The organism is Clostridium neonatale (assembly GCF_900465025.1).
GTDB classification, from domain to species: domain Bacteria; phylum Bacillota; class Clostridia; order Clostridiales; family Clostridiaceae; genus Clostridium; species Clostridium neonatale.
Genome location: NZ_UICR01000001.1, coordinates 2,435,928 through 2,493,598, shown reverse-complemented (window position 1 = coordinate 2,493,598; position 57,671 = coordinate 2,435,928). Strand labels below are relative to the sequence as shown.

45 protein-coding genes and 1 pseudogene (2 of these 46 cut by a window edge) are annotated in these 57,671 nt (G+C 27.9%); 36 read left to right on the top strand and 10 right to left on the bottom strand.

Going from position 1 to position 57,671, the window contains the following annotated elements; translation table 11 throughout:
• The 13 genes from CNEONATNEC86_RS11365 to argF all read left to right on the top strand — a co-directional run.
• Window positions 1–341 carry the 3' end of a pyridoxamine kinase gene (locus tag CNEONATNEC86_RS11365; protein WP_159116313.1) on the top strand. It extends 517 nt beyond the left edge of the window, so only the last 341 of its 858 coding nucleotides appear in the window; its start codon lies beyond the left edge, outside the window; its stop codon occupies window positions 339–341.
• Between the two features lie 95 nt (window positions 342–436).
• Entirely contained in the window at window positions 437–1,180 is a 744-nt protein-coding gene (locus CNEONATNEC86_RS11360; protein WP_058295192.1) for a DeoR/GlpR family DNA-binding transcription regulator, read from the top strand.
• Between the two features lies 1 nt (window position 1,181).
• Window positions 1,182–2,087 carry a 1-phosphofructokinase gene (gene pfkB, locus CNEONATNEC86_RS11355; RefSeq protein WP_159136033.1) on the top strand — a complete coding sequence of 302 codons (906 nt, stop codon included), beginning with the start codon at window positions 1,182–1,184 and terminating at the stop codon, window positions 2,085–2,087.
• 122 nt (window positions 2,088–2,209) lie between these two features.
• Window positions 2,210–4,147 (top strand): PTS fructose transporter subunit IIABC, encoded by a 1,938-nt coding sequence (locus tag CNEONATNEC86_RS11350; RefSeq protein WP_159136032.1) that lies wholly within the window; start codon window positions 2,210–2,212, stop codon window positions 4,145–4,147.
• Window positions 4,148–4,575: 428 nt separating this feature from the next.
• Window positions 4,576–8,097: a pyruvate:ferredoxin (flavodoxin) oxidoreductase gene (nifJ, locus tag CNEONATNEC86_RS11345; RefSeq protein WP_159136031.1), complete on the top strand. Its 3,522-nt coding sequence runs from the start codon at window positions 4,576–4,578 to the stop codon at window positions 8,095–8,097.
• A gap of 163 nt (window positions 8,098–8,260) precedes the next feature.
• Window positions 8,261–8,791 (top strand): hypothetical protein, encoded by a 531-nt coding sequence (locus CNEONATNEC86_RS11340; RefSeq protein ID WP_058295196.1) that lies wholly within the window; start codon window positions 8,261–8,263, stop codon window positions 8,789–8,791.
• Between the two features lie 208 nt (window positions 8,792–8,999).
• Window positions 9,000–12,533, top strand: coding sequence for a pyruvate:ferredoxin (flavodoxin) oxidoreductase (gene nifJ, locus CNEONATNEC86_RS11335; protein WP_125150070.1), 3,534 nt, complete (start codon window positions 9,000–9,002; stop codon window positions 12,531–12,533).
• A gap of 154 nt (window positions 12,534–12,687) precedes the next feature.
• Complete coding sequence (locus CNEONATNEC86_RS11330; protein ID WP_125150069.1) at window positions 12,688–13,299, top strand: superoxide dismutase; 612 nt, start codon at window positions 12,688–12,690, stop codon at window positions 13,297–13,299.
• 202 nt (window positions 13,300–13,501) lie between these two features.
• Window positions 13,502–15,169, top strand: a complete 1,668-nt coding sequence (locus tag CNEONATNEC86_RS11325) for an N-acetylmuramoyl-L-alanine amidase family protein (RefSeq protein WP_159136030.1) — start codon at window positions 13,502–13,504, stop codon at window positions 15,167–15,169.
• Window positions 15,170–15,263: 94 nt separating this feature from the next.
• Entirely contained in the window at window positions 15,264–15,737 is a 474-nt protein-coding gene (locus tag CNEONATNEC86_RS11320) for a hypothetical protein (RefSeq protein ID WP_159136029.1), read from the top strand.
• 170 nt (window positions 15,738–15,907) lie between these two features.
• The gene (locus tag CNEONATNEC86_RS11315) at window positions 15,908–16,408 is read left to right on the top strand and encodes a GAF domain-containing protein (RefSeq protein WP_125150066.1); all 501 of its coding nucleotides are present in this window, start codon (window positions 15,908–15,910) and stop codon (window positions 16,406–16,408) included.
• Window positions 16,409–16,638: 230 nt separating this feature from the next.
• On the top strand, window positions 16,639–17,514 hold the full coding sequence (locus CNEONATNEC86_RS11310; protein ID WP_125150065.1) for a sensor domain-containing diguanylate cyclase: 876 nt from the start codon (window positions 16,639–16,641) through the stop codon (window positions 17,512–17,514).
• Window positions 17,515–17,639: 125 nt separating this feature from the next.
• A complete protein-coding gene (gene argF, locus CNEONATNEC86_RS11305) occupies window positions 17,640–18,635 on the top strand; it encodes an ornithine carbamoyltransferase (RefSeq protein ID WP_159136028.1) in 996 nt (331 codons plus the stop codon).
• Window positions 18,636–18,810: 175 nt separating this feature from the next.
• On the opposite strand, the gene CNEONATNEC86_RS11300 is transcribed toward argF, so the two are convergent.
• The 3 genes from CNEONATNEC86_RS11300 to CNEONATNEC86_RS11290 form a co-directional block, all read right to left on the bottom strand.
• On the bottom strand, window positions 18,811–19,059 hold the full coding sequence (locus tag CNEONATNEC86_RS11300; protein ID WP_125150063.1) for a spore coat protein: 249 nt from the start codon (window positions 19,057–19,059) through the stop codon (window positions 18,811–18,813).
• Between the two features lie 15 nt (window positions 19,060–19,074).
• Complete coding sequence (locus CNEONATNEC86_RS11295; protein WP_058295205.1) at window positions 19,075–19,260, bottom strand: hypothetical protein; 186 nt, start codon at window positions 19,258–19,260, stop codon at window positions 19,075–19,077.
• 90 nt (window positions 19,261–19,350) lie between these two features.
• Window positions 19,351–21,090, bottom strand: a complete 1,740-nt coding sequence (locus CNEONATNEC86_RS11290; RefSeq protein ID WP_159116301.1) for an ATP-dependent metallopeptidase FtsH/Yme1/Tma family protein — start codon at window positions 21,088–21,090, stop codon at window positions 19,351–19,353.
• 257 nt (window positions 21,091–21,347) lie between these two features.
• Between CNEONATNEC86_RS11290 and CNEONATNEC86_RS11285 the strand changes: the two genes are divergently transcribed.
• The 10 genes from CNEONATNEC86_RS11285 (at window position 21,348) to CNEONATNEC86_RS11240 (ending at window position 34,227) form a co-directional block, all read left to right on the top strand.
• A complete protein-coding gene (locus tag CNEONATNEC86_RS11285) occupies window positions 21,348–23,078 on the top strand; it encodes an oleate hydratase (RefSeq protein WP_185738798.1) in 1,731 nt (576 codons plus the stop codon).
• A gap of 26 nt (window positions 23,079–23,104) precedes the next feature.
• The gene (locus CNEONATNEC86_RS11280; protein WP_125150061.1) at window positions 23,105–23,581 is read left to right on the top strand and encodes a DUF308 domain-containing protein; all 477 of its coding nucleotides are present in this window, start codon (window positions 23,105–23,107) and stop codon (window positions 23,579–23,581) included.
• A gap of 201 nt (window positions 23,582–23,782) precedes the next feature.
• Entirely contained in the window at window positions 23,783–24,544 is a 762-nt protein-coding gene (locus tag CNEONATNEC86_RS11275) for an NAD-dependent epimerase/dehydratase family protein (protein WP_159136027.1), read from the top strand.
• 178 nt (window positions 24,545–24,722) lie between these two features.
• The gene (locus CNEONATNEC86_RS11270; protein WP_159136026.1) at window positions 24,723–26,165 is read left to right on the top strand and encodes a DEAD/DEAH box helicase; all 1,443 of its coding nucleotides are present in this window, start codon (window positions 24,723–24,725) and stop codon (window positions 26,163–26,165) included.
• A 378-nt stretch (window positions 26,166–26,543) separates the two neighbouring features.
• The gene (locus CNEONATNEC86_RS11265) at window positions 26,544–27,416 is read left to right on the top strand and encodes a cation diffusion facilitator family transporter (RefSeq protein ID WP_083498772.1); all 873 of its coding nucleotides are present in this window, start codon (window positions 26,544–26,546) and stop codon (window positions 27,414–27,416) included.
• Between the two features lie 781 nt (window positions 27,417–28,197).
• Entirely contained in the window at window positions 28,198–29,373 is a 1,176-nt protein-coding gene (locus tag CNEONATNEC86_RS11260; RefSeq protein ID WP_159116297.1) for a class I SAM-dependent rRNA methyltransferase, read from the top strand.
• Between the two features lie 108 nt (window positions 29,374–29,481).
• Window positions 29,482–30,915 carry a cardiolipin synthase gene (gene cls, locus CNEONATNEC86_RS11255; protein WP_159116296.1) on the top strand — a complete coding sequence of 478 codons (1,434 nt, stop codon included), beginning with the start codon at window positions 29,482–29,484 and terminating at the stop codon, window positions 30,913–30,915.
• 145 nt (window positions 30,916–31,060) lie between these two features.
• Window positions 31,061–31,843 (top strand): ABC transporter ATP-binding protein, encoded by a 783-nt coding sequence (locus CNEONATNEC86_RS11250; protein WP_058295215.1) that lies wholly within the window; start codon window positions 31,061–31,063, stop codon window positions 31,841–31,843.
• A gap of 4 nt (window positions 31,844–31,847) precedes the next feature.
• Window positions 31,848–33,443 carry a hypothetical protein gene (locus CNEONATNEC86_RS11245; RefSeq protein WP_159136025.1) on the top strand — a complete coding sequence of 532 codons (1,596 nt, stop codon included), beginning with the start codon at window positions 31,848–31,850 and terminating at the stop codon, window positions 33,441–33,443.
• A gap of 115 nt (window positions 33,444–33,558) precedes the next feature.
• Window positions 33,559–34,227 carry a hypothetical protein gene (locus tag CNEONATNEC86_RS11240; RefSeq protein ID WP_058295217.1) on the top strand — a complete coding sequence of 223 codons (669 nt, stop codon included), beginning with the start codon at window positions 33,559–33,561 and terminating at the stop codon, window positions 34,225–34,227.
• 122 nt (window positions 34,228–34,349) lie between these two features.
• Here the strand turns inward: CNEONATNEC86_RS11240 and CNEONATNEC86_RS11235 are convergent, their stop codons facing one another.
• Entirely contained in the window at window positions 34,350–35,462 is a 1,113-nt protein-coding gene (locus CNEONATNEC86_RS11235; protein ID WP_159136024.1) for a DEAD/DEAH box helicase, read from the bottom strand.
• Between the two features lie 359 nt (window positions 35,463–35,821).
• Between CNEONATNEC86_RS11235 and CNEONATNEC86_RS11230 the strand changes: the two genes are divergently transcribed.
• From CNEONATNEC86_RS11230 to CNEONATNEC86_RS11215, 4 genes are all read left to right on the top strand, one after another.
• Window positions 35,822–36,634, top strand: coding sequence for a dimethylarginine dimethylaminohydrolase family protein (locus tag CNEONATNEC86_RS11230; protein ID WP_159136023.1), 813 nt, complete (start codon window positions 35,822–35,824; stop codon window positions 36,632–36,634).
• Between the two features lie 128 nt (window positions 36,635–36,762).
• Window positions 36,763–37,578, top strand: coding sequence for an alpha/beta fold hydrolase (locus CNEONATNEC86_RS11225; RefSeq protein ID WP_159136022.1), 816 nt, complete (start codon window positions 36,763–36,765; stop codon window positions 37,576–37,578).
• A gap of 32 nt (window positions 37,579–37,610) precedes the next feature.
• Window positions 37,611–37,820: a YdeI/OmpD-associated family protein gene (locus tag CNEONATNEC86_RS22025; RefSeq protein ID WP_125150110.1), complete on the top strand. Its 210-nt coding sequence runs from the start codon at window positions 37,611–37,613 to the stop codon at window positions 37,818–37,820.
• 110 nt (window positions 37,821–37,930) lie between these two features.
• On the top strand, window positions 37,931–40,120 hold the full coding sequence (locus CNEONATNEC86_RS11215) for an alpha-galactosidase (protein ID WP_159136021.1): 2,190 nt from the start codon (window positions 37,931–37,933) through the stop codon (window positions 40,118–40,120).
• A gap of 124 nt (window positions 40,121–40,244) precedes the next feature.
• Here CNEONATNEC86_RS11215 and CNEONATNEC86_RS11210 read toward each other — a convergent pair whose 3' ends face one another.
• From CNEONATNEC86_RS11210 to sufC, 6 genes are all read right to left on the bottom strand, one after another.
• Window positions 40,245–41,099, bottom strand: a complete 855-nt coding sequence (locus CNEONATNEC86_RS11210; protein ID WP_159136020.1) for an AraC family transcriptional regulator — start codon at window positions 41,097–41,099, stop codon at window positions 40,245–40,247.
• A 218-nt stretch (window positions 41,100–41,317) separates the two neighbouring features.
• Complete coding sequence (sufU, locus tag CNEONATNEC86_RS11205; protein WP_125150048.1) at window positions 41,318–41,746, bottom strand: Fe-S cluster assembly sulfur transfer protein SufU; 429 nt, start codon at window positions 41,744–41,746, stop codon at window positions 41,318–41,320.
• Between the two features lie 6 nt (window positions 41,747–41,752).
• Entirely contained in the window at window positions 41,753–42,982 is a 1,230-nt protein-coding gene (locus CNEONATNEC86_RS11200; protein ID WP_159136019.1) for a cysteine desulfurase, read from the bottom strand.
• Window positions 42,975–44,075 (bottom strand): Fe-S cluster assembly protein SufD, encoded by a 1,101-nt coding sequence (gene sufD / locus CNEONATNEC86_RS11195; RefSeq protein WP_159136018.1) that lies wholly within the window; start codon window positions 44,073–44,075, stop codon window positions 42,975–42,977. The genes CNEONATNEC86_RS11200 and sufD overlap by 8 nt, the downstream gene beginning before the upstream one ends.
• A 9-nt stretch (window positions 44,076–44,084) precedes the next feature.
• The gene (sufB, locus tag CNEONATNEC86_RS11190) at window positions 44,085–45,494 is read right to left on the bottom strand and encodes a Fe-S cluster assembly protein SufB (protein ID WP_058295226.1); all 1,410 of its coding nucleotides are present in this window, start codon (window positions 45,492–45,494) and stop codon (window positions 44,085–44,087) included.
• A gap of 15 nt (window positions 45,495–45,509) precedes the next feature.
• Window positions 45,510–46,262 (bottom strand): Fe-S cluster assembly ATPase SufC, encoded by a 753-nt coding sequence (gene sufC, locus CNEONATNEC86_RS11185; RefSeq protein WP_159136017.1) that lies wholly within the window; start codon window positions 46,260–46,262, stop codon window positions 45,510–45,512.
• Between the two features lie 231 nt (window positions 46,263–46,493).
• Between sufC and CNEONATNEC86_RS11180 the strand changes: the two genes are divergently transcribed.
• From CNEONATNEC86_RS11180 to CNEONATNEC86_RS11140, 9 genes and pseudogenes are all read left to right on the top strand, one after another.
• Window positions 46,494–46,889 carry an RrF2 family transcriptional regulator gene (locus CNEONATNEC86_RS11180; protein WP_159136016.1) on the top strand — a complete coding sequence of 132 codons (396 nt, stop codon included), beginning with the start codon at window positions 46,494–46,496 and terminating at the stop codon, window positions 46,887–46,889.
• 289 nt (window positions 46,890–47,178) lie between these two features.
• A complete protein-coding gene (locus CNEONATNEC86_RS11175; RefSeq protein WP_058295229.1) occupies window positions 47,179–47,742 on the top strand; it encodes a zinc dependent phospholipase C family protein in 564 nt (187 codons plus the stop codon).
• A gap of 318 nt (window positions 47,743–48,060) precedes the next feature.
• The gene (locus CNEONATNEC86_RS11170) at window positions 48,061–49,506 is read left to right on the top strand and encodes an FAD-dependent oxidoreductase (protein ID WP_159136015.1); all 1,446 of its coding nucleotides are present in this window, start codon (window positions 48,061–48,063) and stop codon (window positions 49,504–49,506) included.
• Window positions 49,507–49,531: 25 nt separating this feature from the next.
• Window positions 49,532–50,897, top strand: a pseudogene (gene amrB / locus CNEONATNEC86_RS11165) (AmmeMemoRadiSam system protein B).
• 78 nt (window positions 50,898–50,975) lie between these two features.
• Entirely contained in the window at window positions 50,976–51,965 is a 990-nt protein-coding gene (amrS, locus tag CNEONATNEC86_RS11160) for an AmmeMemoRadiSam system radical SAM enzyme (protein WP_058295232.1), read from the top strand.
• A 429-nt stretch (window positions 51,966–52,394) separates the two neighbouring features.
• On the top strand, window positions 52,395–53,168 hold the full coding sequence (locus CNEONATNEC86_RS11155; protein WP_058295234.1) for a radical SAM protein: 774 nt from the start codon (window positions 52,395–52,397) through the stop codon (window positions 53,166–53,168).
• A gap of 406 nt (window positions 53,169–53,574) precedes the next feature.
• Window positions 53,575–55,302, top strand: a complete 1,728-nt coding sequence (locus CNEONATNEC86_RS11150) for an ABC transporter ATP-binding protein (protein ID WP_159136014.1) — start codon at window positions 53,575–53,577, stop codon at window positions 55,300–55,302.
• Entirely contained in the window at window positions 55,302–57,083 is a 1,782-nt protein-coding gene (locus CNEONATNEC86_RS11145) for an ABC transporter ATP-binding protein (RefSeq protein WP_159136013.1), read from the top strand. Before CNEONATNEC86_RS11150 ends, CNEONATNEC86_RS11145 begins: the two co-directional genes overlap by 1 nt.
• Before the next feature lie 217 nt (window positions 57,084–57,300).
• Window positions 57,301–57,671: the 5' portion of a thioredoxin domain-containing protein gene (locus CNEONATNEC86_RS11140; RefSeq protein ID WP_200848516.1), read on the top strand. It continues 1,675 nt past the right edge of the window; the window shows 371 of its 2,046 coding nt (coding positions 1–371); it begins with the start codon at window positions 57,301–57,303; its stop codon lies off the right edge, out of view.

Below are 57,671 nucleotides of genomic sequence, written 5' to 3'. Positions count from 1 at the left end.
TATATAGTTTAGGGTGTAAAGATGTAATAATAACAAGTCTTCCATTAAAAGATAGAAAAAAGATAGGTACATCAATTTATTATGGAAAAGAAGATAGAATTACTTTGATTGAAAATGAAAGAATAGAAAAATCATATCCAGGTACTGGAGATTTGTTTACAGCAGTTCTAAGTGGATATTTAGTAAATAATGTATCTTTGCTTGAAGGTGTAGAACGTGCTTGTGAATTTGTATCTTATTGTATAAATAAAAGTAGTGAATATGATTATCCTACTAAAGAAGGAGTATTGCTTGAATATTGCTTAGAGGAATTATTTAAACACACTCATAAACATTCATAAATAATCAAAATAAAATAAAAGAATGAATGAAATTGAATGAAAATGATTGATTTTTATTTGGATACGAGTTATTATATAGACAAGGAGAGATAAAAATGTTTACAGAAGAAAGACATAATATCATACTTCGAGAATTAAAAATAAAAGGTATGATTTCAGTAAATGATTTAGTAAAGTTACTAAATACATCTGAATCTACTATAAGAAGAGATCTAAATGCTTTAGATAGTGAAGGTCTATTAAAAAAGATTCATGGTGGCGCAACTTTAGTTGGAGAAAAAGCTTCAAGACATGATTATAAGGTAAATGTTAGAAAATCTTTGAACCTAGATGAAAAAAGAAAAATAGCTATTCATGCAGCTTCACTTATTCAAGATGAAGATGTAATTTACATAGACGCAGGAACAACAACAGAACTTATAATAGAATTTATATCAAATACTAATATTACAGCAGTTACTAATGGAATAGTTCATGCAAAAAAGTTACTAGAAAAAAATATAAAAACATTTATCTTAGGTGGAGAAATAAAAGACGTTACTGAAGCAATTATTGGAAGCAATGCAGTTTTGGATCTTAAAAAATATAATTTTTCTAAAGGTTTTTTTGGTGCTAATGGTATAAGCAATGAAAATGGATATACTACACCAGATGTTACTGAAGGAATGGTAAAAGCTGAGGCCTTAAGACGTTGCAAAAAGGCTTATGTATTAGCAGATGAGTCAAAACTAGATCAAGTTAGTTTTGTTACATTTGGAAATATAGAAGATGCAACGCTAATAACAAATAAGTTAAATGGAAATACTAAATATGATACAAATGTAATAGGAGTGATATGAATTGATTAACACAATAACTTTAAATCCATCTTTAGACTATATTGTAAAGGTCGATAACTTTAAAGTTGATGCAGTAAATAGAAGCAATGAAGAACAAATATATCCAGGTGGGAAGGGAATTAATGTTTCAATAGTCCTTAATAATCTAGGTGTAAAAAATACTGCATTAGGATTTATTGCAGGATTTACAGGTGATGAAATACTAAGAAGAATTAAGGACCATGGCGTTGACTGTGATTTTATAAAAGTAAAATCTGGATTATCAAGAATAAATGTTAAGCTTAAGAGCAATGAAGAAACAGAAATAAATGGTTCTGGCCCAAGGATTTCAGAAAGTGATTTAGAATTATTATTTGAAAAAATTAGTCATCTAAAAAAAGGAGATTATCTAGTTTTATCAGGAAGTATACCATCTAGTGTACCGAATGATATATATGAAAGTATAATGAAGAGACTTTTAGATAAAGAAGTAGAATTTGTTGTAGATGCTACTAAAGATTTATTATTAAAGGTATTAAAATATAAACCGTTCTTAATAAAACCAAATCATCATGAACTTGCGGAATTATTTAATGTAACATTAAATGATGATAACGACATAATAAAATATGGTAAAAGACTTCAAGAAATGGGAGCAAAGAATGTTATTATTTCTATGGCTGGTGACGGTGCAATATTAATACCTGAGAATGGTGATCCTATAAAAAGAGAGGTACCAAAAGGAATACTTAAAAACTCAGTAGGTGCCGGAGATTCAATGGTTGCTGGATTTATTTCTGGTTACTTAAAAAATAATGATATAAATGAAGCCTTTAAAATGGGAATAGCAACAGGTAGTGCAAGTGCTTTTTCAGAAGAATTAGCAACTAAAGATGAAGTTATAAATTTATTAGAGCAAATGAATTAAAAATATAATTTTTATTACTTATAAAATTATATTGAATAATCACAACAATTAATATATACATAGTATTTTTTTTATAATATAAATTATACAAAAGATAGTACCAATAGAGGAGGAAACTTAAGATGAGGATAGTAGACTTACTACATAAAGAAGGAATTAATCTAAATATTAATCCTTCAGATAAATCAGAATGCATAAATGAACTTATAGATTTAATGGATAAGACAGGAAATCTAAATAATAAAGAAGAATATAGAAAAGCAATTCTTGCAAGAGAAGATTTAAGTACTACAGGGATTGGTGACGGTATAGCAATACCACATGGAAAAACAAGCGCAGTAAAGAGAGCATCTTTAGCAGCTGCTGTATGTAAACAAGGAGTTGATTATGATTCATTAGATGGAATGCCAGCTCATCTTATATTTATGATTGCGGTTCCAGATAATAATGATAATTTACATTTAGAAGTACTTGCTAGATTGTCTACAATACTTATGGATGAAGGTTTTAGAAAATCTTTAATAGATTGTACTGACAAAGAGGAGTTCTTAAAGTTAATAGACGAAAAGGAATCAGAAAAATTTCCAGATGAAGTAGAAAATAAGGGTGAAGCTGCATTATCAAGTACTAATGATGGAAGGTATAAAGTGTTAGCAGTAACTGCTTGCCCAACTGGTATAGCTCATACTTATATGGCGGCAGAGAGCCTTGAAAATAAAGCTAAGGAAATGGGAATATCAATTAAAGTTGAAACAAATGGTTCTGGAGGAGCTAAAAACGTTTTAACTAAGGAAGATATTGAAAATGCAGAATGTATTATAGTTGCAGCAGATAAAAATGTAGAAATGGCTAGGTTTAATGGGAAAAAGGTTATAAAAACTAAAGTTGCAGATGGAATACATAAGGCAACAGAATTATTAGAAAGAGCGAGCAACGGAAATGCACCAGTATATCATCATGAAAGTGATAGTTCTGATTCAGATGAAGAGGTTTATGGCGAAGGAATAGGAAGAAAATTATATAAACATTTAATGAATGGTGTATCACATATGCTTCCATTTGTAATAGGCGGTGGAATTCTTATAGCATTAGCATTTCTTCTTGATGACTATTCTATAGACCCATCAAACTTTGGAATGAATACTCCAGTTGCAGCATTCTTAAAAACTGTAGGTGGATTGGCCTTTAACTTTATGCTTCCAATACTTGCAGGATACATAGCTATGAGTATTGCAGATAGACCAGGTCTTGCAGTAGGTTTCGTTGGTGGTGCATTAGCTAGTAGCGGAACAACTTTTAATAGTGCATTTGATAGCAGTATTGTCCCAATTAGTGGAGGATTTTTAGGTGCATTGTTTGCAGGGTTTGTAGCAGGTTATTTAGTACTTGGGCTTAAAAAATTATTCAGCTATTTACCTGATGCATTAGAAGGTTTAAAGCCAACATTACTATATCCATTCCTTGGAATAGGCTTAATTGGGCTTATAATGGTAATTGTTAATCCATTTTTCGGTGCAATTAATGAAGGGATTACATATTTCTTAAATTCTATGGGTGGCACAAGTAGAGTATTACTTGGTATAGTAGTTGCAGCAATGATGGCAATTGATATGGGTGGTCCATTTAACAAAGCAGCATATGTATTTGGTACTGCTTCTCTAGCAAGTGGAAACTATGAAGTAATGGCAGCTGTAATGGCAGGCGGTATGGTTCCACCACTTGCAATAGCACTAGCTACATCATTTTTTGGCAATAGATTTAATGAAAACGAAAGAAAATCAGGTATAACAAATTATATAATGGGATTATCATTTATAACAGAAGGTGCAATACCATATGCTGCAGCAGATCCATTAAGAGTAATACCAGCTTGTGTAATAGGTTCAGGTGTTGCAGGAGCAATATCAATGATATTTAACTGTACATTAATGGCACCTCATGGCGGAATATTTGTTGTTCCTGTTATAGGAAATCCATTATTCTACTTATTAGCGGTTGCAGCAGGTTCCGTAGTTGGTATGTTAATGCTTGCAGTATTAAAGAAGCCAATAAAGAAATAAAAAATAATAATTCAATTTTAATATATATCATTTAGTATAAAAAGAAGTCTAATTTTATAAAGTTAGGCTTCTTTTTATTACTAAATGAAGCATATTAAAATAATAAATAATATTTTTATAATAAAATGATATCAAATAATAGGATAACATGCCGAAAGACTTATAAATTGGAGGTGCGAATATAAAAATATAATAAAAAATAATGCAGATTAAAACAAATATATAAGAAAATTAGTATAAATAATAAATATTATGTAAAGTAAAGTAGAATAAAAACAAAAAAACAAAGTACAGATACAATTAAAAAATAGTAAGAATACAAAAAATAAATTTATAAGCAAATACATAACAAAAAATATTTCTGCCAATAATAAAATTATGTATGAAGAAAGTATTCTACAAAATTAAGTGAAAAAGAGGGAAAATATATGAGAAAGACAAAAACAATGGATGGAAATACAGCTGCATCATATGTATCTTATGCATTTTCAGAAGTTGCAGCCATATTTCCAATAACACCATCATCTCCAATGGCAGAACATGTTGATGAATGGAGTGCAAGCGGTAAAAAAAATATTTTTGGATATCCATTAAAAGTTGTTGAAATGCAATCAGAAGGAGGTGCTGCTGGAGCACTTCATGGTTCACTCCAATCTGGTGCTTTAACAACAACTTATACATCATCACAAGGGTTACTACTAATGCTACCTAATATGTATAAAATAGCAGGAGAATTACTTCCGTGTGTTATAAATGTTGCAGCAAGAGCAATAGCCACATCTTCGCTTAGCATATTTGGTGATCACCAAGATGTAATGTCTGCTAGAGAAACAGGTTTTGCTATGTTATGTAGCAGCTCAGTACAAGAAGTAATGGATCTTTCACCAGTATCATATTTAGCAACATTAAAATCTAGAATTCCATTTATAAATTTTTTTGATGGATTTAGAACATCACATGAAATACAAAAAATCGAAGTGATTGAAGAAGATGAACTTAAAGGACTAGTAGATTATAAGTATATAGATGATTTTAGAAAAAGATCATTAAATCCAGATCATCCTGTAACGCGGGGAACAGCACAAAATCCAGATATTTATTTTCAAACTAGAGAAGCTGTAAATAAATATTATGAAGATGTTCCTGAAATTGTTGAAGAATATATGAGTAAAATTACAAAGCTTACAGGAAGGGAATATCATTGCTTCAACTATTATGGGGCACATGATGCAGATAGAATTATAGTTTCTATGGGATCCGTAAATGATGTTATTGAAGAAACAATTGATTATTTAAATGAAAACAAACAAAAAGTAGGGCTTATAAAGGTCAGACTATACAGACCTTTTGATACAAAGAAATTATTAAGTTGTATTCCAGAAACTGCAACCAAAATAGCTGTACTAGATAGAACAAAAGAACCTGGTTCAAGTGGTGAACCTTTATACTTAGATGTTCTTCAAGCAGTATATAAACAAAATAGAAATATAAAAGTGGTTGGTGGGAGATTTGGTCTTGGTTCAAAAGATCCAACTCCAAAACATATTGCAGCAATATATGATAATTTGGCTTTAGATGAGCCTAAAAATAACTTTACAATAGGAATAATAGATGATGTTACAAGTTTATCATTAGCTCCTTTAAATATTGATGTAAAAATAGAAGGATTAACATCATGCAAATTCTGGGGACTTGGATCTGATGGAACTGTTGGAGCAAATAAAAGTGCAATTAAAATAATTGGAGATCATACAGAAATGTATGCCCAAGGATATTTTGACTATGATTCAAAAAAATCAGGTGGTATAACAGTTTCATATTTAAGATTTGGCAAAGATCCAATAAAATCACATTACTTAATAGATAGTGCAGATTTTATAGCATGTCATAATCAATCATATGTATATAAATATAATGTTTTAGATGGGTTAAAAGAGAATGGAAAATTTTTATTAAATACTTTTTGGAATAAAGAAGAATTAAATGAAAGACTTCCAGCTAAGATGAAGAGATACATAGCAGAAAACAACATTGAATTCTATACGATAGATGCAGTTAAAATTGCAAGAGAAATAGGACTCGGCGGAAGAATTAATATGGTTATGCAGACTGCGTTCTTTAAAATAACTAACATAATTCCAATTGAAGATGCTATAAAATATTTAAAAGATGCAGTAGTAACATCATATAGTAAAAAAGGTGAAAACATTGTTAGAATGAATCATGATGCTATAGATACTGCATTAAGCAGCATACAAAAAATATCTGTACCTAATGAATGGAATAATGCTATTGATGAAAAATTAAAAGTTAAAGATGATTATCCAGAGTTTATTAAAGAAATCGTAAAACCAATGACTAAACTTGAAGGCAATAATATACCAATTTCAACATTTATAAAAAATAATATGCAAGATGGTACATTTATGCATGGAACTACATCTTATGAAAAGCGTGGAATAGCAGTTAATGTTCCAGAATGGATACCAGAAAACTGTATTCAATGTAATCAATGTGCATTTGTATGTCCACATTCTACCATAAGAGCATTTTTATTAAATAATGATGAATTAGAAAAAGCTCCAGAAGGTTTTAAGCATATAGCACCTAAAGGTATAAAATCTGAAGAAAATCTTCATTATACAATAGGTGTAAGTCCTCTTGATTGCACTGGTTGTGGTAATTGTGCCCTTGTATGTCCTGCACCAGGAAAAGCACTTATAATGAAATCACAAGATAGTCAACATAATCAAATAGAGCCTTGGAATTATGCTGTAGAAAAAGTGACAAAGAAAAATCCAATGAATAAGTTCACGCTTAAAGGAAGCCAATTTGAAAGACCACTTCTTGAATACAATGGTGCATGTGCAGGATGTGGAGAAACACCATATGCTAAACTCGTAACCCAATTATTTGGTGATAGAATGATGATAGCAAATGCAACTGGATGTTCATCTATATGGGCGGCTAGTACACCTGCATCAGCATATACAGTAAATAAAAATGGTCATGGACCAGCATGGGCGAATTCTCTTTTTGAAGATAATGCTGAATTTGGATATGGAATGTACTTAGGAGTAAAAGCAATACGTGAAAGACTAGCTAATAATGTTAAAATGGCATTAGATAATGATATTGATGATGAGGTTAAAGAAGTATTAAAAGAATGGCTAGATAATAAAGATGTAGGAGACAGCTCAAGAGAAAGAGCGCAAAAAGTGATTAATATTCTTGAAAATTATGATAATGAATTTTCAAAAATAATACTTCAAGATAAAGAATTCTTAGTTAAAAGATCACAATGGATATTTGGAGGAGACGGTTGGGCATATGATATTGGATATGGTGGACTTGATCATGTATTAGCTTCTGGCGAAAACATAAACGTTCTTGTATTTGATACTGAAATATATTCGAATACAGGAGGTCAATCTTCAAAAGCAACACCTCTTTCTGCAATAGCGAAATTTGCTGCAAGTGGTAAACGCACTAAGAAAAAAGATTTAGGCCTTATGGCAATGACTTATGGATATGTTTATGTAGCACAAGTATCAATGGGAGCTGATAAGAATCAAACACTTAAGGCTATAACAGAAGCAGAAAAATATGATGGACCATCACTTATAATTGCATATTCTACATGTATAAGTCATGGTATAAAAATAGGAATGGCTAATACTCCGGATGAAGAAAAGAAAGCAGTTGAATGTGGGTATTGGCATCTATATAGATATAATCCTGAATTAAAAGAAAGTGATAAAAATCCATTTATCTTAGATTCAAAAGCACCAAAAGGTGATTTTAGAGAATTCTTAATGGGTGAAATAAGATATTCATCTCTTGCAAAAGCTTATCCAGAAAAAGCAGATGAATTATTTGCTTTAACAGAAAAATATGCTAACGACAGATACAGGACATATAAAAGATTATCTGATGAGTTTAACCTATAATCTATAATGCAAGAGTGTTTTTATTAAAATTTGATTAAATTCATTTTAAATTTGTTTTATTTATAATATCTGTAAGTTATAATAATATGGACATTTAATTTAAGTTTAAGTATATAATCAATAGTTATATACTAAATCTGTATAAACTTGGAGGCATATATTTATGAAAAAAATACTAGTTGCATTATTAATAAGTACACTTTCAATTACAACTCTTGTAGCGTGTGGAAATAAAGAAAGCTCAAATAATAATAGTACACAAAGTTCACAAAATCAAGAATCATCGGAAAATATAACAATAAAATCTGAATCAACACAATCACTTATTAGTACTTTAGCGGATTTAATGGGAAAAGAAGATAAAGAAGTTATTGAAAAGCTTGGTGAAGGTATACCAGTTTCTGATCCGGTTTTATCACGTCAATATGAGACTAATGTTTTGGATGAAAATAATAAAGTATATGTTAATTTAGATTCAGGAAAAGTTTACGATATATCAATTCTTTTAAATAATAATAATTTTGAAGAATATGAAAAGCAACTTACAGAAATATTTGGAGAAAAATCATCAGAAGAGGAAAATACTTTAGATTCTGAAGGTAACGGAAGAAGAGCAACAATATGGAATTTAGAAAATGGAAGTAAATTATCTTTAATTCAAGTTAATAAAACATTTTCTATAAATATTAAATAATATTTTAAAATACTCATCAGTCTTGTTGGACTTAGATGAGTATTTTTTTATTAATAATATTTATTTGCATAAAATAGACAATTAAAAAAATGCAATTTTTTATTATTAATTATAAATAGTACTTTAAAAAAATTTAAAATGGTATATAATTATTTTTGAACGGATAATGATAATTATTATTGTTTAATATAAATTAAGAGGTGATAAAATGAGAAAAATGAAAACGATGGATGGTAATACAGCAGCTGCTTATATATCATATGCTTTTACTGAAGTCGCTGCAATTTATCCAATTACACCATCATCACCAATGGCAGAGCATGTTGATGAATGGGTAGCACAAAAAAAGAAAAATGTCTTTGGACAGCCAGTAAAAGTTGTTGAGATGCAATCAGAGGCAGGCGCAGCTGGAGCTGTACATGGTTCTTTGCAAGCTGGTGTATTAACTACCACATATACTGCATCACAAGGATTATTACTTATGGTACCTAATATGTATAAAATGGCAGGAGAAAGACTTCCAGGAGTAATTCATGTTGCAGCAAGGTCAATTGCTACATCATCGCTTAGCATATTTGGAGATCATCAAGATGTTATGGCAGCAAGAGCAACCGGTTATGCTATTTTAGGGGAAAGTTCAGTTCAAGAAATTATGGATTTATCTGCAGTAGCTCATTTAGCAGCTCTAAAATGCAGAATACCATTTATTAATTTCTTTGATGGATTTAGAACTTCTCATGAAATTCAAAAAATAGAAGTTTTAGAGTATGATGAGCTTAAAGAAATGCTCGATAAAGAAGCTCTTGAAAACTTTAGAAATAATTCATTAAATCCTAATAATCCTGTAACAAAAGGTACAGCACAAAATTCAGATACTTATTTCCAAACTAGGGAGGCAGTAAATTCAGCATACGATAATATACCAGATGTAGTTGAAGATTATATGACTCAAATAACAAAATTGACAGGAAGAGAATATCATTGTTTTGATTATTATGGACATGAAGAAGCAGACAGGGTAATAATTGCAATGGGATCTGCATGTGATGTTGTTGAAGAAACTGTAGACTATTTAAATAATAATGGTCAAAAAGTAGGCCTAATAAAAGTAAGATTATTTAGACCATTTGCAATAGAAAAATTCTTAAAAGTAATTCCAGAAAGCGTAAAAAAAATAGCTGTTTTGGATAGAACTAAAGAACCAGGATCAATTGGAGAACCATTATACTTAGATGTTGTTCGTGCAATTATGGAAGAAGGAAGAGCTATAAAAGTTGTAGGAGGAAGATTTGGATTAGGTTCAAAAGATCCAACACCTTCACATATTGCAGGAGTATTTGAAAATTTAAATGCTGAAAAGCCTAAAAATAACTTTACAATAGGTATTTTAGATGATGTAACCAATACATCGCTTGCACCAATAGAAATAGATGCAAGTAAAGAGGGTACTACATCTTGTAAGTTCTGGGGACTTGGATCTGATGGAACTGTTGGAGCAAATAAGAGTGCAATAAAAATCATTGGAGATCATACAGATATGTATGCACAAGGATATTTTTCATATGATTCTAAAAAGTCTGGAGGTATAACTGTTTCACATTTAAGATTTGGAAAGAGTGAAATTAAATCACCATACTTAGTTGAGAAAGCAGATTTTATAGCATGTCACAATCAAGCATATGTTTATAAATATAATGTTTTGGAAGGGCTGAAAAAGAATGGTAAATTCTTATTAAATACTATTTGGTCAGAAGAAGAATTAGATAAAAAACTTCCAGCAGAAATGAAGAAGTTCATAGCAGAAAACAATATTGAATTCTATACTTTAAATGCTGTCAAAATAGCACAAGAAATAGGACTTGGTGGACGAATTAATATGATAATGCAATCTGCATTTTTTAAGATTGCAAATATTATTCCAATTGAAGATGCAGTTAAATATTTAAAAGAAGCTGTAGTCACTTCATATGGCAGAAAAGGTGAAAAAGTTGTAAATATGAACCATGCAGCAATAGATCGTGGATTAGACTCTATTGTTAAAATAACAGTTACAGATTCATGGAAAAATTCCAAAGATGAAAATGTAGAAGAAACAAAAGCTGTTCCTGAGTTTATTAAAGATATAGTTGTACCGATAAATAGACAAGAAGGAGATAAGATTCCTGTTTCTACATTTATAAAACATAATATGGATGATGGAACATTTATGCATGGTACTTCAGCTTATGAAAAACGTGGAATAGCAGTTAACGTTCCAGAATGGGATAAAGATAAGTGTATTCAATGTAATCAATGTTCATTTGTATGTCCACATGCTGCAATAAGACCATTCTTATTAAATGAAAAAGAAACTAAAAATGCACCAGCGAATTTCAAGATAGTTCCTGCAAAAGGCTTAAAAATTGAAGATCCTTTATCATATACAATTGGAGTTACTCCTCTTGATTGTACTGGCTGTGGAAACTGTGCTGAGGTTTGTCCAGCACCTGGTAAGGCTTTATTTATGAAACCACAGGAAACTCAAAAAGATCAAATCGAAGCTTGGAACTATGCTGTTGAAAATGTTGAAAATAAAAATCCTATGGATAAAAATACAGTAAAAGGCAGCCAATTTGAACAGCCTCTTCTTGAATACAGTGGAGCATGTGCGGGTTGTGGAGAAACACCATATGCAAAGCTTGTTACTCAATTATTTGGTGATAGAATGATGATAGCAAATGCAACTGGATGTTCATCAATATGGGCAGCATCTGCACCGTCTAGTGCATATACTAAAAATGCAGAAGGTCATGGACCAGCATGGGCAAATTCATTATTTGAAGATAATGCTGAATTTGGTCTTGGAATGCATATTGGAGCTCAGGCTGTAAGAGATAGAATTGCGGAAAATATTAAAGATTTATTAAAGTGCAAAATTTCAGAATATGCAAAACTTGTACTTACCGATTGGCTTGAACATAAGGACATATCTGATGCTACAAGAGATAGATCAGAAAGAGTTATTAGTATTTTAGAAAACGAGAATGCTGAAGATAAAGATACTAAAGAGTTAATAGGATTAATATTAGATGATAAAGAATTCTTAATTAAAAGATCACAATGGATATTTGGAGGCGATGGATGGGCATATGATATAGGTTATGGCGGACTTGATCATGTACTAGCATCAGGTGAGAATGTAAATATTCTTGTATTTGATACTGAAATATATTCAAATACTGGTGGTCAATCTTCAAAATCAACACCTGCAGCTGCAATTGCTAAGTTTGCTGCAACTGGTAAAAAAGTTAAAAAGAAAGACCTTGGAATGATGGCCATGAGCTATGGATATGTTTATGTTGCTCAAATATCTATGGGAGCAAATAAAAATCAAGCTCTTAAGGCAATAGCTGAAGCAGAAAACTATAATGGTCCATCACTGATAATAGCTTATGCTCCATGTATAAGTCATGGAATTAAGCTTGGTATGAAGAGTAGCCAGGATGTAGAAAAAATGGTTGTTGACTGTGGATATTGGCATCTTTATAGACATAATCCTTTATTAAAAGAACAAGGTAAAAATCCATTTATATTAGATTCTAAGGAACCAAATGGTAAGTTTAGAGAATATCTAATGAGTGAAGTGAGATATGCTTCTCTTGCTAAAACATTCCCTGAACAAGCTGAGGAACTGTTTGCTTTAACTGAAGAAAATGCAATGGAAAGATTAGAAAACTATAAAAGACTTGCTAAAAATGAATAAATATATTATTAATAAAAGGTGTCGATAATATCGGCACCTTTTATTATTTAAAACATATTAGCTGTATCTAATAAAATAATATCTATAAATAAGTAATTTTTTTTATACCTATCTTATATTTATATATTATAAAATAAAATTTAGGAGTTAAGAAATGAAAAAATTTGAAAAAGTGAATCTAACGTATTCATTCAATGCATTAGAACCATATATTGATGAAGAAACTGTTAGAATACATTATACTAAGCATCTTCAAGCGTATGTTGATAATTTAAATGCAGCGCTTAAGGGATACGAAAAATTTGTAGATAAGAAATCAATTGAATATATTTTATCAAATGTTAGTAGTATTCCAAAAGCAATACGTCAAACTGTAATTAACCAAGGTGGAGGTGTATCAAATCATAATTTATATTTTTCTATACTTTCACCTAATCCTAAACATAAACCAGAAGGTAAACTTCTAAAAGAAATATTAAATACCTTTGGAAGTTTTAATAACCTTAAGAAAGAACTAAACACTGCTTCACTTAATCAATTTGGTTCAGGATATGGATGGTTAGTAAAAACAAAGAGAAATAAATTAAAGATAATTAATACATCTAATCAAGATTCACCATATTCATTAGGTTATATACCTTTATTAACCATTGATGTTTGGGAACATGCATACTATTTGAAATATAAGAATTTAAGAAAAGATTATATTGAAAATATATGGAATATTATAGATTTTGAAATAATAGAATCATTGTATGAATGTTAGCTAAAATTATACATTGTATAATTTTATTAAAAATAGTTTGATTATCAAAGAAAAAAACAAGTGTTTTGATAATCGAACTATTTATTTATTGAAAAAATCATAAATAATCTACATTTATATTTATTATGTATATTTATTGTGATAAAATGTGTGAGAAAAAATAACTAAGGAAAAAATTAATAATGTGAGGGATATTTATACAATGAATAAAATTAAATTAACTTCTATGATAACTTTAGCTACATCATTAATTTCAATGACATCAGTAGCAAGTGCAAGCACAAGATTAGAAACTTTAGATGGAACTTTTGAAAGTGTTCAGGCCTTTTCAAATGGTACATATATATATGAAGGTAGTAAAAATGATGAGCAAGATTATGAAACCTATTATTTTACAGGAAAAAATGATGTACTAATTGAAGATGTTAGTGGAACAGGATCTAAATACGGAATGTTCTATATAGACTTTAATGATGATGAAAAATTATTTAATTTAACTACAGGAAAATTAGAAGATGATGATTCAGAAGAAAAACTATTTCAAATAGAAAATAATTTTAGAAGAAAAGTTTTAAAAAAAGCTGATAGATATAAAGATGTTGAAGAAATGGAATTAATAGCGAAAATAGGTCATGATATTTTTGGAGAAGTTATATATGAATATAAATTAATAAATTCTGATGAAACTTTCTATATAGTATACATAAGTGAAAGCGGTAAATACATTGATGTGTCTGAAAATCTAAATATAATTCATTATACTAAAGATACAGATGGAAATACTAAAAAAGTAAAACTTGATGATTATGATGATTTAACTAAAGAAGGATATATAATACAAAATGAAAAGACATTACTTGCTGATAATGAATATATATATAGAATATTTACATTAATAAATGAAGAGGATTCAAATGATTCTACTATGTATGCTCAAAAAATAAGTAAAGATCAAGGAAAAACAAAAAATGGAGCATATATTCCTAAAAGCATAACCACATATGAAATGAGAGATCTAGCTACTGATTTATTTAAGATAATGGCATCAGAAGGAACAAGTTTAAATGATCTTATAAACGAAGGAAGACTTACAGCAAGAATGTTAAAAAATTCTTTATATTTAATTATTCCAAAAGAAAATTCATTAACTATAAAGAAATATGATTTAAAAACTGTAAGAGAAAATGGACAATCTAAAAAAATACTTAAATTAGATGAAGATTTTGATAATGTTGAAGATATAGAAATTAAAGCATACTCAATTGATGTTCTTGGTAACGTATGGATATTAAATAAAGGAAAAATATCAAAGCTTGTTGGTGATGAATTTGTTACAATGTATAATACTGATGGTTCTATGAATCAACTTTCAGTATTTAATGATACAAGTTTAGTTGCTTGGAATACTGAAAATGAAATATATTCAACAATTGCTCCTAAACTACCAGAGCAATCTTCAGATGAGAAAATTGAAAATGAAGAAACTGATAAAGGAGAATCTACTTTACAAGGCTGGATAAAAAATTTTGATAATACTTGGAGTTTTTATAAAGAAGACAGTACAAAAGCCATTGGATGGTTAAAAGACAAAAATGCCTGGTATTACTTAAATAATGAAGGTATTATGCAAACAGGTTGGGTTAAGGATAATTATAAATGGTATTATTTAAATAATTCAGGAGTTATGCAAACTGGTTGGTTAAATTTAGAAGGTGACTGGTACTATTTAAATAATTCTGGTGACATGAAAACTGGATGGTTAAAAGATACTGATGGTAGATGGTATTACCTATATGAAAATGGAAGTATGGCTAAAAACACTGTAATTGATGGCTATGTTCTTGGTAGCAATGGAGCTTGGATTAGATAAATTAAAATACATAAATAAATTTATATTCTGGTTATGTAACACAATCCCCTTTCTTACATATATTATTAATATAAAAAGAAAGGGGATTGTTATTATGTCAAATTTTAATTTGGATAGGAATAGTTTCGGAGATGATACTTCAAACGGTAGAAATAGAAGAAATAGACGTAATAGAAGGAATAGACGTAATTCTACTTGCACTGAAGACGATACTACAAGCTGTACTAGCACTACTACTTGCACTGAAGATGATACTACAAGCTGCACTAGCACTACTACTACTTGTACAGATGATACTTCAAAGGGTAGAAATAGAAGAAATAGACGTAATAGAAGAAATAGGCGCAATGCTACTTGCACTGAAGATAATAATTGTGAAAGAAGAATACGTTCAGCTTTTTGTAGAGGTTTAAGAGAAGGTAGAAATGAAGGCAGAAGAGACGGATTTTGCGAAGGAAGAGAAGCAGGATTCAGAGACGGAAGAAGAGAAGGTAGAAGAGAAGGATTTTGCGAGGGACTAAGACAGGGGAGAAGAGAACGTAGAAGAAATTCAGATTGCAGACGTTAATAATAATTAATCTAAGTAAATTTGTTTAGTCGTAAGATATTATAATATAAGGGCTTAATAGATATGAGGTATCTTTTAAGCTCTTTACTCAATTATTATTTATTAAACCAAAAGAATGTGATATAATCAAGTTTTAAACAACATTTATTTAGAAAATAATGGAGGTATTTATGTTTGATATACATATTTTTGATAATATGACTTTAGAAGAAAAGCTAAAAAATATGATTATTATGCTGGAAGGATTAATTCAAGATAATAATGAATCAGATTTATCAAAGCTTTGTAATGCTTGTGCGCTAATAAATGCAATTGTTTCTAGAAATAACTGGTGTGGATTTTATCTTCTAAAAAATGATAAATTAACACTTGGACCATTTCAAGGTATGCCAGCTTGTACAGAAATAAAAATAGGTAGTGGAGTGTGTGGAAAAGCTGCATTTAAAAAAGAAACAATAATAGTAGAAGATGTACATAAATTTGAAGGGCACATAGCATGCGATGCTAAATCAAACTCTGAAATAGTTATTCCAATAGTTAAGAATGATAAATTATATGGTGTATTAGATTTAGATAGTGAGGAATTTGGGAGATTTACCCAAATTGAGAAATTGTACTTAGAAAAAACTGTAGAGATAATAATTAAATATGTTAATTTTAATAATGTTTAAATATAATTATTAGTAATAAAAAATCGTATTAGAAAAAATCTTTAAAATTTCTAATACGATTTTTTATAATCATTATTAATAGTTAATGAATACAATATAATATAAAATTGTTACTTTATGCTTGACATTATCAAGGAAAATTCGTAAATATTAATTATTTCATAACTCATAGAAATCATAATAAAAGACAAAATAATCATAAGTAAAAGTAGTAATGTGAGGTATTGCATATGAATAATAACTACAATAACTTAAAAAATGTTTTAGAAAGCATGCCTATGGCATTATATGTGAAAAATTTAGAAAACAAAATTATATATGTTAATAAGGTGTTTTTTAAAACATTTAATCTAACTTATAATGAAGTTTTCTATAAAAATGAAAAGGCTATACTAAGTCTCTTAAATATTAATTTAAATATAGATAATGATATAGAAATTATACGAGAAAAGAAAACCGTATGTTGTGAAAGAACTATTAATAAAAATGAAAATCAAAAAACTTACCAAGTATATAAATCACCAATATTTAATAACAAAAACGAAGTAATATCAATAATGACACTATACAATGATATAACATGTATTAAAAATAGAGAAGATAAACTTGAGAAATTAGCTTATAGAGATTATTTAACAAATTTATTAAATCTAAGAGGATTAATCAAATATATTTCCTCTAAATCAAATAATCCAAATAAAGAAATTACGTTGTTATTTATTGATTTAGATAATTTTAAGAAATTGAATGATACTTTTGGCCATAAATATGGAGATAAGGCTCTTAAAATAATAGCTAAAAGATTAAGTGAATTTTCTGGGAATAATGTTGCAAGAATTGGAGGAGATGAATTTATAATTATCTATGAAAATATAGGTTATAATGAACTAATGAATAATGTTTCGAAAATATTATCATTATTACGGTTAAAATTAGAAAAGAATAATGAAGAAGTCTTTATTTCAGGAAGTATAGGAGTCGTAACAGAATGTTGTAATAATCTAGATTATGATAAATTAATTGCTAAAGGAGACATTTGTCTGTATAAAGCAAAAGTAAATGGAAAAAATCAAGTTGTATTTGATGATGAAGATTTTAAAATATGAATGTAAATTATACCTGCATAATTATTATTATAAATTTATAATTATGCAGATATTATAGACAAATAGTGTTCTATATAGTATAATTATACCTAAATTATACTATATATTATAAGGGGGACTATAAAATGGCAATAAACTTAAAAGGCAGAAGCTTTCTAAAGCTTTTAGATTATACACCAAGTGAAATACGATATTTAATAGATTTAGCTAAGGATTTGAAGAGTCTTAAAAGAGCTGGAATACCACATGACAGATTAAGAGGAAAAAACATAGCACTATTATTTGAAAAGACTTCAACTAGAACAAGATGCGCATTTGAAGTGGCTGGAATGGATCTAGGACTTGGTGTTACATATTTAGATGCTGCTGGATCGCAAATGGGAAAAAAAGAAAGTATAGCTGATACTGCAAGAGTTCTTGGAAGAATGTATGATGGAATAGAATATAGAGGATTTGGACAAGAAATAGTAGAGGAGCTATCTAAATATGCAGGAGTACCAGTGTGGAATGGTTTAACTGATGAATTTCATCCAACTCAAATGATAGCAGACTTGCTTACAATAGAAGAAAAGCTTGGAAAACTAAAAGGTGTAAACTTTGTATATATGGGAGATGCACGTTTTAATATGGGTAATTCTTTAATGGTTGCATGTAGTAAGATGGGCATGAACTTTATAGCTTGTGCTCCAAAAGAATTTTTCCCAGCAGAAAGTTTAGTAAATGAATGTTTAGGAATAGCAAAGGAAACAGGTGCTACTATTACATTAAGTGAGGATGTTAAACAAAGTACTAAAAATGCAGATGTTATATATACAGATATATGGGTATCTATGGGCGAGCCTGAAGAAGTATGGGATGAAAGAATTAATAAACTTTTACCATATCAAGTTAATTGTGAAGTTATGAATAATGCAAAAGATGAAACAATATTCATGCATTGCCTGCCATCATATCATGATTTAAAAACAACTATTGGAAAAAAGGTTTGTGAAAAATATGGATTAACTGCACTTGAAGTTACAGATGAAGTTTTCCAAGGAAAACAATCTGTAGTATTTGATGAAGCTGAAAATCGTATGCATTCTATAAAAGCTATAATTCTTGCAACATTAGGTAATTAAGATTAAATTTAAAATATAACTATATGTACATTTAATAAATAACGGACGTACTGAGTTTAGTGAAAAGCAAAGAAATCTAACATATCATATATTGGATTTTGGTTGTTATCCACTAAGCTCAGTACGTCCTTTATCTATGTTGGATGATATTCAATATTATTAATATTATATATTATTAACCCTGAGACATTTGATTTTTAACTGTTTCAATTTCTTGTGGTGTAGCTGGAGCTGCTGGTATATAATAGCCTTTTTCTTTTGCTTTTTTAAACCAGTTATATTGACGAACTTCGTCTCCATTTCTCATACCTTGAATAGTTTGACGTAAGCTTTCATTTTCACATTGAGCGATTATTCCGCCATAACTTGCTAAGCTAGAATTTAGACCTGCAAGATAATCACTTACCATTTCTTTTTCGTTCATATGAAAACCCTCCCTTTATTGTAAGAATCCCATAAGGGTTTCTTTAGAGTTTTTTGCTGCTAAAGCATCTTTTTTTAGCATATCAACGATTTGTGGGTCAGTACATTGACTTGCATAAAAATTAAGCTTTTTTTCAATTGTACAATGTGCACCAATTAAATGACGTAAATTTTGTAATTCTAATGCATTTAAATTTGCCATTTTATAGCCTCCTATAACTTCAAATTCAATAATAGTATGTTCTATTTACAATAAACTATTCTATGAAATTTGAAGTTAATAGAAGTAAATTTATTCATTTTTTAAAAGTCTTTCAATTTCATCTTCATGAAGTGTCTCTTTTTCTAATAAGTTTAAAGCTATTTTATTTAAAAGTGTTTTATTATCATTAAGCAAAGATAAAGTTTCATCATAAAGAATATCAATAAATTCTTTACATTCTTCAATTACAAGGTTTCCGTAGCTGCTATACAGCGAACCTACACTTGATAATTTTACAAGTCCTAGGATTTCGCCCATTCCATATTCAGTAATCATTTTTAATGCAATATCCGTTGAGTGAGATATGTCATTTTCAGCTCCAGTGGAAATTTTAGATTTTCCAAAAGTAATTTCTTCTGCAGCTCTCCCTGCAAGTAAAACTTTAATTTTATTTCTCAAATAATCAGCTCTATGATAATTATTATCCTCTGGAATTGTAAGAGTATATCCACCAGCACCTTTAGTTGTTGGAATTATTGTGATTTTAGATATTTTATCTTTTGGAAGAAGGAGCATTGAAACGAGTCCATGACCAGCTTCATGATATGAAGTAAGGACTTTATCTTCATATTTTAAATGTTCTCTTTCTTTTTTTTCATAACCAGCTAATATAATTGAATAAGCTAAATCAAAGTGTCTACGTGTAATATATTTACTATCATCTTTTGCAGCTAATATAGCAGCTTCATTTACTAAATTTTCAAGCTTTGCTCCAGAAAAATATGAAGTTTTTCTAGCAATATCTTTTATGTCAATGTTTTCGTGTGGTTTATTATCTAAATATAGTGATAGTATTTTTTCTCGTGCTTTTACATCTGGAAGTGATACTTCAATATGTCTATCAAATCTTCCAGGCCTAAGAAGTGCTTTATCTAACATATCAAGCCTATTAGTAGCAGCAATAACTATAATGCCTTCGCCTTCACCAAAGCCTGACATTTCAGTTAAAAGTGCGTTTAAAGTTTGATCACGTTCACTATTTGTTGAGCTGCTTTCATTATTAGATCGTGCTTTACCTATAGCATCAATTTCATCTATAAATATTACAGCTTTTCCTTTTGATTTTGCTTTTTTAAACAAGCTTCTAACCCGTGCTGCACCAACACCAACATAAACTTGAACGAAATCTGAACCACTAAGAGCATAAAAAGGAACATTTGCTTCTCCAGCTACAGCTTTAGCAAGTAATGTTTTTCCTGTTCCAGGTTCACCATATAAAATTATTCCTTTTGGCATCCTTGCTCCATATTTTTCGTACTTTTCAGGATTTTTAAGAAAGTCAATTATATCCATTAAACTTTCTTTAGCTTCCTCATTTCCAGCTACACTACTAAAGTTTATTCCGATGTTTTTACTAAAATCTACTATATCCATAGATGTAACAGAAGAACTTCCATGTCTAGCTTTTACAAGTAGCATAGCTATTATTGTTAAAATTGATAAAACCAAAATTCCTGATGGTATTGTTTTTATAAGTGGAGGATTTGTCTCATCAGATATTTTAATATTTTTTAGTAATAAGGTTTCTTTTAAATCTTCTTTATTTGGATTATCAGTTATATAAGTTTTTCCATCTTTTAATTTTACCGTCATTTTAGAAGATGAATCTATTATAACGTTTTGTATTTTATTAGTTTCTAGATCTTGTAAAAAAATTGTGTATTCTTGTTTTGGATGATTATTTAATGATGAGGTATAAATAATCATGCCCAAAGAGAATAAGGCGGTTAAAACAGGTATCAATATATAGAATTTTTTTATTTTATTCATAAAATACCTCCTAATTAACGTATTTTATATTTTCTTACCTTAATTATATATTGGTTATATTTAAAGTCTAACGTTTAGAGACACTTTTACCAATGTACTTTATACCTTAATAATAAAATTATTATTTATTTGGAATTTTATTCATAAATAACTACATTTATATAAAAATTTTATAATTCAATTAATCAAATTATGTATAAGTATTTATAAATTACGTTAAACTATAAAAATAAAATAAAAAAAAGGATGTAATAAATATGAAAAGAAGAAGCTGTAATAACAATTTAAATATTTTAATAACATTAGGAATGGCACTAGGCGCAGCCACCATAATTGGATTAAGCAAAAAAAATGATAAAAAGAATACTACATGTTCATGTACAAGAATAAATTTATATGAAAATAAAGAAAATAAGCAGGTTTACTTTGTTGGAGGAGGTCTTGCTTCACTTGCAGGTGCAGCTTATCTTATCCGTGATTGCAATTTTAAAGGAGAAAATATTCATATAATTGAAGGATTACGTATTTTAGGCGGAAGCAATGATGGTGCGGGAAATAATGAAGAAGGTTTTGTATGTAGAGGTGGAAGGATGTTAAATGAAGAAACATATGAAAATTTCTGGGAACTTTTTTCTACTATACCATCTTTAGAGATGCCAGGGAAAAGTGTAACAGAGGAAATATTAAACTTCGATCATTTACATCCAACACACGCTCAGGCAAGGCTTGTAGATAGGTATGGAGTCATATTGGATGTTAAATCAATGGGATTTAATAATGCTGATAGATTGGCTCTTGGTAAATTGATGGCGACTAAAGAAGAAGATTTAGATGATATTACGATCGAGGAATGGTTTATAAATACACCACATTTCTTTAAAACAAATTTTTGGTATATGTGGCAAACAACATTTGCATTTCAAAAGTGGTCTAGTGTTTTTGAACTTAAACGTTATATGAATCGTATGATTTTTGAATTTTCTCGTATAGAAACATTAGAAGGTGTAACAAGAACACCATATAATCAATATGAATCAGTAATATTACCTTTAAAAAAATATTTAGAAAACTGTAATGTTGATTTTAGTATAAATGCAACAGTAACTGATATAGATTTTAAACCTGGGCGTGAAATAACAGCTACAGCAATACACATAAAAGATAAAGAAGGCGAAAAGATAATAACATTAAATTCTGGTGATGTATGTATAATGACAAATGGATGTATGACTGATAATGCTCGTCTTGGTGATTTTGATAATCCAGCAGAGTATGATATTGAAAAACCAATAAGTGCAGAACTTTGGGAAAAAGTATCTAAAAAGAAACCTGGGCTTGGAAATCCCAAACCATTCTTTGGATATCCAGAACAAACAAACTGGGAAAGCTTTACTGTAACTTGCAAAGGTAATAAACTTTTAAAGCTAATTGAGAAATTTTCAATGAATATACCTGGAAGTGGTGCACTTATGACATTTAAAGATTCCAACTGGTTAATGAGTATAGTAGTTGCTGCGCAGCCACATTTTAAGAATCAGTCAATGGATACAACTATTTTCTGGGGATATGGTTTATACACAGATAAAGAAGGAAATTATATTAAAAAGCCTATGAGAGATTGCACTGGAGAAGAAATATTGATAGAGCTTTTACACCATCTTCATTTAGATTCGAAAAAAGATGAGATTATTGAGGATGTAATAAACGTAATTCCATGTATGATGCCATATATAGTTTCACAATTCCAGCCACATAAAATAAGCGATAGGCCCAAAGTTGTTCCATGTGGTTCTACAAACTTTGCAATGATAAGCCAATTTGTAGAAATACCAGAAGATATGGTATTTACTGAAGAATATTCAGTTCGTGCAGCAAGAATAGCAGTATATAAATTATTCAATGTTAAGCATAAAAAGATTTGCCCAGTAACTCCATATAATAAAGATCCAAAAGTACTTTTAAATGCGCTAAAAACTTCTTTTAGGTAAAATATATTTAAGAAGGAGGAAAATATATGGTGAAATTTTTAGAAAAAATGTTTATAGTTGAAGGTATATTGTTTGGAATAATTGGATTACTATTTATATTTAATCCAACAAGCTCTTTAATAACCTTAACTAATATTACTGGAATACTAGTTATTGCTTTAGGAAGTGTATCACTATTTAAACAGCCAAGAAGCATAGTAGTAGGAATTGTTAATATAATTTTTGGTATAGGTTTAATAAGCATGCCTGTTCAAAGCATAAATCTTATAATAGCTTTTTATGGAGCATGGTCTACTGTAAAGGGAATATATCTTCTTATAGTAGCATTAAAACAGCCAGGTTATAGAGATACATTTAATATTATATATTCTTGTTTGATTATACTCTTAGGGGTATTAATATTGTTTAATCCTATAGTAAGTTTTGTTTCAGTACCTTATATAATAGGAACATATTTTCTAATAAGTGCAGTATGTGAACTTTATATTGGTTTTAAGATATAGGAATACAAATAAAGCAGCTGTCACAGTTACAAACTATAATTTATAATGCAAAACATAAGGAGATGTCTCAAATTATTTAATGAGACATCTTTTTATTAATGTATACTATTTTGAAATAAGTATATACTATTTTATAATGTGAAGAAATAGTATATAATATAATAAAATATAGTAGCTATAATATGTATTGGGGGAAAATAAATGAATATTCTTGTTATGGGTGGAACAAAATTCGTAAGTAAAAGCATAGCCAAATATTTTTCTGATGAAGGGTATAAAGTTTATACACTAAATAGAGGAAATTCTTTAGATCATAAAAATACCTTAAAAGCTGACAGGCATATTGAAAAGAATATGAAGAAAGTATTAGATAATAAAAAATTTGATTATGTAATTGATGTTAATGCATATACACAAAATGATGTAGAGATACTTTACAACTGTTTAGACAAAAGTAAGTTAAAAAAATATATATTTATTAGTTCTAGTGCTGTTTATACTGAAAATAATAGACTCCCTATAAAAGAAAGTGCTACAAAAGGATCCAACAGTCAATGGAAAGATTATGGAATAAATAAATTAGAAGCAGAAGAATTTTTATTTAGTAAATACAAAACAGATAAATATCCTGTGGTTATTTTAAGACCACCATATTTATATGGGCCTATGAATAATCTGTATAGGGAAAGCTATATATTTGATTGTTTATTAAATTGTGACCCTATACTAGTACCAAGTGATGGGCAAACTAAAATCCAGTTTCTACACATAGATGATTTATGCGCACAGATAAAAGAGATTATTATAAATGATGAAATTATAGGAATAGCTTTTAATGTAGGAAACAAAGAATATATAACATTTGAAAAATGGATAGAAAAATGTTTTGAAGCAACTAATTTAAAAACTAAAATATTGTATGCAAATCAATATAATATTAATGAAAATTCAAGAGTACATTAGAAAACTGCTATGATTAAATTCATTGTATAAATTAACTGTTTTGATTATAATGATTATAGTATAAATTAAGGTTTATATGCTTTATGAATATATAATTTGTAAAAAGAATGACTTTAAGAATGAGTCGTTCTTTTTTTAGTAAATAGTATATATAACAAAAGATTTAAGGAGAAAGACAATGAATAATAATTTTAATGAATATAATTTGAGTGATGAATTAATAAAAGCAATTAATGATTTAGGTTATAAATCACCTTCAGAAGTTCAGGATAGAGTAATACCTGAAATTATGCTTAACAAAGATCTTATAGTTAAGTCTCAAACAGGTTCTGGAAAAACAGCAGCATTTGCAATTCCCTTATGTGAAAAATGTGATTGGGATGAAAATTTACCTCAAGTGTTAGTATTAAGCCCAACAAGAGAGTTAGCAGTTCAAGTAAATGAAGATTTTTTAAATATAGGAAGGTACAAAAGACTAAAAAGTGTAGCAATATACGGTAAATCGCCAATGAATGAGCAAATAAGAACTTTAAAGCAAAAAACCCATATAGTAGTTGGAACACCTGGGAGAATATTAGATCATATAGATAGAGAAAGTCTTAAGATAGAAAAAATCAAATATTTAGTAATTGATGAAGGTGACCTTATGCTTAATATGGGGTTTATTAATCAAGTAGAAGGTATACTAAGAAGACTGCCTAAAAAAATAGTCAAATTACTATTCTCAGCAACTATTCCAAATGAAATAAAAGAATTATGTGAAAAACATATGCAAAGACCAGTAAGCATAACTATTAAAAATCAAAATCTTATTAGTAATAATATAGAGCATAATTTATATTATATAAATTGCGATGAAAAGTTAGAATCATTAAACAGTATTTTAATAAATGAAAAGCCTGAAACTGTTGTTATTTTTGGAAGAACAAAAGAAAGTGTAGATAAGATTTTTGATTATTTAAAATGTAAAAAGTATAGTGTAGGGAAGATTCATGGCGGCATGATGCAAAAAGAAAGATTGGATGCCATGAGTGATTTTAAACAGGGAAATTTCAGAATTTTAGTAGCTACAGATATTGCAGCAAGGGGAATAGATGTTGATAACTTAACACATGTTATAAATTTTGAGCTTCCAGTAGAAAAAGAAAGTTATGTACATAGAATCGGTAGAAGCGGACGTGCTGGTGCAAAAGGTAAAGCCATATCTTTTTGCACTAAAGAAAATGATAGATATTTAAATCTGATTGAAGAATATATAGGATTTAATATTCCTGTTAAATTACTTCCAAGCAATGAAGAAATAAATAAAGAAAAAGATGAAGGTTTAAATATATTAAAATCAAAACCTAATAAGAAAAAGGAAAAGGGAAAGGTAGTAAACTCTAAAATAACAAAGATATATTTAAATGGTGGAAAAAAGAAAAAATTAAGAGCTGGTGATATAGTAGGAGCAATTTGCAATATAGAAGGAGTTACATCTGATGATATTGGAATAATTGATGTTCAGGATAATGTATCATATGTAGATATCTTAAATAACAAGGGAAAGATTGTTATTGATAACTTAAAAAATACAACTATAAAAGGTAAAAAGCTTAAAGTTGAGAAGGCTCGAAATTAGATATTTAAGAAAATATTAAGTAATCATAATTGTGAAATTAATTTTTTAAAGATTGCTGAGTCTGGAATACAATATGTTTATATGAAATCTAACGGTATGTATGATAAGTCTAAAAGTAAAATTGAAACTAATAAAAAACAGTAATTAATTTTACCAGATAAATAATTATATTATTTATCTGATTTTATAATAATATATTGAAATTCATTATTAATCGACAATTAATATTATAATTATTTTGATTATAAAAAATAAAAAAATAAAAAAATGTCTGTAATTTAATATATTTTTGCATATTTATTAAAAAAATTACTTATATGAACAATATATAAAAAAAATTATTATATTATTATATATCAATAAAAGGTTAGAATAAATGTGAAAACAGATAATTATTCAAAAATTAAAAGAGTTTTAGGCATATTACTTATTGCAAATGTTTTTGTAACTATAGTAAAGATTATAATTGGATATATGACAAATAGTGTAGCTTTGTGTGCTGATGGATTTCATTCATTTAGTGATAGCGCTTCAAATATTGTGGGTATTGTCAGTATTACATTTGCATCTAAACCATGTGACAACGAGCATCCATATGGACATAAAAAAATTGAAACTATGGCAAGTTTACTTATATGTGTTGTATTAATTTTACTTGGATATAATGTAATTGCAAAATCTATAAAATCAATATGGAATCCTCAAACAATAGTAGTAGATGTACAAAATATTATAATTATATTATTAACAGTGCTTATAAATGTATTTGTGGCTTATTATGAGAACAAAAAAGGCAAGGAATACAATAGTTCATTTTTAATAGCAGATTCTATTCATACTAAAAGTGATATTTTTATATCAATAGGTATAATAATAACTTTAATTGCTATTAAACTAGGAGTTTCTCCTAAAATTGATATAATTGTTTCAATAATGGTTGCATTGTTCATTTTTCATGCTGCTTACGAAATATTTATGGAGGTAGCATCAGTTTTAATAGATAAAAATATAATAAAATGTGAAGATGTAAAGCAGGTAATATACGCGTTTGATGAAGTCAAAGATGTTCATAAAATAAGATCTAGGGGATTTAAAGACCATGTTTTTTTAGATATGCATATTGTTGTAGATAAGAATATGGATGTAAATGAATTGCATAAACTTGAACACTCAATAGAAGAAGAATTTACAAAAAAATTTGGAACTACAGTGGATACTCTTATTCATGTAGAACCATATAGATTGAAATAAGTAACAATGTAATATAACTAATATAAATAAAAGACGTAGAAAGTTTAGAGTGAAATAACCGAAATAAAGCTCCCAAATTGGGCTCGCTTGCTACAAAAATGAAGCTAAAAATTTAAACATCAATGATTGTGCCCAAAACCGTTTGCTCCAATAACAAGTATTAGACAAACAATTTTGGAACAATCATTGATGTAAAAATTTTAAAGCTTCATTTTTGAAGGCAAGTCTCCGCCCAATATGAGAGCTTTATTTCTTTGTTTCATCTAAACTCAGAGTTTCAGCATTATTGTCGCTATACATAAATAAAATTTTATATTAATGAATAGTTATTTATATATGTTAACGATTTAAGAAATTAATATTTTATCATTTTTTAAAAGGTATAAATTTATAAATATAAGGATATATATTCTTAAGAATGTGCACTTATAAGGAAACCTATTCATCATTAGCTTAATAGGAGCTATACGGCTAAGTTCGTACCTCACCAAGCATTATATGCCAAAGAGCAGCTATGCTGCAATTCGGAACTTTTCTTATTTATTGGGGGATACAGGGAGATAAGTAGTTCCATAAATTATTACACGTGATTGAAAACTATATTTTTAGGCATAGAATATTCACTTAAATTTCCCTACAATCGAGACTATCATATATTGAATTTCGGTTGTTATCCACAAAACTCTGCTTTTACGTCCCTTATTTATGTTGTGATACATATTCGCAATGGCGATTTTTTGTGATATAATTTTTAAAGTTATAATTTGAAAGGAGCTTTTTAATGGCTAGCAAATTTTATTTACATGCAGGAAAAAATAAAAGAGTAGAACAAGGCAGACCTTGGGTTTATACTGATGAAATTAATGAATATGATGGTGAATATGAAAATGGAGACATAGTTGAAGTTTATAATCATAAAGGATATTTTTTAGGAAAAGGTTACATAAATGATCAAAGTAAGATAGCAATTAGAATAATGACTCGTAAAATAGACGAAGAAATAAATGAGGAATTCTTTAAAAATAGATTTAAAGATGCATTTGACTATAGGAGAACTGTAATTGATACATCTTCATGTAGATTTGTCTTTGGAGAAGCAGATTTTCTTCCTGGACTTACAATAGATAAATTTGAGGATTATTATGTAATTCAAATTTCAACACTTGGAATGGAGAAATATAAAGATATTGTTGTTAAAATACTAGTAGAGGAATATAATGCGAAAGGTATTTATGAAAGAAGTGACATTAAAACTCGAGAAATAGAAGGGTTAGAACAAAGAAAAGGCTTTTTAACAGAACCTTTTGACACAAATATTCAAATAGTCGAAAATGGTGTAAAGTATATAGTTGATTTAGAAAATGGTCAAAAAACTGGATTCTTCTTAGATCAAAAAGAAAATAGAGCAGCAATGCACAGAATTTGCAAGGGTAAAGATGTATTAGACTGTTTTACACATACAGGTTCATTTGCCTTAAATGCTGGAATTGCTGGTGCTAAAAGTGTACTTGGCATTGATGTTTCTCAGCATGCTATAGATTGTGCAAATGAAAATGCTAAGCTTAATAATCTGCAAGATATAGTTAGATTTGAATGTCATAATGCTTTTGATGTTTTAGGTGAATGGTCAAGAGAAGGAAGAGAATATGATGTAGTTATATTAGATCCTCCTGCATTTACTAAGTCAAGAAATACAATAAACCAAGCAATAAGAGGATATAAAGAAATAAATCTTCGTGGACTTAAGATGGTAAAAAAAGGCGGCTATTTCGCAACATGTTCATGTTCTCATTACATGAGTGAAGAGCAGCTTAAAAAAACTGTTTTAGAAGCAGCACATGATGCACGAAAAACATTAAGACAGGTAGAAATAAGAACTCAAAGCTCGGATCATCCAATTTTATGGAACTCAGATGAATCATATTACTTAAAGTTCTTTATATTCCAAGTATGCTAAGATGGTAAGTTTAAAAGTTGACCTAATATTTTTATATTAGGTCAACTTTCATTACATAATAAGAAGATAAAAGATAAAACTAAAATAGAGACAAGAGGTGATATATTTATGGAAAAATTTATTTTCAGCCTAATCATAGTATTGAATTTTTTTGCTATAATTTATATGGTATTTAAGGAAAAGCGCTCTGCAAACAGCATAATAGCGTGGACTTTATTTCTATATCTTACTCCTGTAGTTGGATTTATACTTTATATTCTGATTGGTAGAAAAATGGGAAAAACCAATATGTTTATAATAAAAGATCTTCATTATAAATTATATAAATCATACTTAAAAGAAAGCAGGCAGCAAATTGAACAAAAAAATGCTAATAATTCATTAAAAAATTATGATATGATAAGATTTTTAGCAGGAATGGATTATGCGCCTTATAGAGAAGATAATCAAATAGATTTATTTACGGATGGTAATGAATTCTTTAATGAGCTTTTAACATGCTTAGATAATGCTAAAAAGTGTATAAACATTGAATTTTACATATTTAAAAATGATGATATAGGAACAAAAATATTAAAAATACTTGACGAAAAAGCAAAAAGTGGAGTAGAAGTACGCTTATTGTATGATTCTGTAGGTAGTAAATCTTTAAATAAAAGAAGTTTAAATGATTTTATTAAGCATGGGGGTAAAGTGGGAGAGTTTTTTCCATCATGGCTTAGAATAATAAATTTAAATATGAACTTTAGAAATCATAGAAAAATTGTAGTAATAGATAATGAAATTGGATTTATTGGAGGGTTTAATGTTGGTGATGAATATTTAGGAAAAAATCCTAGATTTGGATATTGGAGAGATACTCATATTAAATTTACTGGTTCTTCTGTTAAGGATTTGAATTTGAGATTTTTCTCTGACTGGAGATATGCTACAAAAGAAAATGTTGATTATCTCTATGACTTAAAAAACGATAGTGAAAATCTAGGTAATACAGGTATGCAAATAGTTTCGAGTGGTCCTAATATAACAAATAAATATGAAATTAAACTGGGATATTTAAAAATGATACAAAAAGCTAAAAAATACATTTATATTCAATCTCCATATTTAATAATTGATAATAGTATATCTGATAGCTTAAAAATGGCATCACTATCTGGAGTAGATGTTAAAGTTATGATTCCAGGGAAAGGAGATCATCCATTTGTATATTGGGCCAATTTATCTTATGCTGGCGAACTTTTAAGTTCTGGTGTTAAAGTTTATCACTACGATAAAAATGCTTTTCTACATGCCAAGGCTGTAGTAATAGATGATGAGATTTGTTCGATAGGAACAGCTAATATGGATACAAGGAGCTTTGAATTAAATTTTGAGGTAAATGCTTTTATTTATTCAGATAAAATTGCAATAAAGCAAAGAAATGCATTTAATGAGGATTTATTAAAATCTAATGAATTAACTTTAACTGAATATAAAAATAGAAGTAATTATTCAAAAGTGAAAGAAGCATTTTCAAAATTATTTTCATCATTACTTTAGTGATATTTTAAATGTATGTGAAAAAGATCATCTTAAATTATGCTTAAAATGAATTTTTACTTATTGGTATATATTGTATTAATTTGTGTATAATGCTATATTGATTGAAGTATATTAAATGAGGATCTTTGGTGGAGGTATAAATATGAATGATAACATAGCTATTAGACTAAAAGATTTAAAAAAATCTTATGGAGCTAAAGAAGTTTTAAAAGGAATAAATCTAGATGTAGAAAAAGGACAAATAGTGGGTTATATAGGTCCAAATGGTGCAGGTAAAAGTACGACTGTAAAATTGATGCTTGGTTTAATTAATGAATATGATGGTACTATTGAGATTTTGGGTCAAGATATATTAAATAGTGGTATTGAATATAAAAGTAAGATAGGTTACGTACCTGAAACAGCTGATATATATGAAAGCTTAACTGCAAGGGAATATCTGAATTTTATAGGTGAGTTATATGGAATCAATGAGAAAGTTATTGAAAATAAATCACTGCAGTTAATGAAAATATTTAATATTGAAAATGTATATAATACAAGAATTTCATCATTTTCTAAAGGAATGAAACAAAAAGTGCTTATAATATCTAGTTTACTACACAATCCTGACATATTATTCTTAGATGAACCATTAAGTGGTTTAGATGCAAATAGCGTTATGGTTGTTAAAGAAATATTATCAATACTTGCAAAGCAAGGGAAAACTATATTTTACTCATCTCATATAATGGATGTTGTAGAAAAGATAAGTGATAGAATTATTCTAATTGCAGATGGAGAAATAAAAGCTGATGGAAGTTTTGATGAACTTAAAAATAAATCCAAAGAAGGATCATTAGAAGAAATTTTTAATAAAATAACTGGTTTCACTGAACATGAACAATTAGCAGAAGAATTCGTGAAAATAGTGCAAGGAGAATAAGATTATGGATAATTTTAAAATCTTGAATTTGTTAGATAAGTTCAAATGGATTTTTGAAAAAATGGATGTTAATTATACTATAATGAGAAAAATACTGCAAGTTAAATTAACTATGGATGGAAGGAGAGAATCTGTACTAACTCAAAATAACAAAAATACAGATGGAAATATATTTTTTAAAAGTTTATGGATTTATGCACTTTTAGGATTAATTTTAATTGCTTTGCTTTTTAGTGATAGCTCTTATTTCATACAAATGTCAACAATAAGCACTTTAATCATGTTTATGACAATGCTTTCTTTAATATCTGATTTTTCATATATACTTTTAGATGTAAGAGATAGAAATATGATACTAACAAAGCCGGTAAATGAAAAGACGCTTTCAATGGCAAAAGCACTTCATATTAGCTTTTATATTATTAGTATATCATTGGCTTTAATAGGACCATCATTAATAGCATCCTTGTTTATAAAAGGAGTGCTTTTCTTTATTATATATTTCATAGAAGTTATTTTAATAAATTTATTTTCAATTTCATTAACAGTTTTATTATATTTTTTTGTACTTAGATTTTTTGATGGTGAAAAATTAAAAGACATTATAAACTATTTTCAGATTGCCTTATCAATAGTAATGACAGTTGGATATCAATTATTTGGAAGAGTATTTAATTTAATTGATTTAGAAAAATCAATTAATATATCCTGGTATCATTATTTGATTCCATCCGCATGGTTTGCAGCACCATTTGAACTATTTTTAAATAATTCAAATAAATATATTTATCTAAGTTTAATGTCAATAATTATACCTATAATTTCTATTTGGATCTACATTAAATTGATGAAGTCATTTGAAGTAAATCTTCAGAAGCTAAATGGAGCTACAACAAATAGAAGATTAAAAAAGGGTTTTGTAGAAAAGTTAGGAAACATAGTTTGTAAAGATAAATATGAGAGAACATTTTATAAATTTGCAAACAATATAATGAAAAGTGAACGTGAAATAAAATTAAAACTATATCCTTCTATTGGTTTTTCTATAGCATTTCCAATTATAATGTTATTTGCTTTTATAGATGATTTTAGTAATATTTCTAATAGTAAATCTTATCTTACATTATATATGGCCATACCATATTTGACTATGAGTATATATATTCTAAAAACATCTGTTAATTATAAAGGAAGCTGGATATATAATTGTGCTCCAATAAAAAATAGCTATGTTCAACATAAAGGTACAATAAAAGCATTTATAATTAAATTTTTAGTGCCAATAATGTTACTAGATTGTATAGTCTATGTATTAATATATGGAGTAAAAATTCTTCCAGATGTAATATCAATTTTCATTGCTGCTATTTTATTTGTTATATATGTTTTTAAGGTAATGAATAAAGGATTCCTTTTTTCAAAATCAATAAAAGATATACAGAAAATAAGCGGGATAGTAGTATTTTTAATTATGTCAGCAATGGGATTAGTTTCTGCTATACATTATGCTTTCACTCTTTTAAAATTTGGTAGTATAATCTTCTTATTTGTTATATTAACTACAACAATAATATCATGGAAAGTTTCTTTTAATTATTAATTTGTTCTATAAATTTAATATTAATAATATATTTTAAGTAATATTAATATTAAATTTATAAGGGGAGATTACTATATACAATAAAGAAGCATTCAAAGATTTAGCTTTAATTGACTTGCTTAAAATTAATGATAACTTATGGAAAGAAAGTATAAAGGAATACAATGAAAGATATGCAGATAGATATATTAAAGATAAAATGATGTATAGAAAAATTCATTGTAAAATAGTTGCAGATTTAGCTAAAGATATGTTTAACAGTATATTTAGTTATTTAGATGAAATAGAAAGTAGAATATATTTAGAAAATGTATTATATCTTGGATGTCTTACACATGATATTAGAAAATTTGACAAAAAGCATGGTGCTTATGGAGCAAATTGGATTATGTCAAAACTTGCAGATAATGAATATTGCCAAAATAATAATATTCCAGTCTTTAGCATTGATATTTGTAATGATATCTGTATATTAATAAAATTCCATAAATCCAAAAATGTTGAGAAGTCTTTAATGAATGAACATAATCTTGAAAATTATATTATAAAAGAATATATGAAACCACTAATATTTCTTATAAGATTAGCTGATAAATTAAGTCATTTTGTGGTAGAAAGCAAATTTAAAGTTATTACCGAAAAAGATGTTAAAAAGAAAATTGATGAATTTTTAATCAAAACAAGTGATTATATGTTAGATGAAAATTTAACCAATGCAATAATAGAGCTTATTTTTTATGATTTTAAAGATATGTATTGTAATAAAAAAATAATGAATTTTTAGATTTTATTAATAAATCTGAAAAACTCTTAAATTTAAAAAAATCTATAATTTCTATGGATTTAATAGAAAAGTAAAAATTACAGTAAAAGATTATTTTTTATGATTTACTGTAATTTTATATTTTATCTAAATTCTATTATTCTTCTTTTTAATTTAAAGTTTAGCTTTTCTTCTATTTCACTTAAAATCCTTTCATTTTTAGGATCTATAAAAGTACATGCATATCCGTCATCGCCAGCTCTCCCTGTTCTTCCTACACGATGAATATAGGTTTCAGGTGTTTCCGGAATATCATAATTATAAATGTGTGTAACATTGCTTACATCAATTCCTCTTGAAGCAACATCTGTAGCAATTAAAAATTGAACATCACCTTTTCTAAAAGATCTCATAATTCTTTCGCGTTTATTTTGTGGAACATCACTATGTATTTTTTGAGCCTTAATACCTTTTGCACTTAACTTAACTTCAAGTTCATCAGCTCTGCGCTTAGTTCTGCAGAATATAATTGCTATAAATGGATTATCTTCATTAATAGCTTTTGCAAGGCAATCTGCTTTCCATCTATCAGTTGTTTCTACAACTTCTTGAGTTATAGTATCTACAGTTACATTTTCGTCTTTTATATCTATAAAAATTGGATCCGTCATATATCTATAAGCTAATTTTTTGACTTTTGAATCTATTGTAGCTGAGAAACAAAGAGTCTGATGCTTTTTTGATGAAACTCTCATAATCTCTTCAATTTCATTTTTAAATCCCATTAAAAGCATTTGATCTGCTTCATCAATAACAATAGTTTCTAATTTACCTAAATCAACAGTTTTTCTTTCTATGTGATCAAGTAATCTTCCAGGAGTTGCAACAATAATATGTATACTGTTTTTTAATTTTTTTAATTGTGAGCCTATATCTTTTCCACCATAAGCAGCTAAAATATTAATATCATCATTAACATTTAGTTTTTTTGCTTCATCGGTAATTTGAATCGCAAGTTCTCTTGTTGGAGAAAGTATAAGAATTTGAGTATTATTATTTTTTGAATTTATTTTTTGAAAAATTGGGATAAGAAAAGATAAAGTTTTACCAGTTCCAGTTTTTGCTTCTCCAATAATATCTTTGTTATTTAATATATATGGTATAGATTCACTTTGAATAGGTGTTGGAGTAGTTATACCATGTTTTTTTAATGTTAATATCAAATTTTCATTTATTCCTAAATCTTTAAAATTCATATTTTTTCCTTTCTGTTAAAATTTAAATATTTCTATTTTATTATAATTTTTTATATTTTTATAAGAAATCTAAATTTTATATAAAAATAACAAAAAGATAAGATATAAAAAAATATTTAAATATTATAAATCTATTCAATTAATTAGTATTTAACTGCATATTTGTAAATAATAAAGTAGAGCTTGGAAATCCGGCGAAAGACAAACCAAGCTCTACAAAAAAACTAGCACAAAAGTGCTAACTGCTAAATAAGAATAACATTAAAATCATAAAGAGTCAAGAATATATGAATATTAATATATGTGTTAGCAAAAAATACATATAAATATATGCGTGTATAACGAGGTGAATTACAATAATGAAAATCTACCAATGCAACCAGTACGACACATTAAAATCTTGTTTAGTCTGCTATCCAGTATATTTTGAGATAATAAATAAAAGTAATGAATACTATAAGAAAATTGATTATGAATTGCTTTTTAGTCAATATAATAATTTTTTAAATAATCTAACCCAAAATGATGTAAAGCTAAATTTTCTAGATTTGAATAAAAATAGTGCAAATCAGTTATTTACACAGGATATTGGTTTTGTAATAGATGATGTATTTTTTATAAGTAATATGAAAAAACAAGAAAGAAGTATAGAAACCATATATTTAATTAATTTTATAAAGAAGAATAATTTAAAATATTATAAAATGAAAAATAATATTGAAGGTGGAGATTTAATACATTATGATGATGTGTTATTTATTGGGATAAGTACAAGAACAACAATTGATGCAGCTCATGAACTTCAATCTGTGCTAAATGAAATGAGAAAAGATATAAAAGTTGTCCCAATTTATTTTGATAATAATATGATTCATTTAGATTGTGTATTTAATACATTAGAAAAAGATGCTGCAGTTATATCTCCATATGTATATGATAAAGATATAATAGAAAAATATATTCCAAAACTTTATGAAATATCTAAAACAGATGCAGATAATTTAGGAACAAATTTTGTATATTTAGGCCATAAAAAGTTACTTACCAGCAATAAAAATGTAGCACAAATGCTTAAAAATGAAGATTATGATGTTACATATATAGATTATAGTGAAATTGTTAAAAATGAAGGAAGTTTAGGCTGTTCAATTTTATATCTGTTAAGAGAATAATATTTTATAAATAATGTTTTCAATATATCACATAATCTTATAATACATATGCACTTCTTAAGTTTAAAATCACCAATTTATAAGTATATGAATAAAATATATAATGATAAATTTATTTGGAGAGCATTATGGGATATTATATTAAAGCAGAATCAAATGTTAAAATATATGTAGAAGACCTTAACGAAAATGGTACTGAAACAATCTTGTTTTTGCATGGCTGGCCAGGAGACCATAATTTATTTGAATATCAATTTGATTACTTTTCTAAAATGGGATATAGATGTATTGGACTTGATCAAAGAGGATTTGGTGAGTCAGATAAGCCGCTAAATGGATATGATTATGATACATTAAGTGATGATGTTAGATGCGTTATTGATCAGCTTCAATTAAAAAATGTTACTTTACTTGGACATTCAACTGGCGGTGCAATTGCCATTAGATATATGGCAAGACATGATGAATGTGGGATTTCAAAATTAGTACTTTGTGGAGCAGCGGCACCAAGTCTTATAAGACGTTCTTATTTTCACTATGGGTTAAAAGAAGAAGCAGTAAAAGAAATAATTAATGAAACATATATAGATAGACCAAAGATGCTTGCAAATTTTTCAAAAATGTTTTTTTATAAGCCCATAAGTAAACCATTTTCAGATTGGTTTTTAAACTTAGGACTTAAAGCAGCAGGGTGGTCAACAGCAGCTATAGCAAATACTTGGCTTGATGAAGAAAGTTTGTTTTTAGATATGAAAAAGATTAATGCTCCTACATTAATAATTCATGGTATACACGATAAAGTTTGCCTTTTCCATCTAGCAGAGCAACAAAAGAAATTAATTAAAAATTCTAAACTAGTTAAAATGCAAAATAGTGGACATGGATCATTTTATGATGAACGTGAAAAATTCAATAATGAAGTAAAATGCTTTATTGAGAGCTAATTGTAATAAATATATAATTATAACCATATTCAATAGAATCTATTAATAAAAATGAAGTTCTAGTTTTTTTAAAATATAGTGCTTCATTTTATTTTAATTTATATGAATTTTATAATGCATTATTATATTCTAATAGGCGTAAATATATTTACTGGATAGAAGATGCTAAAAAAGACGACATAAAACAAAAAAGAATTTCAGAAACAATAAAAAAATTAAAAAATAAAGGAAAGGTAAAATAGAAAACAACATTAGGCTATATAATTACGACAAATGGTCATATGCGTTTTACTTATAATGATATATAATAACATCATAAAAGAAAACGTTGTTATATATTTAGGAGGCAGAAATGGGAATTAGATTTAATGAGCAAAATAAATTATTTAATATTGAATCAAAAAATACAAGTTATATATTAAATGTATTAGAGACAGGACATATTGCACATTTATATTGGGGAAGAAAAATTAATTCTAATAAAATAGATTATTTAATTAAGAAAAGACAATGTGGAAGCTTTTTAGCAGATCTAGATAATATAGATGATTTTCATTTAGAAGCAGTTCCGCAAGAATATCCAAGCTATGGTAATCCTGATTTACGTTCACCAGCAATTCAAATAAAATTAAGTAATGGGACTACTGTTACAGATTTTAGGTATGATAGTCATAAGATATTTAAAGGCAAAAATAAGCTTCAAGGATTACCAGCAACTTATGTTGAAAATGATATTGAAGCAGAAACTTTAGAGATAACATTAAATGATAGTTTAGCAAATTTAAAATTAATATTATCATATACAGTTTTTGAAGAGTATGATGCCATAACAAGAAATGTTAAAGTTATAAACGACAGTAATGAAGAAATTGATATATTAAGAGTGTTAAGTGCAAACGTTGATTTTAATCATAGTGAATTTGATTTTATCCAATTATCAGGTGCATGGGCAAGGGAAAGACATATAGTTAGAACACCTTTAAGATCTGGAGGTCAATGTGTAGAAAGTAGAAGAGGGGCTAGTAGCCATGCTCAAAATCCATTTATGGCTTTGGTAAGTCATGAGGCAAACGAAGATGTTGGAGATGTTTATGGATTTAATTTAATTTATAGTGGTAACTTTTTAGCAAATGTAGAAGTTGATATGCACAATAACTCAAGAGCCCAAATTGGTATAAATCCATTTGACTTTACTTGGAATTTAGAATCAAAACAAGAGTTCCAGACTCCTGAAGTTGTTATGGTATATTCACCTAATGGATTGACTGGAATGTCTCATATATACCATGATTTATATAGAGAAAGGCTTGCAAGAGGATCATATAGAGATAAAGAGAGACCAATACTTATAAACAATTGGGAAGCAACATACTTTGATTTTGATAATGAAAAAATTAAAGAAATAGCTAAAGAAGCTAGTGATCTTGGAATTGAATTATTTGTATTAGATGATGGCTGGTTTGGTGAAAGAAATAGCGATGATTCTTCACTTGGGGACTGGTTTGTAAATGAAAATAAAATTAAATGTGGATTAAATTCACTAGTAAAAGACATAAATGATCTAGGCATGAAATTTGGATTATGGTTTGAACCGGAAATGATTTCGCCCAATAGCAATCTTTATAGAGAGCATCCAGACTGGTGTATTCATATTGAAAATAGAACAAGATCACTTGCAAGAAAGCAGCTTGTATTAGATTTATCTAGAGATGAAGTTTGTGATGCTGTAATAAAAATGATCACAGATGTATTAAAATCTGCACCTATATCTTATGTAAAGTGGGATATGAACAGAAATATAACTGAACTTGGATCACCTGCATGGCCACCTAAAAAACAAAAGGAACTTGCACATAGATATATGTTAGGTTTATATAAAATATTAGAAAACATAACTTCAAACTTCCCTGACATTTTATTTGAAAGCTGCTCTGGAGGTGGTGGGAGATTTGATGGGGGAATGCTTTATTACATGCCACAAACTTGGACTAGTGACGATACTGATGCTATAGAAAGATTAAAAATTCAAGAGGGAACTTCATTAGTATATCCTAGTATATCAATGGGAAGCCATGTTTCAGCAGTACCAAATCACCAAGTCAATAGAATTACTCCACTTAGTACGAGAGGTATTGTAGCTATGGCAGGTAGTTTTGGGTACGAATTAGATGTAACAAAAATGACAGATATAGAAAAAGAAGAAGTTAAAAAACAAATCGAATTATATAAATCTATTAGAAAAGTAGTTCAATTTGGAGATCTTTACAGATTAAAAAGTCCATTTAAAAGTAATGAAGTATCATGGATGACTTTATCAAAAGATAAGGAATTTGCAATTGTAAGTTATGTAAAACAATATTCAGAAGTAAATAAAATACCTGGAAGATTAAAACTTAAAGCCTTAGATGAAAATTCATTATACGAAATAATTGAAACTAAAGAAGTGTTTGGTGGAGATGAACTTATGTATATTGGACTTGAAATTGGAGAACTTATTGGAGATTATGTGTCTAAGATGTGGACTTTAAAGAAGTGTAAATAATATGTAGAGAATTATATGGCCGAGATAATTTAAAAATTATTAATATTAAAATACAAGGATAAAATTTTAAGTGCTCCATGAGAGTTATTCATAGGGCACTCATTTTTTATAAATACTTCTCTTATTAATCCAAAAGTAAGTATTGTTTTGTACATCCTTTTTTATTAAGCCTATATTCTTTAGGGCTTATGCCTTTTACTTTCCTAAAAGCTTTTGAAAATGATAATGGATCAGTATATCCACAAGAGTAAGCTATATTTCCTATAGGCAGGTCTGTATCATATAGTAGGTCAGCTGCTTTTGTTATTCTAAATTCCATTAAAAATTTCTGAGGTGGCATTTTAAGATACTTTTGAAAAATAGAAGTTAGATAGCTTCTATTTAAACATGTATATTCCGCAATATCACGTACTTTTATTGGTCTATAATAATTATCTTGAATAAATTCTATTGCTTTATTTACATAATTATTAGAAATTGAATCATCATCTGAAAGGGTGCTTTTGATATTGTTAGACAACCTAGAGAAAAATAAATATAAAAGTCCTTCTATTTTAAATGAATCAGCATCTGTACTTTTATGATGTTTAAGCATTTCCATAACATATTCTTTCAACAAATCCGCTTCATCACATTTAAATATAAGATTTTCTTCATCTAATCCTATACATTTTAAATATGTTTTAACTTTATTTCCATCTATGCCAATCCAAAGGTAAGTCCAAGGTTCTTCTTCATCAGCCTCATAAAACGTAATAACATTTGGATTGATTAAAAATCCTTCATTTTTTGTAACTGTATATTTTTTATTGTTAGCATAATAATAACCTTTTCCATCTAAAACATAATGCAATAAATAGTTAGGTCTAATAGCTGGACCAAATGAATGTAGTGGAGTACATTTCTCAAATCCACAATAGCAAAGGTACATATCATTAAAATTTCTATTAGTATTCTCTAAATAATAAACATCTAGCATATAAAAACTCCTATTTATATAAAAATATATAATCACATAACTATTATTTATTATTTTAAAGAAATATTATATACAATTCAATAATTTTAACTATGAAAATTAGTAATTAAAAGAAATGCTTTTAGAAAATTAGGCGTTTTCCCAATTAGAGTCAATACAAAAAGTATAAAAATAAAGATTACTTTTTTGTAATCCTTATTTTTAATTAAATATTATTTTTATTCTTTGTTTAAAGCTTCTTGTATTGTATGCCAAGCAAGAACTGCACATTTTACTCTAGCTGGCATATTAGATATATTTTTAAAAGCCATAGCATCTTCTAATGAATATAATTCTTCATCATCTGTTATTTCTCTTTTAATCATTCCAATAAAAGTTTCAGTAAGCTTTAACGCTTCTTTTATTGTTTTTCCCTTTATTAAATCTATCATAATTGATGTAGAAGCTTGTGATATGGCACATCCTTGGCCTGTAAAAGCTAAATCTTCAATTACATCATTATTTAATTTAAGCTCTAATGTTATTTCATCTCCACAACTTGGATTGTGTCCTTTTTCATAAACATCGGCATGATCTAGTTTTCTTTTATTATGCTTTGAAGTGCTGTGCTCCATAATTAATTCTGTATAAATTGAATTTAAGTCCATTAAGTATTACCTCCATTTATAAAACATTTCATAAGTTTTTTTAGCAGCCTCAACTAATTTATCTACATCTTCTTTAGTATTATAGAAATAGAAGCTAGCTCTGCACGTTGCATTGATATCCATAAATCTCATTAATGGCTGAGCACAGTGATGACCTGATCTAATTGCAACATTTAAACTGTCAAAAACAGAAGATACATCGTGAGGATGAACGCCTTCAATATTAAAAGAAATTATACCGCCTCTATGTTCTAGGTTTTTAGGACCATATATTGTTACATATGGAAGTTTATCAAGCTTATCTATGGCATAAATAAGAAGGTCTTTTTCTATTTTATCTATTTTTTCTATTCCGATTTCATTTATATAATCAATAGCGGCACCAAGTCCTACAGCACCTTCTACATTTTGAGTTCCTCCTTCAAACTTAGAAGGCAGTTCAGCAAATGTAGCACTTTGTTCATAAACATATTCTATCATATCTCCGCCAACTATATATGGAATCATGTGGGAGAGTAGTTCTTCCTTACCGTATACAACACCAATTCCCATTGGGCCTAATAGTTTATGACCTGAAAATACTAAAAAATCTGCATCTAATTCTCTTACACTTACTTTCATATGAGGGACACTTTGAGATCCGTCAACTATAACTTTAGCACCCATAGAATGTGCATAATCGATAATTTCTTTAACAGGGTTTATTGTTCCAAGTGCATTTGACACATGAGTTATACTTACAAGCTTAGTTTTTTCTGTTATTTTATTTTTGATTTCATCTTCTGGGATTTCACCATCATCATTTAAATACATATATTTTAAAGTGGCTTTTTTAGCTTTTGCTACAATTTGCCATGGAATAAGGTTTGAGTGATGTTCTGCAATTGAAATTACAATTTCATCACCTTCATTAATATTCTCCATTCCATAAGAGTAGGAGAGAAGATTAAATCCTTCTGTGGCATTTTTAGTAAATATAATCTCTTTCGAAGATTCTGCATCTATGAACTTTCTAACCTTTTCCCTAGACTCATCATATGCTTTAGTAGCTTCAATGCTAAGCTTGTAAGCACCTCTATGAGGATTAGCATTAATATTTTTATAATAATTTTTAATAGCTTTAATAACTTGTTTTGGTTTTTGTGTAGTAGCAGCATTATCTAAATATACTAATCTTTGGCCATTTTCATGTGATTTCAATATTGGGAAGTCTTCTAAAAAATTAATATTATTCATTTTTTAAACCTCTATTTAGCTTTTCTAATATTTCGTTTATAGTATTTTCATCATCTATGGCATCTATTATAGGATTGAATGCTGCTCTTACAATTACAATTTTTGCATCTTCGTATGTTAGACCTCTAGACATTAAATAAAATAGCTTGCTTTCGTCAATTTTTCCTGAAGATGCCGAATGCTCACCAGAAACATCATCTTCTGAACAAAGTAAAACTGGCATTGCTTTTGCCTTCGCATTCTTTGAAAGAAGCATACAATATTCATCTTCTGCACCAACACTTTTTGATGCACCTTGCTTAAAATCTAATGTTCCTTTAAATGATTTTTTTGCTTTATCCTGAAGTGCTCCTTTAACATTAATATTTGATTTACTTGCTATTCCTTTAAGAGTTACAATATAATTTATATCTATAAGGCTGTTTTTACTTCCGAGATATATTGAGTCTATGTTTGATGAGGAATTTTCACCTTTTAAGTCACCATGATAATTATAAACTCTATACTCACCGCCAAGATCTGTATTTATAAAGTGCACTTTTCCTGACTCTTCAACATCTGCCACATTAGAATCTATGTGGATTATATTATCATTTAATAAATTTACTTTTGTAAGTTTAATATTACTGTTTTTCTTTGAATATATTGTACATATTCCATTATGATATCCTTTTGAATCGTCTAATGATCTATATTTGATTATAATTGAAGCTTTTGAATTTTCTTCACCAACAACTATTATGTTATCAACTAAGGTACTATTATCCTTATTAAATCCAAAATCAATAATTATTGGTTCATTTATAGCTGAATTTTTTTCTATTGTAATTAAATAACCTGCATTAAACTCTTTTTGGCCTTGTTTTATAAGTTCTTCACTTGCTCCATAGACAAATTCTTTATAAAGAGGAGAGACAGTTTTATTTTCCAGCTTTTGAATATGAACTCCCTTTATATTAGTTGCAAATCCTATATTATTAAATTCTTTAATTTCTCCAATATTTAATTCTCCAAGGCTTACATCATTAATATTAAGCCATTTTTTTGTTCTTACTGGAGTTTTATTTAAATTATTAAAATTTATAGCTTTCATTTATCTCACCTACCCAATACTTCCTTCTAATTCTATGTTTATTAAATTATTCATCTCAACTGCATATTCTAGTGGCAGTTCTTTTGATATTGGTTCAACAAAACCTCTTACGATCATTGATTTAGCTTCATCCTCGCTTATTCCTCTAGTCATTAAATAGAAAATAGATTCATCGCTTATCTTTCCAATTTTAGCTTCGTGTCCAATTTCAACATCATCATTTAATAAATCTATAACAGGAATAGTATCAGACTTTGATTTATTATCTAACATTAAGGATTCACAAGATACCATAGATTTTGAGTTGTAAGCATTTGAATTTACTTTTAACACCCCTCTATAAGTAGCTTTACCACCATTTCTTGAAATTGATTTTGAATTAATTGTTGATGAAGTATTTGGTGCAGCATGAATTACTTTTGCACCTGTATCTAAATTTTGACCTTTACCAGCAAATGACACACCTGTAAATTCTGCTCTAGCACCTTCACCTTTTAATATACTCATTGGATATAACATTGATATTTGAGAACCAAATGATCCTGATACCCATTCAATAGTACCATTCTTTTCAACTATTGCTCTCTTAGTATTTAAATTAAGCATATTCTTTGACCAGTTTTCAATAGTGCTGTATCTTAGAGTAGCACCTTCTTTAACATAAAGTTCAACGCATCCTGCATGAAGGTTTGTTACACTATATTTTGGAGCTGAACATCCTTCTATAAAATGTAATTTTGCGCCTTCATCAACGATTATCAATGTATGTTCAAATTGTCCTGCACCAGGAGAGTTTAATCTAAAGTATGATTGAAGTGGTATGTCTACATTAACACCCTTAGGAACATATACAAATGACCCACCTGACCATACAGCTCCGTGAAGTGCAACAAATTTATGATCAGAAGGGGAGACACATTTCATAAAATACTGCTTAACTAAATCTTCATGCTCTCTAACTGCAGTTTCCATATCAGTATAAATAACACCTTGCTTAACTAAATCTTCTTTTATGCTATGATAAACTACTTCTGAATCATATTGAGCACCCACACCTGCAAGTGATTTTTTTTCAGCTTCTGGAATACCTAAAAGATCAAAAGTCTTCTTTATGTCTTCAGGAACTTCGTTCCAAGAACCAACCAAATTACTCTTTGGACGAACATAAGTAACAATATTATCCATGTCCAATGAGTCTAAAGATGGACCCCATGATGGAAGTTTTAATTTATTATAAATTTCTAAAGACTTCAATCTAAAATCTTTCATCCATTTTGCTTCATTTTTTTCTTCTGAAATAGTTTCTATGATTTCTTTAGTAAGTCCTTTATCAGATTTAAAACTAAAGTTATCTTCGTTTTTTACATCGTATATACCTCTGTCCATTTCCTCAATGACAGTTTTTTTCTTATTTTCCATCTAAATTCACCACCTTTAAACTTCAACAGCTTCTTTAAAAGATTCGTAACCTTTTTCTTCTATCTCATCGGCTAAAGCTGAATTACCAGTTTTAACTATTTTTCCATCAACTAAAACATGAACATAATCTGGTTTTAGGTTTTCTAAAATTTTAGTGTTATGAGTTATTATTAATACTGCATTTTCTTCATTTGAGAACATTTTTATTCCTTTAGAAACAATCCTTATTGCATCAACATCAAGTCCTGAATCTGATTCGTCTAATATAGCAAGTTTAGGATTTAACATAAGCATTTGAAGTATTTCGTTTTTCTTCTTTTCTCCGCCAGAAAAACCTACATTTAAATATCTCTCTGCATAACTCTCATCAATTTTTAATTCTTTCATGTTTCTTTTTAAATCTAAATCAAACTTAAAGTGTTTTAATAAATTTCCATCAGATGACCTTTTAGCATACTTTAAGAAATTCTCTACAGTTATTCCTGGAATTTCTTCTGGATATTGAAATGATAAAAATAATCCTTTTCTAGCTCTTTCATCAGTTTTTAAATCATTAATATTTTCACCTGCAAATTCAATATCTCCATCTAATCTTTTATATTTTGGATTATTCATTATTGCATTGGCAAGAGTAGACTTACCAGCTCCATTTGGCCCCATTATTACATGGATTTCACCTTTATTGATTTCAAGGTTTAATCCTTTTAAGATTTCTTTTTCATCTGCCTCAATTTTTAAATTGCACACTTTTAATAAATTATTATTCATCGCGTTCACCTCTTATATTATTGTAAATAGTATCATTTTACTCTGAATTAAAAATAAAAAGTAAAAAACTATATTTTTCTATATTATATATAAATTTAAAGTTCATTTTAAATACACCTTAATATTAGCACAAGAAAATAAAATGTGCAATATAAATACACATTTAAGTGATATATATAGCTTTTTCTGTTATAATAAATTATAATCAATATAAACAAAGGATGTGAGAAAATGAATTTATCCAAGTTTTCAGATTATGCTTTTAGGATTTTAATTTATCTAGCTAAAAATCGAGATAAATTATGTACAGTTGAAGAATTGGCATCTAGCCTTGAAATATCAGAGCATCACTTAAAAAAAATAGTTCATAAGTTAGCTAAAACAGAATATATAATATCTATTAAAGGTAGAAATGGTGGCTTAAAATTAGGAATGGAACCTAATAAAATAAATCTTGGAAAAATATTAATTATTACTGAAGAAAAACTAAATACATCAGTATGTTTTTCTAGTGCAAGACATGAATGTACCCATGATTCAACTTGTAAATTTAAACATATACTTGGTGACGCTTTAAATTCATTTATTAATGAAATCAGCAAACATACATTAGAAGAACTTTTGTAATAAGTTAATAATATTTAAAGTCATAAGAAATACAGAAAGTTAAGAAAATATGAACTTTATAAGAAAAAGCTTCGAAAAAATTTCGGAGCTTTTATTAATTGTATCTAAAAAATAAATCTTAAAAGGAATAATATATATGATATTATTATAACATTTTTACTTTTAACACTAAATTAACCAAAATTTCGTCAAAATAAATTGCAAAATGTTTTAATATTGATTAAGCTATTATTTAGGAAGATAATTTAGAATTATGATTAATATAATATAAAGACGGAGTGATGAATTTATGAAAGTTAGGACTCATTTTCATTTAGCTAAGTTGGCTTTAAAAAATATAAAAACAAAATATCCTAAGGATTTTTCACTTAATATGTTTTACATTGGTACTATAATTGCAGATTGCTCATGGCTTCCTTATACAAATCCACATTTTCATAAAAAGTCTTTTAAATATGTAGAAGACAAGTTAGAAAAATTAATTAATAAAAGAAAATTTAATGCTTATAATTCACTTCAATTTGGAATAATAATTCATTATCTTTGTGATTTTTGCTGTTATTCTCATATAAGTGGGGGCATAGGAGATGTAGGGGATCATATCATATATGAAAGAAAAATCCAAAAATATTTATTGGACAATATATCTAAGATTTCTAAAATGATAGTTTCAAAATCATATAATAATACTCAAGAACTAAAGAAGTTTATAAATTCTCAAATTGCAAAATACAAAGAAGGTAAACATTCATTTATGTGGGATATTGAAAACTCTATTGAAATTTCATCTATTGTTTGCTCAGCGGTGTTTGATAAATATAATTTAAAAGGAAAAGTTATAGGACAAGTTTAGATAAACAGGATACTAAGAAATTATATCTTAGCATCCTGTTTTTATTTATCACCTAATGAACTTAATTTTTTTATCATTATTAAATATAAATCTGTAAATACGATTTTTATATAAATAAGGCCTATTCTAGAATCTTTCCTGCTTTAAACAATATATATTGAAAAGTTTTTCCAATTTGAAGAAGTATTCATAAAAGGTTCTGAAATTTTATTTCCAAGTATACCCTAGTTAAATATCCAGATAGGAATATAAAATAATGTTTTCAATCATAATAAATTTCATAAAACTTACAAATACTACTATGAGAGGTGAAGTTTTATGGAAAGTATATGGAAAAGTGAAGTAGATTTCAAAAAAAGAAAGTCATTAGATAAAGATATAGAATGTGATACTGTTATTATAGGGGGAGGAATTGCAGGCTTACTAATAGGATATATGCTAAAGGAGTGTGGTATTGAAAGTATAATAATAGATGCAAAGCTAATATGCAGTGGAAATACTAAAAATACTACAGCAAAAATAACTTCTCAACATGAATTGATTTACGATAATTTAATAAAGGAATTTGGTGAAGAAAAAGCTAAACATTATGCTTTAGCTAATGAAGAAGCAATAAAAAAATATAAAGAAATAATTGAAAAAGAAAATATTTATTGTGACTTTAAAGAAACTGATGCTTATGTATATTCATTAGAAGAAAATAAACCAATAGAAGATGAATATAATGCGGCAATTAAACTTGGAATAGATGCAGAGCTTATTTCTGAAATCCCTCTTCCAATACAAATAAAGAAAGCATTAAAATTTAAACATCAAGCGCAATTTAATCCACTAGAGTTTTTAAAACCTATTTCAGAAAAACTTACTGTATATGAAAACACAAAAGCTACAGATATTGATATTCATAATAATGTGGTAGTAACTGATAAAGGATATATTAGTGCTAAGCGTATTATTGTTGCAACTCACTATCCTTTCTTTAATATACCTGGGTATTATTTTTTAAAAATGCATCAAGAACGCTCTTATGTTTTAGGACTTGAAAATGCACCAGACTTTGATGGAATGTATATAGGTATTGAAGATAATGGATATTCATATAGGACGTATAAAGACTTAGTTTTATTTGGTGGTGCCAATCAAAGAACTGGTGAAAATGAACAAGGCACAGCTTATGAAACTCTAAGAAAAGCAGCCAAAGAAATTTTTCCTAATTGCAAGGAAAGATACCATTGGTCTGCACAAGATTGTGTCAGTTTAGATAATATACCTTACATAGGGCATTATTCAACTAAAACACCTAATATATATGTTGCTACTGGATTTAAAAAGTGGGGAATGACAAGTTCCATGGTATCAGCAATGATAATAAGTGATATGATACGTGGAATAGATAATGAATATGCTGATATATTTTCTCCAAGCAGATTTGATTTATCAGCTTCAATGAAAAATGCTGGAAATGATATGGCTAAAACAGCTAAAAACTTTATAGCACAAAAAATACATGTTCCAAATGAATACTTAGATGACGTAAAAAATGGAGAAGGTAAAATAATCAATTATGAGAATAAAAAAGTTGGAGTTTATAAAGATGTAAAAGGCAAAATTTATACTGTAAGTACTAAATGTCCTCATTTAGGATGTGAACTAAAATGGAATGCTGATGAATTTACATGGGACTGTCCATGTCATGGTTCACGCTTTGATTATGAAGGAAAATGGATAGAAGGACCTGCAAAGCCCACAAAAAGTTTAAAATGATTATATAAAAAAGTGAGATGGTTATATGAATAATATTTTAGGATATTACTTAATGCCACATCCACCTATAATAATACCAGATATAGGACGTGGAGAAGAAAATAAGATAGAAAAAACTTCTGTAGCATGTGAAAAAATAGGAAGAGAAATAGCTGATATAAAGCCTGATACGATCGTTATAGTTACACCACATGGTCCAATGTTTAGCGATGTAGTAGCAATATCAGCTGGAAAGCATATTTATGGTGATTTAAATCAGTTCAGATGCAGTAATATTAAAATTAGTTTAGATTTAGATGAAGAATTTGTAACTAGTCTAAGTCTTAAGTGCCATTTAGAAGGAATACAATCTGTACTTGTAGATGATAAATTGCTTGGAAGATATGGCAGGAAGTTAGAATTAGACCATGGAAGTATTGTCCCATTATATTTTATAAATAAATACTATAATGATTATAAGTTAGTTCATATAACATACTCAATGATAGGTGATTTAAATTTATATAAATTAGGTATACTTATATCTAATACTGCTGAGGAATTAAATAGAAAAACAGTATTTATTGCAAGTGGAGATCTATCACATAAATTAAAAGAAGAAGGACCATATTCGTATTCTCTCTATGGACCAAAATTTGATAAAGAATTTATAGAAACTCTTGAAAATGGAGATGTAGTTAAATGTTTTAATCTAGACGATACCATGGTAGAAGAATCTGCACAATGTGGTCTTTATTCAGTATATACTCTTTTAGGTTCAATGCAAGGAAATGGTATTAAAGGAACAGTGTTATCATACGAAGGCCCATTTGGAGTAGGGTATGGTGTAATGAAGTTTGAACCTACAAGTAAAGATGTGGATAGTTACAAAGTACTCAAAGAATATGAAGAAAACTCTTACAATGAAAAGATAAAGAATTCCAATCAGTATGTTAAGCTTGCAAGAGAAAATTTAGAACATTATTTTAAGTATAAAAATCCGATAAATGATTTATCAAATGTAGATGATGAACTTAAAAATCAAAAGAGGGTGTATAGGTACTATTCAAAGTACAACAGATAATGTTGCAAAAGAGATAATTAGAAATTCAATAGAAGCTGCTATTCATGATCCAAGATTTCCAGAAGTTACAGAAGATGAACTAAAAGATATTGATATTTCTGTAGATGTACTTATGGATGCAGAAATATCTTCAAAAGAAGAACTAGATCCTAAAAAATATGGAGTAATTGTTACAAAAGGATATAAACGAGGGCTATTACTTCCAAATCTTGAAGGTGTTAATACAATTGAAGATCAGCTTCATATAGCTTGTGATAAGGCTGGAATAGACTATTTTAATGATGATTTTCATATTGAAAGATTTGAAGTTATAAAATATGAAGAATAATATTTCTTAGTTATTTGAAGATACAAAATTATTCTTATAAGTGTAAAATCAAATACTAATTTAAAGCAGGTGAATTTTATGGATGCAAAAGTCATGTACTATGAAAGATTAGAAGATGATAAAGTAATATGTAGAGTTTGTCCTCATAATTGCTTAATAAGTGAAGATAAATTTGGTATCTGCAGATTGAGAACCGTAAAAAATAATATACCAATTGCTATAAATTATGGGGAAGTGACTTCAATTGGTGTTGATCCAATTGAAAAGAAGCCGTTATATCATTTTAAACCTTCTAAAAATATATTATCTATTGGAAGCTTTGGATGTAATATGACTTGCAGCTTTTGCCAAAACTATGAAATATCACAATACAGACCAGAATCACAATATTTAAGTATTGATAAATTGATTGAGCTTATAAGTAAAGCACCTAATAATGCTGGAATTGCTTTTACATATAATGAGCCATTTATGTGGTATGAATATATTTATGAGGCATCTAAAAAAATAAAAGAATACAATAAAGATATTAATGTAGTAATAGTCACCAATGGATATATAAATGAAGAACCTCTTCTAGATTTATTACCTTATGTTGATGCAATGAATATAGATTTAAAAGGATATACTAATAAATATTATAAAAGTATATGTGGTGCAAAACTAGAGCCTGTATTAGAAACAATAAAAAGATGTTATGAAAAATGTCACATAGAAATAACTACTTTGCTTGTAAGTGATGAAAATGGTTCAATAGAAGAAGTTCGTGAAATTGCAAAATTTTTAGCAAGCGTAGATAAGAATATTCCTCTTCATTTAAGCAGATATTTTCCAAGATTTAAAATGCAAAATGACGCTACTGAGGTTAAAAAAATTGAAAAAGATGCAGATGAAGCAAAGAAATATTTAAAATATGTTTATATAGGAAATGTGCAAGGTATAGATAATAATACTTACTGCAGAAAATGTGGTAATCTTTTAATTGAAAGAAATGGATATACAACAAAAGTGTATATGAAAAGTAATATATGTAATAAATGTGGGAATACCATAAATATTACTTTATGATACTTTAAAAGATTTCTTATATAATAAGGCATTACTATTTATTAATAGCAATGCCTTATTATTCTTTAATGGAAATTTTAAACTTTTTACTAAAAACCTTTTATAATTAAAACTAAAATGAAAATTGCAATTATAAGTTGTATAATTTCATATGCTAGTCCAGTCAAAGATTTTACTAAGTCTTTAGTATTACTATTCATATGTATTAACCATCCTTTGTTTGTTCTATAATGATATTATATCAAATTATACTAAAATATTCCTATAAATTAGGTTCACATTAAAAATACAAATACCTATAAACTACAATAACATATTTAAAAATATAAGTCTAGTAATAAATTATATAAATGGTAATATTTAATTATAGTGTATCTCGAGAGTACATGGTTTTATAAGGAAAATTAAAGTAAGAAGGAGAACTTAACAATGATAAAAGAAATAATCGAAAAAGATTTAATTACTTTTGAGTATCCTCCTGATGGTGGAAAAATATCTATTATTGATCCTTATGATGGATGTACAATTAAATGTCCTTATTGCTTTCAAATGACTGATAGTAATTGGAACAAGGATATAATTGTTAAATTAAATATGCCTGAATTAATAAAAAACAATTTAAATAATTGGAATAGAAAAGAAACTATATATATGGGTAGCAGATGTGATCCGTATCACGAGATTGAAAGAAAATATGAGTTGACAAGAAATTGCTTAATTGAACTAAATAAACTTAATATACCTATAATGATAACTACAAAAGCAGATTATGGTATTATCCTTAGAGATATGGATATTATAAAAAATTACAGTTCAAATATAACAATATTACTTGGTTTATCAAATCTAACTCAAATCCTTAATACAAATAAAAATGAAGTCATTGAAAATATTAATCTTGCTAATTATCTATGTAATCAAAAAATAAAGGTATGGACTTTTATAACTCCTGTATTGCCAGGGATTACAGATGTAGATGAAATTATAGATAATTTAAATAATACCATACCTGTATTCTTAGATAAATTGAGAATACAAAAAGATAGTGTTCAAATGAGAAAAATGCTTAGTTTTATACAAGCTAATTATCCTAAGCTATATGGCGAATATGAAAATCTTATAAATAATGATACAAATAAATATATTGATGAATTGAGAGATAAATATAAAGACAATACAAGGATAAAATTTGTATTTGATTAGTTTTATATTTAGTTAAGCTTGTAGATGAATGTGAAAAAATATATTAACTTGGATTTTAATATAGCATATGTCAGTTTTTAAAAGATTTTATAAAGTAGTATGAGAGATTTCAAATACAACAATTTAAAATAATTATATGCTCCCTTTATAGTAAACAGTTAAAATATTAAAACTGTTTCTATATAAGGGAGGATTTTTATTATATGATGCTTATCTTTAGTATATTATTCGTTATTTTCTTAATACTAAAAGTAAAAGAAATATTTAAGCTAAAAATATTTTTTTAGTTACAATTAAAATATTATAGGTATTGACTATCCTGCTACAGGATACTTTATTATAAAATATATGTTTGGCATAATCAAATTAGTAATATAATCAATTTAAGAAAGGACTGAGAACTAATATGAAACTAATATTAAAATATTTGAAAAATTACAAACTGCTAATTATTTTGAATGTAATTTCAGTATTTGGTTTTGCTTTGGTAGAACTTGGGATTCCAACCATTATGGCTGAAGTTATTGATAATGGTATAGCCAATAACGATATAACTTATATAAAGCAAAAAGGAATTTTAATAGCAATTATTTCTATCATAGGTGTTTTAGGTACAATATTACTTGGATATTGTTCATCTAAAATTTCAACTGGTTTAACTAGAGATATTAGAAATGATATTTTTAGGAAAGCACAAGAATATTCTCACAGTGAATATGATAAGTTTGGAGTATCTTCAATGATCACAAGAACTACAAATGATGCATATCAATTAATGCAATTTACAAATACACTCCTAAGAACTGCATTATTAACACCAGTTATGTTTGGAGTAAGTTTGTTTATGATACTTAAGACAAGTGTATCACTTTCTATAGTTCTTGCAATAACTGTACCATTTATAATACTTGGTGTAGTAGTTATTGCTAAATTATCTCATCCAATATCTGAAACGCAACAAAAAAGATTAGACAAACTTAATCGTATTTCTAGAGAGAATTTAACTGGGATAAGAGTTATAAGAGCATTTGGGAATGACGATCATGAAAGAGAAAGATTTATGGAAACAAATGAAGATTATGCTAATATATCAAAAAAGCTGTTTAAACTTATGGCAGCATCTCAACCAACATTTTTCTTTTTATTAAATATGGCGGTTCTAGCAATATTTTGGCTTGCAAGTAAAATGATAAATACAGAAACATTACAAGTTGGACAATTAATTGCATTTTTAGATTACTTATTTCATTCAATGTTTTCTTTAATGTTATTTTCTATGATATTTATAATGTATCCAAAAGCGCAAGTTTCTGCAGATAGAATTGAGGAGCTATTAGATGCAGAGCCTCTTATAAAAAATCCTGAAAATGGTGTAAAAGATACTAAAATAAAAGGTGAAGTTGAATTCGATAATGTTACTTTTACTTATCCAGATGGCGAAGAACCTGTACTTAAAGATATATCATTTAAAGCTAGTAAAGGTCAAACTGTAGCCTTTATAGGTAGTACAGGTAGTGGTAAGTCAACACTTATAAATCTAATACCAAGATTTTATGATGTTACGGAAGGATGCATAAAAATTGATGGTATAGATATAAGAAATTATGATTTAAAAGCACTAAGAAAAAAGATTGGATTTATTCCTCAAAAAACAAGATTATTTACAGGAAGTATAAATAGTAATATTAAATTTGGTAAAAAGAGTGCAACTAGCGGAGAAATTGAACATTCAGCAAAAGTGTCTCAAGCTTATGATTTTATTTCAAAGAAACCTAAGAAGTTTGAAGAGATGATAAGTGAGGGCGGAGCTAATGTATCAGGTGGCCAAAAGCAAAGATTATCTATTGCAAGAGCTATAGTTAGAAAGCCAGAAATTTATATATTTGATGATAGTTTTTCTGCTTTAGATTTTAAAACAGATGCAACACTTAGAGCAAAGTTAAAAGAAGAAACAAAGGAATCTGTTGTTTTAATTGTTGCTCAAAGAATTGGATCTATTTTAGATGCTGATAAAATAATAGTATTAAATGAAGGTGAAGTAGTTGGCAGTGGAACTCACAAGGAACTTTTAAAAACTTGTGAAATATATCATGAAATTGCTTTATCACAACTTACAGAGGAGGAGTTAGCATAATGAAGAAATTTAAAGAAACAATAATAAAAATAGCTCCTTTTGTAAAACCATACAAACTTCCATTTATTGGCGCTATTTTGTTTGTAATATTAGCAGCTATATTTACTGCTATTTCTCCAACAGTAGAAGGATTTATATTAACACAGTTAACAAAAGATTCTATAAATATAGCAAAAGGTATAGAAGGTGCTTCTGTAAACTTCAGTTATATTTTAAAAGTACTTATAATGCTTGCATTTATATATATAGCCAGTGTTTTATCTACTTATGCAGCAAGTTTTCTTTTGACTAATGCTATTCAAAATACTATGCGTGACTTAAGAAATTCTGTTCAAGATAAAATAAAGCGATTGCCAGTAAATTATTTTGATAGCAATAGCTATGGTGATGTATTAAGTAGAATTACAAATGATATTGATACAATATCTAATGCACTTCAACAAAGCTTTGTTCAAGTAATTAATGCGATTTTATCATTATCATTAGCTGTAATTATGATGTTTGTACTTAATGTAAAAATGGCATTAGTTGCAACACTTATAATACCTCTTAGTTATTTGGTATCTAAGTTTATAGTTTCTAAGTCACAAAATTTATTCATTGGTCAGCAAAAAGCCTTAGGTAAATTAAATGGTGAAGTTCAAGAAATGTATACTGGATTTAATGAGATAAAGCTTTATGGTAAACAAGACGATGTAATTAAAGAATTTGAAGATATTAATGAAGAGTTATGCCAGACAGGATTTAAGGCTCAATTTATTTCAAGTATAATGTCACCACTTATTTCACTAGTAACTTATTTAGGAATAGGTGTTATTGGTGTAATGGGAGCTGTTTTTGCTATAGCTGGTACTATAACAGTTGGTAATCTTCAAGCGTTTATACGTTATATATGGCAGATAAATCAACCACTTACTCAAGTAACTCAGTTGTCTTCTGCAATTCAATCAGCATTTGCTGCAATTGAGCGTGTATTTGAAATATTAAATGAAGAAGAGCAAATTCCAGATAAGGAAGATTCAATAAAAGTAGAAAATCCTAAAGGTAATGTTACATTTGAGCATGTTAAATTTGGATACTTTGAAGATAAACCTTTAATTAAGGACTTAAATGTAGAAGTTAAAAGTGGTCAAATGGTAGCTATAGTTGGGCCTACTGGAGCAGGTAAAACAACCTTAATAAATCTTCTTATGAGATTTTATGAGATACAAGGCGGTTCTATTAAGATAGATGGTGTAGATATAAGAGATATGAAAAGAGGAGATCTTCGCTCAATGTTTGGAATGGTTCTTCAAGATACTTGGTTGTTTAATGGAACAATAAATGAAAATATTGAATATGGAAGATTTGGAGCAAGAAAGGATGAAATAATTGAAGCAGCTAAAATAGCCAATGTTCATCACTTCATAAAAACACTTCCAGATGGGTATAATATGTTCTTAAATGAAGAAGCATCAAATATATCTCAAGGAGAAAAGCAGCTCCTTACAATTGCTAGAGCAATAATTTCAGACCCTGCTATTCTTATATTAGATGAAGCTACAAGCTCTGTTGATACAAGACTTGAATTAATGCTTCAAAACGCTATGAAAAATATAATGAAAGGCAGAACAAGTTTTGTTATTGCACATAGACTTTCAACTATAAGAAGTGCAGATTTAATTCTTGTAATAAATGATGGTAATATTATAGAGCAAGGAAATCATGAAGAGTTAATGGCTAAAGGTGGCTTCTATGAGCAACTTTATAATAGCCAGTTCGCAAATAAAAAAGCAAATTAAATCATTATGATGATAATCTCCAAACACCTTTTAGTAGATGTTTGGAGATTTTATTATAAAATATTATTAGTTCTAATATCATTATCTATAAATATAATCCGTGAGACTGCTTATGCTTAAGTAAGATTTTAAATAATTTATAAATTGAATTGCAGAATAATATTTCGCCTTTTACTTATACTAAAATTGATTTTTGATATAAATATGAGGTGGTATAATGCAACAAGAAAATAAATCCAATAGATTAATCAATGAGAAGAGCCCATATCTAATTCAACATGCATATAACCCAATTAATTGGTATCCATGGGGAGAAGAAGCATTTGAAGATGCAAAGAAAGAAGATAAGCCTATATTTTTATCTATTGGTTATTCAACTTGTCACTGGTGCAACGTAATGGCACATGAAAGTTTTGAAGATGAAAATGTAGCTGCAATACTTAATAAATTTTTTATTTCAATAAAATTAGATAGAGAGGAAAGACCAGATGTTGATAGTGTTTATATGACTGTATGTCAGGCACTAACTGGTTCTGGTGGATGGCCATTAACCATTATAATGACTCCAAACCAAAAACCATTTTTCGC

Excerpts from the sequence above, each read along its gene's own strand:
- amrS (WP_058295232.1), top strand. The coding sequence starts at position 50,976 with ATGGATGCAAAAGTCATGTACTATGAAAGATTAGAAGATGATAAAGTA.
- sufD (WP_159136018.1), bottom strand. The coding sequence starts at position 44,075 with ATGAAAGCTATAAATTTTAATAATTTAAATAAAACTCCAGTAAGAACA.
- CNEONATNEC86_RS11225 (WP_159136022.1), top strand. The coding sequence starts at position 36,763 with ATGGGATATTATATTAAAGCAGAATCAAATGTTAAAATATATGTAGAA.
- cls (WP_159116296.1), top strand. The coding sequence starts at position 29,482 with ATGGAAAAATTTATTTTCAGCCTAATCATAGTATTGAATTTTTTTGCT.
- CNEONATNEC86_RS11260 (WP_159116297.1), top strand. The coding sequence starts at position 28,198 with ATGGCTAGCAAATTTTATTTACATGCAGGAAAAAATAAAAGAGTAGAA.
- CNEONATNEC86_RS11215 (WP_159136021.1), top strand. The coding sequence starts at position 37,931 with ATGGGAATTAGATTTAATGAGCAAAATAAATTATTTAATATTGAATCA.
- CNEONATNEC86_RS11175 (WP_058295229.1), top strand. The coding sequence starts at position 47,179 with ATGAAAGTTAGGACTCATTTTCATTTAGCTAAGTTGGCTTTAAAAAAT.
- nifJ (WP_159136031.1), top strand. The coding sequence starts at position 4,576 with ATGAGAAAGACAAAAACAATGGATGGAAATACAGCTGCATCATATGTA.
- CNEONATNEC86_RS11170 (WP_159136015.1), top strand. The coding sequence starts at position 48,061 with ATGGAAAGTATATGGAAAAGTGAAGTAGATTTCAAAAAAAGAAAGTCA.
- sufC (WP_159136017.1), bottom strand. The coding sequence starts at position 46,262 with ATGAATAATAATTTATTAAAAGTGTGCAATTTAAAAATTGAGGCAGAT.
- CNEONATNEC86_RS11360 (WP_058295192.1), top strand. The coding sequence starts at position 437 with ATGTTTACAGAAGAAAGACATAATATCATACTTCGAGAATTAAAAATA.
- CNEONATNEC86_RS11245 (WP_159136025.1), top strand. The coding sequence starts at position 31,848 with ATGGATAATTTTAAAATCTTGAATTTGTTAGATAAGTTCAAATGGATT.
- CNEONATNEC86_RS11235 (WP_159136024.1), bottom strand. The coding sequence starts at position 35,462 with ATGAATTTTAAAGATTTAGGAATAAATGAAAATTTGATATTAACATTA.
- CNEONATNEC86_RS11330 (WP_125150069.1), top strand. The coding sequence starts at position 12,688 with ATGAAAAAATTTGAAAAAGTGAATCTAACGTATTCATTCAATGCATTA.
- CNEONATNEC86_RS11230 (WP_159136023.1), top strand. The coding sequence starts at position 35,822 with ATGAAAATCTACCAATGCAACCAGTACGACACATTAAAATCTTGTTTA.
- CNEONATNEC86_RS11270 (WP_159136026.1), top strand. The coding sequence starts at position 24,723 with ATGAATAATAATTTTAATGAATATAATTTGAGTGATGAATTAATAAAA.
- CNEONATNEC86_RS11300 (WP_125150063.1), bottom strand. The coding sequence starts at position 19,059 with ATGAACGAAAAAGAAATGGTAAGTGATTATCTTGCAGGTCTAAATTCT.
- CNEONATNEC86_RS11150 (WP_159136014.1), top strand. The coding sequence starts at position 53,575 with ATGAAACTAATATTAAAATATTTGAAAAATTACAAACTGCTAATTATT.
- CNEONATNEC86_RS11210 (WP_159136020.1), bottom strand. The coding sequence starts at position 41,099 with ATGCTAGATGTTTATTATTTAGAGAATACTAATAGAAATTTTAATGAT.
- CNEONATNEC86_RS11180 (WP_159136016.1), top strand. The coding sequence starts at position 46,494 with ATGAATTTATCCAAGTTTTCAGATTATGCTTTTAGGATTTTAATTTAT.
- CNEONATNEC86_RS11250 (WP_058295215.1), top strand. The coding sequence starts at position 31,061 with ATGAATGATAACATAGCTATTAGACTAAAAGATTTAAAAAAATCTTAT.
- CNEONATNEC86_RS11145 (WP_159136013.1), top strand. The coding sequence starts at position 55,302 with ATGAAGAAATTTAAAGAAACAATAATAAAAATAGCTCCTTTTGTAAAA.
- CNEONATNEC86_RS11315 (WP_125150066.1), top strand. The coding sequence starts at position 15,908 with ATGTTTGATATACATATTTTTGATAATATGACTTTAGAAGAAAAGCTA.
- CNEONATNEC86_RS11290 (WP_159116301.1), bottom strand. The coding sequence starts at position 21,090 with ATGAATAAAATAAAAAAATTCTATATATTGATACCTGTTTTAACCGCC.
- sufB (WP_058295226.1), bottom strand. The coding sequence starts at position 45,494 with ATGGAAAATAAGAAAAAAACTGTCATTGAGGAAATGGACAGAGGTATA.
- CNEONATNEC86_RS11155 (WP_058295234.1), top strand. The coding sequence starts at position 52,395 with ATGATAAAAGAAATAATCGAAAAAGATTTAATTACTTTTGAGTATCCT.
- CNEONATNEC86_RS11280 (WP_125150061.1), top strand. The coding sequence starts at position 23,105 with ATGGTGAAATTTTTAGAAAAAATGTTTATAGTTGAAGGTATATTGTTT.
- CNEONATNEC86_RS11275 (WP_159136027.1), top strand. The coding sequence starts at position 23,783 with ATGAATATTCTTGTTATGGGTGGAACAAAATTCGTAAGTAAAAGCATA.
- nifJ (WP_125150070.1), top strand. The coding sequence starts at position 9,000 with ATGAGAAAAATGAAAACGATGGATGGTAATACAGCAGCTGCTTATATA.
- CNEONATNEC86_RS11325 (WP_159136030.1), top strand. The coding sequence starts at position 13,502 with ATGAATAAAATTAAATTAACTTCTATGATAACTTTAGCTACATCATTA.
- sufU (WP_125150048.1), bottom strand. The coding sequence starts at position 41,746 with ATGGACTTAAATTCAATTTATACAGAATTAATTATGGAGCACAGCACT.
- argF (WP_159136028.1), top strand. The coding sequence starts at position 17,640 with ATGGCAATAAACTTAAAAGGCAGAAGCTTTCTAAAGCTTTTAGATTAT.
- CNEONATNEC86_RS11350 (WP_159136032.1), top strand. The coding sequence starts at position 2,210 with ATGAGGATAGTAGACTTACTACATAAAGAAGGAATTAATCTAAATATT.
- CNEONATNEC86_RS11320 (WP_159136029.1), top strand. The coding sequence starts at position 15,264 with ATGTCAAATTTTAATTTGGATAGGAATAGTTTCGGAGATGATACTTCA.
- CNEONATNEC86_RS11310 (WP_125150065.1), top strand. The coding sequence starts at position 16,639 with ATGAATAATAACTACAATAACTTAAAAAATGTTTTAGAAAGCATGCCT.
- CNEONATNEC86_RS11295 (WP_058295205.1), bottom strand. The coding sequence starts at position 19,260 with ATGGCAAATTTAAATGCATTAGAATTACAAAATTTACGTCATTTAATT.
- CNEONATNEC86_RS11285 (WP_185738798.1), top strand. The coding sequence starts at position 21,348 with ATGAAAAGAAGAAGCTGTAATAACAATTTAAATATTTTAATAACATTA.
- CNEONATNEC86_RS11200 (WP_159136019.1), bottom strand. The coding sequence starts at position 42,982 with ATGAATAATATTAATTTTTTAGAAGACTTCCCAATATTGAAATCACAT.
- CNEONATNEC86_RS11340 (WP_058295196.1), top strand. The coding sequence starts at position 8,261 with ATGAAAAAAATACTAGTTGCATTATTAATAAGTACACTTTCAATTACA.